Origin of the sequence: uncultured Marinobacter sp. (assembly GCF_947259545.1) — a bacterium.
Classification (GTDB): Bacteria; Pseudomonadota; Gammaproteobacteria; order Pseudomonadales; family Oleiphilaceae; genus Marinobacter.
The window spans coordinates 114721-172391 of sequence record NZ_CAMYMK010000003.1 but is presented as its reverse complement, the minus strand read 5'-3'; the positions used below and the strand labels follow the sequence as shown (position 1 = coordinate 172391).

Here is a 57671-nt window from a genome sequence, read left to right as displayed (position 1 = left end):
TCACCGAAAGGTCAAGGAGACCGTTAAACCACATATTCAATCCTCAATCAAAATCGTGGTTCGACCGGTATGAAAACCAGCGAACCGTATTGGGCACTTTAGCGTACAGTTGTAAGCCCCAACAACTGCATTTGGACGAAAATTTGTTACTGATTACACTTATCCCGTTTCAAACCGTTCAAGCATCCCCCTGCTACCGGAGAGCTCCGCTTGCCAGAATTACCGGAAGTCGAAACCACACGCCGTGGCATTGCGCCCCACTGCGAAGGACACACCATTCAACGGGTAACCATTCGTAATCGGAGCCTGCGCTGGCCGATTCCGCGGGAACTGGACGAGCATTTGACCGGCGCCACCATCCGCAGCGTGGAACGGCGCGCCAAATATCTGTTATTAAAGGTCGATCAGGGCAGCGCCATTGTACACCTGGGCATGTCCGGCAGTCTGCGGGTAATTACCGACAACGCGCCATTACTGCCCCACGACCATGTCGAGCTGGAACTGGACAGCGGCATCCGCCTGCGATTCAACGATCCCCGGCGATTCGGCTGCTGGCTGTGGTCGGACACGCCCGAAGCGCACCCGTTGCTGGCCAGTCTTGGCCCCGAACCTCTGGCCCCGGAATTTACCGGAGCGCTGCTGTTCCGCCTGTCCCGGGGCAAACAGACACCGGTGAAATCCTTCATTATGGACAACCGCGTGGTGGTGGGCGTGGGCAACATCTACGCCAATGAAGCCCTGTTCAAGGCCGGCATCCACCCCAAACGCAAGGCCGGCCGCATCAGCCTGGATCGCTACAACCGCCTGGTGGACGCCATCCGCGAAACCCTCAGCGCGGCCATCCTTATGGGCGGCACCACCCTGCGCGACTTTGTTAACAGTGAAGGCAAGCCCGGCTACTTCGCGCAATCATTGCTGGTTTATGGCCGCGCAGCGCTACCCTGCGAGGAATGCGGCACGCCATTGAAGGAAATCCGCATGAACCAGCGCTCCACGGTGTACTGTGGCCGCTGCCAGCGATGAGGCGCGCGCAAAGAACGAAATCGTTTGAAAATACGCCAATATGATCCATAGTTACAGACAGGATCTCAGGAGACACAAGAAATGACCGGCACATTTTCCCGCATCGCAATGACAACCCTGGCAGCCTGCCTGCTGGCCTTCTCCTCTCTTGGCCACGCCCGGGCGGTTGATGAGCAGCCCACCGCGCTCGCCATGACCGGTGACGCGATCTTCGTTCGCCCGGCCCTGCTGGCCACCACCATTATTGGCAGCGCCGTTTACCTGGTGTCCCTGCCATTCTCCGCACTGGGCGGTAACGCCGGCGAAGCGGGCGAAGTCCTGGTGGTTGGTCCCGCCAAGGCCACGTTTGTGCGCTGCCTCGGCTGCACCCGCTCAGGCCGCAAGCCCGAAACGGTTCCGCAGGAAACCAACTGATCCGTATTATCCTGGCTTGCCAAAACCCGGCGGATTCGGCAGCCTGAAGTGACACTTACTTCAGGCTGCTTTCGTTTATGGTGAACTGGTCTTCCCTCAACACAGTGTTTCTGGATATGGACGGAACACTGCTGGACCTGCATTTCGACAACCACTTCTGGCTCGAGCACCTGCCGGCTCGCTACGCAGAGCATTACGACCTCAGCCCGGAAGAAGCCCGCGAAACCGTGGTTCCGATGATCATGGCCGAGCGCGGCTCACTGCAGTGGTATTGCACCGATTACTGGAGCGACCGCCTGAAGCTCGACATTACCGGCCTCAAGGCCGAGGTGGGCGATCGCATTGGCTATCGCCCCTTCGTGACCGACTTTCTCGACGCCATTCGTCAGGCCGGGCTGCGCTCGGTGATCGTCACCAATTGCCACCCCGATCCGCTGGCGCTGAAACTGCGCCACACCCAACTGGAGCAACGGGTGGATGGCATCATCTCCAGCCACGAGCTGGGCAAACCCAAGGAAGACCCCGAATTCTGGCGAGACCTCGCCCTACGGGAGCCCTACCAGCCCGAGAGCACCCTGATGGTGGACGACAGCTTCCCGGTACTGGAAAGTGCCCGTGCCGCCGGCATCGGCCAGTGCCTGGCGATCTTGGCCCCCGACAGCCGCCAGCAGGCCCGGGAAAAGCACCCGGAAATACCCTCTATTCACCACTTCAGTGAAGTGCTGCCAGCACTGCGTGAACGACAGCCCCTGCCATCGGGCGAATGAGCCGGTTATAATATGACCATACGCTCATCAGGTGAGGAGACATGACGGCGAAAAACACCAACGATCACCGTGTCCGGCTCGACAAGTGGTTATGGGCCGCACGCTTCTACAAAACCCGCTCGCTGGCCAAGGAAGCAATCGAGGGTGGCAAGGTCCACTACAACAGCCAGCGCTGCAAACCCGGAAAACTCGTGGAAACCGGCGCCAAGCTGACCGTGAGGCTGGGCTGGCAGGAACGCATCGTCATCATCGATGACATCAGCGACCGCCGCCGGGGTGCCCCCGAAGCCCAGAAGCTGTACCACGAAACCGATGACAGCGTGAAACGTCGTGAGGAAATGGCCTGGCAACGCAAGACCATGCAGGCAGCCCAACTTCCGCCGGCGCGGCGACCCTCCAAGAAAGATCGCCGTGATATCCAGCGTTTCCGGGAACAGAACGGCATCTGAACCGCCGTTCCGGCCAGGAACACCACAACCCTGTTATCCACTGCCCGCTTATTACATTATTTATTTCAGGAGACATCACCATGGCATCCCGGGACCAGTTCCAGCGATTTATTTTCGAGCACAGCCAGGTTCGTGGTGCCTGGGTGCAACTCGGTGAGAGTTACCGGGAAATCGTCAGCCAGGCCCCCTACCCCGATACCGTGCGCCAGCTGCTGGGAGAATCCCTGGTAGCCAGCGTACTGATGAGCAGCACCCTGAAATTCGAGGGCACCCTATCGCTCCAGGCTCAGGGCGAAGGCCCGCTGCGCACCCTGATGGCCGAGTGCAGCCACGACCGCAAGATCCGCGGCCTGGCGCGCTTCGACGAACACGCGGTGATGGAAGACGACTTCCACAACCTGCTGGGCCAGGGGCGCATGGCCATTACCATCACTCCGGACCAGGGCCAGCGTTACCAGGGCGTGGTGCCCCGGGAAGCAGACACCCTGGCGGGCTGCCTGGAAGAGTATTTCCAGCGCTCGGAACAGCTGGCCACCAGCCTGTTGATCTTTGCCGACGAGCAGCGCTGCGCCGGCCTGCTGCTGCAGCGCCTGCCGGGCGCCAGCGATCATGATGAAGATCTGTGGGACCGCATCAATCACCTGGCCCGCACCGTGGAAGCGGAAGAGCTGCTGGAGCTGGACAGCGAAACCCTGCTGCACCGCCTGTTCCACGAAGAGACCGTGCGCGTGTTCGATGCCGAACCGGTCACCTTTCACTGCAGCTGTTCACGGGAGCGCACCCTCGGCGCCCTGGAAGGCATTGGCCAGGAAGAGTGCTACAGCATCCTCGAAGAACAGGGCAGCATCGAAATGGATTGCCAGTTCTGTCATGCTCACTATCGATTCGATAGAAATGACATTGATCATCTTTTCACCGGCCATACGTTACACTGAGGCTTTGATGAATTAGCCCCAATGCCAGTATTGGCGCGGCTTTCGGGGCAGTCGTTTTTTACCGGCGTCTCTGGCATAATAGCGCGCCTGAATTGACCCGATTGCTCAGATTTCCGCCAATTTTCACCGTGCGGTCTGGGCAATCATGAAGACACCCCGAGGGCGAGGTCGAAGTGAGTAACACTTATAATGATCTGAGTTCAGCACGACTGGTCGAGCTGGCACTGGAAAGACGTGAAGGCCAACTGGCATCCAACGGTTCACTGGTCGTCCGCACTGGCGAACGCACAGGCCGTTCCCCGATGGACCGCTTTATTGTCGAGGAGCCCAGCACGGCTGACGATATCCACTGGGGTCCGATCAACCGTCCATTCGACGCTGACAAGTTCGATGCCCTCTGGGATCGTGTTGAAGCCTACATCGCGGAAAAAGAGCGTTTTGTCTCCAACGTACACGTGGGCTCTGACCCGGAACACTACCTGCCGGTCAAGATGACCACCGAAACCGCCTGGCAGAACCTGTTCGGCCGCAACCTGTTCATCCGCCCGGACAGCTACAACCAGGCCGACAAGCAGGAGTGGCAGATCCTCAATGCTGCCAACTTCCAGTGCGTGCCCGAGCGTGACGGCACCAACAGTGATGGCTGCGTGATCATCAACTTCGCCAAGCGCAAGGTGCTGCTGGCCGGCATGCACTACGCCGGTGAGATGAAAAAGGCGATGTTCTCGGTCCAGAACTTCCTGCTGCCCGAGAAAGACGTATTGCCGATGCACTGCTCCGCCAACGTTGGCGAAGACGGTGAGACCTGCCTGTTCTTCGGCCTGTCCGGCACCGGCAAGACCACCCTGTCCGCCGATCCCGAGCGTTTCCTGATCGGTGACGACGAGCACGGCTGGGGTCCCGGCACTGTCTTCAACATCGAAGGTGGCTGCTACGCCAAATGCATCGACCTGAGCCAGAAGAACGAGCCGATTATCTGGGACGCCATCCGCTTCGGCGCCATCGTCGAGAACGTGATGATCGACCCGGAAACCCGCGAGCCGGACTACACCGACGTCTCCCTCACCGAAAACTCACGCTGCGCCTACCCGCTGGAGCACGTTGAGAAGCGCGTGATCGAGAACCGCGCCGGCGAGCCGTCGCACATTGTATTCCTGACCTGCGACATGACCGGCGTACTGCCGCCCGTGTCCATCCTCAGCAAGGAAGCCGCGGCCTACCACTTCCTGAGTGGCTACACCGCGCTGGTGGGCTCCACTGAAATGGGCTCCTCCTCCAAGCTGAAGTCCACCTTCTCCACCTGCTTCGGCGCACCGTTCTTCCCGCGCCCGGCCGGCGTTTACGCCGAACTGCTGATGAAGCGCATGGACGAATTCGGCAGCAAGGTCTTCCTGGTCAACACCGGCTGGACCGGTGGCTCCTACGGTGTCGGCGAGCGCTTCAGCATCCCGACCACCCGCAGCATCATCAGCGCCATCCAGAACGGCGACCTGGACGACGCTGAGACCGAGCACCTGCCCACCCTGAACCTGAGCGTTCCGGTCAGCGTGCCCGGCGTAGACAGCAACCTGCTGAACCCGCGCAACACCTGGGCCAGCACCGAAGACTACGACGCCAAGGCCGCCGAACTGATCGGCCAGTTCGTCGAGAACTTCAAGAAGTTCGACGTCTCTGACGCCATCGTGGAGGCCGGGCCAAAAGCATAAGGCCAGCCTTGACGAAAAAAGCGCCCTGCTCTTTGAGCACGGCGCTTTTTTTGTGGCTTGCGTCTTGTCAGGCAACCCCTGCAACGGGAATCTCTATTCCTTCGTGGCGCCTGCCTGCGTCAATTCTGGAACTGTGGTCGATGCTTTCATAGGCGCCCGGCAAAAGTCGACGCGCGAGTCGGTTCACCCGACTTTCCAACCAATTGGGCAGATCCATCCCCAGGGGATTACTTTCTGCAATCTGCGGGTCAGACATCACTCGTGTGCCCATGATGTAATCGAACCAGGGGCGGGTAACACACCAGTTGGCATCCTGGTTTGCATTCATGTGGTGATCGAAATGCCAGGGGATTCTGGACTTAGCGTACTCGGGGTCCAAATGGCACTTCTTGTGCACGCTCCAATAGTTCCACGCACCGTACCAGATACCGAGGGTAAAGAAGGGAGCCACCGGCGCCACAACCGCTGCTGCACCAGCAACGCCGATCAGTCCCACCTTCTCATTGAACATTTCCTGATCATTCCACAGGGAGTTTTTATAACCATCATCGACGAAGTCATTCAGACGCGCACGCTTGTGGTGGCGAATATGAGTGAAAAAGGGGCTATTCCTATGCCTGGAAGGGTACTCGTGCAACCAGGTCTTATGGGCATACCATTCAAAAGCGTTAAACGCGAAGACACCTATCGGAAAACCAATCATGCTGCTCGCTCCATCAAGAATCAGACTTGATTTTAAGCCGCCAGCACACAATCCCTTTGACCGCAACGTCAGCGAGAGCGCTGCCTCTTTAATCAACCGCTGCGGTTAGCCTGCTTTCGAGTCCGATAATCGGTAGGCGTTTCTCCGGTCCAGCGTTTGAAAGCGCGGGCAAAGGCAGAAGGTTCCGAAAACCCCGTCAGGTAGACAATCTGGTCGATGCTGTGGGAAGTCCGGGACAACAGTCGCCTGGCCAGGCGCTCCCGATAACTGGCAACCACTCGGTTGAAGTTGGTTCCCTGGGCCGCAAGATCTGCCCGCAAGGTTCTCGGGTTTCGCTGTAAACGGGCAGCCATGTTCGTCAGGGAAACGTCTCCCGCCTCCACCATGCCGGCCAACTCATGCTCGATAATATTAATGATGGAGGCCCGCCCAAGGTCGGCAAGTCGCTGGGCCGCGTGTGCCTCTATCACCGCAAAGAGTTGAGCATCTGCCGACAGCGACGGGCGCTCGAGCAACTTTGCATCAAAGTGAATGGCGCCTTCGGCAGCATTCAGTTGAACGGGAGCTCCGTATACTTGCTCGTACAGGTTGGGGGATGCACCCTCGCCATGCTCGAAGGTAATGACCAACGGGCGAAAGTCTCCGTCAGTCACGCGTTTCAGACAGCTGAGTATGGGGCACACGAAACTTTCAAGATAATGCCTGACTGGATGAACCAGCCCGGAAAGCACCGCAACCTTGCCATCCACCCGCAGCTGCAGATCCATGGCATTGGTGTATAAGGTTCCATAATGTAGAGCCGCCCTCAGACCTTCACCGAAGGTTTTGCTGCTGAGCATCAGATACTCAAGCAGACCGCCCCGGAACTCCTCAAGGTGACCACCCACGCGCAACCCGATATCAACATCGCCAGTCACCTCTTCCGCAGCGCGCCAAAACCTTGCCTGCGTCGAGTTATCACGACGAACCTCCGGATCTGGCGCTTCGTCAGGCAAGTTGACGCTGGCAAAGATCACCCCACGATCAACACCCATCCGACCCAGTGCATGGTAGGTCATATTAAGGAATATACCGGCATCAGAGGTCGCTTCATCCATCTTTATAACCGCACCTTTTCTGGTCAACCCTCAGCCTTCGGCCTGCGATCGATGAACTCCAGGTAGCCCTGGCCCGATACCGGCTCGCCTTTGACGCGGCCATCGAACCCATACCAGCTGGTGTACCCGGCCCCCAGGCCATATTCATATTTACCTTTCACGGTGCAATCCAACGACAGCAATTCGTTACCCGAATCATCCTCGGCATACCAGCGGAAGCGCCGCGGCAGATCCATGGTGAAGCCATCCGGCGTTATCGAAGGCTCCGGCTGGAACTCGGTCACGCTGAAGTCGACGTTGCGGGTATAGACTTCTCCCAGATCGTTCAGGCTCCGGATATAGACGGATTTCTGCAGGGGAAAGTCGCCCGGCAGAAGCACCGCCACCAGCAGGATTTGTGTCGACTCGTCCAGATTGATGATCTGATAGGTGAAGTAGTTGAGCGGAATCTTGTGAGCCACGGGGAAAGAGCGCCCGGGCACGCTATAGGCGCCAACGCCGGCGGCGTACTCGAAGGTACACAGCCCGCTGACCTCCGTTTTTTCACCGTCGTGATCGATGGTACCAGTGTAACGGCTGAGCAGGCTCCAATGACTGTACAGGCCGGGAATATGGGCGAAGTGAGAAACACAACCCGTGGCTTCGAGTGTGAGCTGGATAGTGGTACCCGGCAGCGTACGGGTGACGGTCCAGTGCGGGTAGCAGCCCTCGATCACCAGGTCATGACCGAAGCGAAGACGGGTGCCGTCGGCTGAGAACTCGCACTCCTGCTCAATGCTATAACTGCGGAACTGGCCGGCCGGCAATGACGCCATGGTCGATAGCAGATAGGCGGTGTCCCGGGGGGTGGTTCTCACCGCGAAATCGTTATCAAACACCGTGGCGCCCGGAGTGCCTACAATCGACAGCACATTGAAGGTGTGATGAGGCGCCGGCAAATCCGGAACCATGACCCCGTAATGCACCCAGCTACGTTTGCGCCCTTCAGGGGGCGCAAGGCTTGTAGCCGGATCGAAAGGTTCGCCATTCAACCGGTATGAATGGTTTAAAAGACTGGGAGAGCGCTCCAGCAGGCGCTTGACGATGCTCATGGTATTGGGGCTCAGATGTGGTGATGGTCACGATGCGGAGATGATTTTCCGGTAAGATTCTATTCCTCACATTACAGCGGCATTGAAATCAGTGAAAGCGGCGCCATGCTGCAATTCGGGCCGAAGCTGTAAGCTCACCGTTACCGGAAAGGCGGACGCGTGAGACGCGCCGCTTCGTTTTCGCGTTAATTGCCAAGGAAAGGTATGGCTATCAGCTTCAAGGTAAATCACCCCATTACCACTAACCAGTTCATCGGTTTGTTGGAGAGTTCTACCCTCGGGGAGCGTCGGCCAATTCACGACCGAGATTGTATGGAGGGCATGGTTTCCAACTCCAACCTCATCGTAAGCGCTTGGGATGGGGCTATGCTGGTAGGCATTGCCCGCAGCGTCACGGACTTTCACTATGCGTGTTATCTATCCGATCTGGCCGTTCATAAGGCTTACCAAAAGTCAGGCATTGGTAAACGCTTGCAGTCTCTCACTCAGCAACAGCTCGGATCCCGATGCAAGCTAATACTCATCGCGGCACCAGCGGCCGATTCGTACTATGGTCCAATAGGGTACACGCACAATGACCGGTGCTGGATTCTGGAACCGGGGGTGCCCATTGGCGATTAACAATATGCAGCAGCGGCCGCCGCTGTGCTCCGCGTAAGGCTTTGCTCATGTTCAGACTGTTGCTCGCATTCATTATTAGCGCCACCGCAGCGTTAGCTGCCGTGGTCGTAATGGGCATGCTGACGGCGTTATGAGTCAGAAAGGTGTCGAACATGAGTGAATTACCCGAAGGCTTCGGGCCTATTTCGCGAACCAGCTTCACGTTGGCTCAAAGCGTATTGCCAGAGCCAGCGCTGTCTTCTGCGTCCTAGCCTCATAACTAATCATATAAGTACGTTCCGGCAGGTATCCGATGATGGGCTCATTGTCTCCGCCGGTACCAGCGGGCGGTGGCCACGATGACCGCCTCCATGGAGGGGCGTTCCAGTCCCTGCTCCCGCAGGAAGGCATCGGTGATGGCGGTGTCGAAGCGAGTGGGCTGAATAAAGTTCAGCGCCTCCGGCCAGGTATTCATCAGACGCGGCAGACCGGGCAGTCGCAACAGGGCCGCCAGTAAAGGGATTGGCACATGGCGTTGCGGCGCCCGCCGGCCCAGCAGGTCGGCGGCAATAGCGAGCAAGCCCTTCAAGCTGGGCGTGGCCGGGTCCAGAGCCAGCAACCGCTCCGGCACACGGTCACTGGTGGCGGCAACAGCCATCAACGAGGCCAGATGATCCACCGCAACCAATGGCAGCCAATGCTCGGGGCTGCCGGGAATCATCGCCATGCGTCCCCGGGCCAGGTTATCGAGCAGGGCAAACAGTGGCTGACTGGTATCGAGACTGCCAGTATCACTGTGGCCCGCGACAGTAGCGGGCTGCACTTCCACCAGATCCAGATCGCCTGAACTTGCCAGCGCACGCACCCGGATCGCTGCTTCCAGTTTGCTGGCTTCATAACCACCGACCAGACGATATACCCGCCGCCAGTCCACCCGTTCCGGATCATCGTTGTTAATACCCAGTCGCTGCAGGTGATCATAGTTTTCCAACATGAACCCGCTGACAAACACCAGACGGCTTTGGTGACGCCGGGCCAGCTCGGCCACCGCCAGACTACCGGCCACGTTGGTGCGGTGAGCGGTGGCGGGATCCAACTGCCACGCAAACCGGGCCCCTAGATGAATGATGGCTTCCGGCGCTTCCAGATCCTCCGGCAGGCCCAATCCGGGCAGGTCCAGGTCTCCTTTTACTGCATGCAGGCGGTCACCCTGACCGCCAAGATCACTCACCTGTTGTCGCAGAGTCGGGAGTTGGGTCTCCGGTTGACGCAATACCGCATACAGGTCGTGGCTTCGGGTTAACTGGGCGCATACATGACGGCCGATAAAGCCGGTAGCGCCGGTGATAAGTATGGTCATGACAGGTCTCCTTTGTGGGGTCTGCCAACACCTTAAAGGTTAGAGTACACTCAAAGGTCAACACCCGGTTGAGAGGCCATCATGCAGATTGCGGAACTCGAGCAGCGCACCGGCGTAAACCGCCACACCCTGCGATATTACGAAAAGGCCGGCCTGCTGCAGGAAGTAGTACGGCGCGGCAACAATTACCGGGACTACCCGCAAAAAGCGGTGGAACGAGTCACCATGGTGCGCCAGCTTAAGGCACTCGGGTTTTCCCTGCGGGAGATTCGGGACATACTGAATGCCCTGCGCAGCGACAGCATTGACTGTGAACGGGGCGCCGCGCTGATGGCGGAAAAGAAGGCGCAGGTAGAGGCCAGGATTCGGGAGCTGAAACAGGTCAGCACCCTGCTTGGGCGGGAACAGCAACGGCTCGAAGAAAGTGCGGCGGCCCTGCGAGAAAGCGGGCGCCTGATCTGACCCGATACCGGCTCGCCTTTGACGGTGCAATCCAACGAGAGCAACTCGTTACCTGCATCATCCTCGGCATACCGGCAGAAGCACCGCCACCTGCAGGATTTGTGTCGACTCGTACAGGTTAGTGCCTGGAAGCTTCGAAGAATGAAGAGCTACATTGAACTTTCAAAAGTCGCTAATTCAATAGCTTATGAAGACGCTTCTTCGGTAAAAAGATCAAATCGAGCAGTAGACGAAATGTACTCGATTGTTCGCAATGCAGATAGCGAATCGCTCAAGCAGCTGTTTCCACTCCTCGAAGATCCATTATCTAAGCGTTGGTTAGCACATCAACTTGTAGAGCTGCATAATCTGCCGCTCGAAATTGAAAACCAGTGTTTTTATATTGTCGAGCAGCTCGCTGCTGGCGACTCAGCAGAAGCCTTTGGAGAAAGTCTTTGGCTTAAAGAATGGAGCAATAAACTTGGTCGAACATAACAAGTCGCTCAAGTACGTTCTGCACTTCCCCCACCGGACGCCCCTGTCGGGGCGCTGATCTTGCACCTCTTTAGTGGACGGTCATTTACCGAACACTAGAGGGGGCCCATCATGGGGCAGACCCACAAGAGAAACTACGACCGTTACACCCTGGCGCGCTCGCGGCCTACCCCGGCAGCCCAGTGCTCGGGAGGTCAAGGCCGGGATTGGCGTTGCGCTATCGGGCCTGTTGGCCAGCACGATCTGGCTGCTTTCGCTATCCGCCGCAGCCGCGCTGGCATGGGACTTTTGGGGACTGGCCGGTGGTGCCTACACCGGCATTGCGTGGCTGGTCGTCCCTCACGCCACTGTGCTGACGTGGCTCTTGTATCGACATGTCCGGATGGATACCGCGCCCGGCCGCATTGATCGGTTGATGGTTGCTTCGCTTGGCTACGTGGTGTGGTTTGGGCTGGTTCCATTACTAAGGCTGGCGCAACTATAAGCATCCGCAGGCTGAAGATGGCCAAGCACAGCTAGTCTAATTCATGGTGTGACTTCAGGTTGTGCGAATCGAAAGCAGCGTGGAAAATCCTGCCCGACGCAGTAACTCAGTACTATGAGGAAGGACCTGCGAATACATAGCAATCGCAGGCCTGGTAAGGATCTCTAGAGAAAACCTGTAATAGCGAAGTTCTAGCCAAAACCAAGAAAGGAAAGAACCACGACAATGATAACGACTGCACCGATGATATAGACGATATTGTTCATTAGTAGATACTCCTTTTCATCAACCCGACATCGCGCTTGTCCCCTTCCGTGTGGCGCGCGATTATAACTTCACGCGGAGGCTACTCCTTTGTTTCATCTCAGTTCACAATAGATTATCGGCTTCTTATGGTCTGTTCGCTGGCGAACTGAGTTGCGAAAGAAAGCATCGATAGCCCCCTAATCATCCTCTGCCTGTTCATGGGCGGTTGTCATAGATCTCTACATTCTCGCCGCGTTGGCCTGTGGTTGGATGTATCAAGACGGCAAAAGCCGTGGGAAAGGGTTGGGCTATCTCATCCCGTTCTTCGTTCTGACAGCGGTATTTGTATCGGCAGGTCCGCTGCTATATTTGATGCTGCGTGGTCGGCAAGAGTCCGAAGCCAAAGCCAGCAAAATATAGCCAACCGCATCAGTACGCGGCCGAAAGTCACCAACGCGCTCTGCGCTACGTTGAGACAATGCAGTGACAACTATGGATTTCAATTGGGGGCTCCTAGGGCCAGGACGGATCGCCGAGAAATTTGCTCAGGCGATGCAAGCTGAGGGCGTTGGCACGCTCAAGGCCGTTGCCAGCCGTAACGCTGATCGCGGTCGCGCGTTTGCCGATGCTCATCAGATCGACACCGCCTACGACGATTATGAAAAGCTGTACCGGGATGACGGCCTGGATGCCATCTACATTGCCACCCCGCATAATTTTCATCTCGAACAGGCGCTCGCAGCGATAGCCTGCGGCAAGCACCTTCTGGTTGAAAAGCCTCTGACCATCACCGCTGTCGATTCCGAGCGCCTGTTCGCGGCCGCCCGGGCCAAAGGAGTCTTTGTGATGGAGGCAATGTGGTCACTATTTCTGCCCGCTTATCAACAGGCCAACGCCTGGTTGGCCGGGGGGAAAATAGGCGAGGTCAGCGGTGTGCGATCCTCCTTCGGTTTTGTTGTGCCACGCAAACCTGACGACCGCCTGCTGAACCCCGCTCTGGCCGGCGGCGTTTTGCTGGATATGGGGATCTATACCGTCGCCACATCGCAGTGGTTCATGGGGGCGGATCCCGAAACGATCGTTTCACAGGTCCGCGTGGGGCCAACCGGGGTCGATGAAACCTGCGCTATCCAGCTGCATTATCCCAATGGCAAAGTCAGCCAGTTGCTTTGCAGCTTTGAGAACAAATACGACAACGAATTAACCGTTTTTGGCAGCAAAGGACGTATCGTTATTCCCAGCAACTTCTGGCAGTCGGAAAAGATCAGCCTGGTGGAAAATGACGATAGCGTGCACACGGTTGATTGTCCGTTCGAGGTCAACGGCTTTGAGTATCAGATCAGGCACGTGGTCAGATGCATCGCAGAGGGAAAGCCTGAAAGCGACCTTATGACCCACGAACGAACCCTGGCCAGCCAGCGCATTATGGATGTGGTCCACCGTGAGGCCGGCCTGCTCACGGGGAGATAGCCGAGTTTTGGCATGAGGCGATCCATGCCTGGGGATGCTGAAGAATTACCTTCCCGACTCGCGGGACTGACCGCGAATGTTGCAGCCCCAAGCCAAGGGATTGGCCTGGGTTCACTGCTACCCTGCCCGGCCAGACCGTCCGTTTCCGACGAACACAGACTGCATCAGACAGAACCATGACTCCAGAAGAACCACGAAGCTCGTTTGTCACCTCCATTATTGAAGAACAGGCGCCCCAGGAAGTCCTGCAACTCGGCCTGGGTGATTTTGACCTGACGCTGTCAGTCTGCCGTGTGCTTAACACGCTGGACAATTCTGCGCTGACACTGCTTACCCCCAACCTTCTTCAGCATTCCGAGTTTCTGAAAGAGATCCGGAAACGGAACGTGGAAACGGTGATGGATCTGGTGGAACTTAACCGAACGCCCGCCGATGAAGTACTTCCGGATTTCTATTTCCAGAACCGGGCCATCAACCTGGCCATCATTAATGAAGTGGGCCCATTCGATCAGGCTCTGGTAGCCATTTACTACGTCGACAAGATGCTCGTCTCCCGGGGCACCCTCATCCTCAACAATGCCGACACACCGGTGATGAGAAAGCTGTGCCGTTACCTGGTGACTGAGCGTGAATACACCCTTCAGCGAACCCTCGGCGGTGTAAAGAACGGGTCGGTCCTCACCCGATTGCTTCGCCGCCAATTCAATAAGGCTCCCAGGGTTGTGAAGAACACCGTCAATACGCTCATCAACCCCGACCTGCTCATGCTTGATGACGATCCGGAGCTTCAGGGCTCGGTGGTCGTCCTGACAAGACGCGCGGAGGAAGGCGAGATCGATATGGATTTCGATACCCTGCTGGAATCCATAATGAGCGAGTAAACCGGGCTTCCCTGGAGCGACAAGAAGACCTCCGCGACCGGATGGCGGCGTGCCGGGCAATGGGCTAGGCTGTTGTTCTATCGTTTTTCGGCATGGCGCTGACTAACACCGGGAGCAATCATGAAACCACGGATCAGTATGATCACCTTGGGTGTGAGTGATCTCCAACGTTCGATCAGGTTCTACGAGCAGGGGTTGGGCCTTCCCAGAATGGATTCCCCACCAGAGGTGGCATTTTTTACCCTGAACGGCACTTGGCTCGGCTTGTATGGGCGTGATGCTTTGGCGGAAGATGCTTTGGTGCTTGGGCGTTCAGAAGGGTTTGCTGGGTTCAGTCTGGCCCACAATGTGAGCTCGGAGTATGAGGTGGATGAGGTCATGGCCGAGGCGGTCGCAGCCGGCGCCGTTGTCACCAAGCCTGCCCAAAGAACGGATTGGGGTGGCTACGCGGGCTATTTTTCCGATCCTGACGGTTATCTCTGGGAAATCGCACATAACCCGTTGTTCTGGGTCGGGCCGGCAGATGAATAGTGGTTCAATAAACCCGGTCTTTCTCTACGTCCTCGTTAGCCAACAACAATAGAAGGGGAAGCTTTTGGATCTGGATGAAGTCGTTCGACAAGCCGGTGATGAGCGATCTGCGATCGCTCTGAAGGGGCTGCTTCGGAGGTTTTTAGACCCAGCCTTCGGAGCCCTGCCAAAGTCAGAAATTGAATTGCTCGTATTGAACGCTCTGGAAGAAATAGGGGCTATCTCATCTGAGCCCGGGGTATATGAGCTCGTATCAACGCTTCGTGTTACAAGAACTAAAGCCCGTAAATTAATCTATGAGAGAGAGCTGAGAAGGCTTTCAGTGTCGGAATTAGATTCACGAGTAAAGAATCTTCTCAAGCGCCCGATCATTCAGAAGTCTGGCGACCAATTCGTTTTAGAAATTGAAAACCCGCTGATATCTGACCACTTACGATCGAAAGTCCAGTTACTCGGCCACGTTTCAGACGGCTCTTTCTCACCCAGTATCGTCAAACTGCCTCTGGACGCAGTCGTTGCACTGATTGAACTATACATCCCTGAGCATGAACGCCAGCCGGTTAAGGAAGCGCTCGTTGCGGCTGGTGCTCCAGACCAGTCCTTTAAAGGTGTGCTGAAAGCCGTCCTCAAAAAGGTTGCTGGTAAAGTCGCATCAGACACCGGAGAGGCATTGTTGGAAAGCGCCTCTGGGTATATGTCGCCTATCGTTGATGGAGCAGTTGACGGGCTCACAGAAAAGATTTCAGAAGTTTTCCCCGCAGAAGGTGGGAATGGTGATTAACAAACTCAGGTACAGGGAAGGTTTTAAATGAGACTTAATAAGTCACTCTCGATTACTTTGTTTATTTTATTATCTGGGTGTTCGTTCTTTACGACCAGTGGTCGACAGGTATATGTGGAGAATCGTTGTGAGCACGATACCGCTGCTAGCACCAGAGGCCTGAACCACTGCCAGGATGCTGCCAGCATTAATGCCTATCACCAGGATTACGAAACCTATCAAAGGGAATACGAGGAGCTGTCGAATTCGCCCTCTCCCAATCGACTATGAAGTGCACCTCAAACACAAGGAGCTCCCATCATGTCGGCTAACAAGATTGCACTTCCACCTATCGGTACCCTCGAGGACTGGCAAAAGGCCCACCAGGCACTCCTCGTCAAGGAAAAGGAACTGACGCGCGCCCAGGATGCGCTGGCCGCCGAGCGCCGCAGACTGCCGATGGTCCCTGTCGAAGAGCACTTCAACTTTACCGGGCCGGAGGGCGAGGTTTCGCTGGTTGACCTGTTTCAGGGACGTCGGCAACTCATCGTTTACTGTGCCATGCTGGAGCCCGGTGCAGCGCCCTGCCAGGGTTGTTCAATGGTCATGGACAACATTGGTCACAATATCGTCCACGTCAACGCCCGGGACACCACCTTCGTGTTCACGTCACCGGCACCGCAAGGCGAGATCATCGCCCTGCAGAAGCGGATGGGCTGGGACACGCCATGGTACACGGATCACGACCGCCGCTTCGCCGACGCCTTCGATGCCGGAAAAGGGTTTGCGGTGAACGTGTTCATTCGTGATGATGACAACCGCGTGTACCGCACTTACTTCACCACGGATCGCGGGGCCGAGCTATTCGACACCAATTTCCGGTTGCTGGACCTGACACCCTATGGCCGTCAGGAAACCTGGGAGGACTCACCCCAGGGGTGGCCACAGAGTCCGCCGTTCGAGTGGTGGCGTATGCACGACGAATACGACACATAACCAAGGAATTCCGATTTGCCCGAGCTAAAGACTGCCGGCCTGTTTTTCATCACGGCCATTGCGGAAATTGTTGGCTGTTACCTGCCCTACCTCTGGCTGCGCGAAGGCAAAACCATCTGGCTCCTGGTGCCGGGGGCTTTGAGCCTGGCGGCCTTTGCCTGGTTACTGTCATTGCACCCGACCGCGGCTGGCCGGGTGTATGCAGCGTACGGTGGCGTCTATATTTTTACCGCTATTCTGTGGTTATGGGCGGTGGACGGCATTCGGCCAACGGTCTGGGATTTCGTGGGCTCATCGGTGGCGATTCTGGGCATGGCGATCATTATGTTTGCGCCGCGCAACGTCTGAGCAGTGAGGGCAGGTTTGCTCGACGATCCATTAACGGCACCGCTGGCCCCTTTTGCGAAAACGGTGTGGCGGTGGCAGGATAGGCGCTTTCTGATGTCGTGCTAGAGGGCGCCATGAACCCGACCATTGAACTTCTCAAGTCACACCGTTCGATCCGCAAATTCCAGGATCGAAAGATTCCCCGCGAGCTGTTCGAGGAGCTGATTCGTGCCGGCCAGAGTGCTGCCACATCCAGCCACGTGCAGGCCTATTCCATCATCCACGTGGTCAACCCGGAGAATCGTGAGACCCTGGCGGAGTTGAGTGGTGGCCAGCGCTATGTGGCGGAGTGCTCCGATTTCCTGGTGTTCTGCGCAGACATGAAGCGGGCCACGGATGCCGCCGAACGTGCCGGTGCCGAGGTGGTTCGTGGTATGACCGAGCAACTGCTGGTCGCCAGTATCGATACCGCACTGGTTGCCCAGAACATCGCGACAGCAGCGGAATCCGAGGGGCTGGGCCTGTGTTACATCGGTGGCATCCGCAACAACCCGGCCGAGGTGAGCGAATTGCTGCACCTGCCGGAGCATGTCTACCCGGTGTTCGGGATGTGCCTGGGCTATCCGGACCAGGATCCGGAGGTCAAGCCACGCCTGCCACTGGCGTCGGTCCTCAAGGAGGACTATTACCAGGACGAGCGCGACCCGGAGCTGGTGGCGGAATTCGACAACACCATGCGCACCTATTACCACGTCCGCACCGGGGGCAACAAGGACACCAACTGGTCGGAACAGCTCAAACCGCTGTTCACGTCCAAGCTACGCCCCCACATGCGGGACTTCCTGCGTGGCAAGGGTTTTAAAATGAAATAAGGCGCAATCACCAATGAGTGAAAACCCCGAGGCGGCGAAGTAAGCCGCCCGTTGCAGGCGGAACCCTACAGTGAGGAAGGGGCCAGTCATTTTACTTAGCCAGGCCCCGGACTCACGCGTAGAATATCAGCGGCACAAAGGCCACCAGCACCAGGGATATTCCCATGGCAATCAATGGCATGATGATGCGTTCGTGTCGTTGATAGAAGGTGCCACCTTCCTGTTGCGCGGCCAGCACTTCTGCTTCACCGACGACCTGCCGTGTCAATAGGTGGTTCAATGCGACGGGCGGACTCAGGTAGCCTAGTTCGAACGCCACCAGAGTCACCATCCAGAAGTGAATGGGGTGTATCCCGCTGCTGTAGGCGATGGTGGACACGGTGGCGGTGACCAGAATAACGGCACCAAACGCATCCATGATCATACCCAGGACCACCAGGATGACGACCATCAATAGCATCGCGGACCAGGCGCTGTCGAAGGCCTGGGGGAAAGCTTCCATGATCTGGGAACGTTCGATAACGCCACCGATGCTGACCGACAGGCCCAGCAATAACAATAGCGCGCCTATCTCGGAGGTAGTGTCGTTGGTGGCCGAGCGAAGGCTGCTCTCCATGCCTTGGTGGGGTTGCTCCTCACTGGCGCGACCGGCCGTCTTCTTCAGGGTCACATGCTCAAACAGCAGTATCGCCAGCATGATCACCGGCAGCAGTCGCGGCGCCGAGAATTCATCCATGCGCACGTCCAAGGCAAAGCGGTAAAGCAGTACCACGCCGGCAATCACCAGGGCGTAGGGAATCAACGGACGCAGGGCTTTCATCATAGCCGGGAAGGCTTCTGCGGAAGGCGCCAGGTTAAACTTGCTCTGGCGGTTGACCGTCAGCGCCACGGACATGAACATCAGGGCCGTCAGTACAAACACCCAGATACCCCAGCCAAACAGCTCGTCAGTGGTCACTTCCCGGTTGAGATAGGCAATCACCACCACCAGCAGGCAGGGGCGCAGCACCACCCCCAATGAACCGGACATGGCGGTGGCGGCCAGGGCGAGATGCCGGCGGGCACCGGCAGCACGCAGTTCACCATAGATCACCGCACCGGCGGCGATGACGAAAATGCCGGAAGCACCGGTATAGGCAGTAGGTACTGCCGCTACCAGAACGGCAACCACGGCCAGCATCTCCGGCGGCATGCGCCAGGGGCGGAATACGTCAAAGACCAGTGTCGCCAGCCGGGTCTGCTTGAGCATCATCCCCACCCAGACGTAAAGCCCGACGTTCAGGAACATATCCGCCAGCTCCATCATCTTGCCAAGATAGATGCCGATGCCGGAGGCGTGACCGATGAGGACGAAGTAGGTACCGGAGATCAGACACATCACCGTATACAGCGGCACCGCAAGGAACGCCTTGTTGAAGCTGCCACCGTCACGCAGATCATCCGGCACGCGGAACAATCGGTACAGGCTGGCGAGGGTGAGGCAGGCAAAGCCGATGATCCACAGATTATGAAGGAGCAGTGCCTCCGCAGACATGGCGGTTTCATCGCCCATGCTCGATTGCCGGAAAATCAGACTCGAGCCCAGCAGCATCGCATTGGCAACACTCTGGAGGGCATGAGATACGGTGTAATCGAGCCGGGTTTCCATCGCCCGCATGGCGATATGGTGGCGACTGAGGGTCGCGGTCACCGCACACAGCATAACCAGTATCACCAGGATATAACGCTGGGATTCCAACCCGAACGCAATCAGATCGGCGACGAACAACTCGACGGCCCGATAGGCTTTGACCCCGGGGGTCAGTTTGTCCTTCAGGCTCTCATAACTGGCGAAACTGGCCTTGCAATCCGCCACTGACCGCTCGATGGCGAGGCGGACATCCGCCGGGTCCTTCTCCTGCGCCCCCAACAATGCAGCCATGGGGTTGTCAGAGTCACCCGCCTCGGAGAGCTCCTGCTGGATCGCAGCCTCGATGTCCCGGTTGGGATTGCAGGTCGGCTGGACCGAATCGGTGCGGAGCTTGTAATAGCTCCCCCACATCTGCTCCCCTGCCTGCAGCATCTGGTTATGGATATCACTGCTGGTGGAAAACAGCACCACCGCCAGCAACAGCAAACAAGCGGGCAAAGAGGAAAACCACTCCAGCCGGGTACGACGGAATCCAACCTGGGACATAACAGCGCGACCTGAAGACATGGGCGTTACAACAGATCGTCCAGATCCATGGTTTCAACATCTTCCTGCTCGTCATCCCAGAAAGTACCCAACTGCCCCAGCGGTGTTCGATGGCCGTTGTTCTCTACCCACATGCGATCAGAAATGGCGACGATCAACTGCGTCGACATGGCATCGACAAAGGCCCAATCCTCGTTCGAGGGCGTTTCCTCAATGGACTCGGCATGACGACGGATCACGTCGCGCAGACGCTCATTGTCGCCCTTGTTCATGGCAGCAATCGCGTGGAAGACATGGCTGAGGCGAACACCCGCCTGTTCACCCTGCCGGTCGGACATTTCCAGCCGCTCGAAGGCATTTTCGCCTTCGGGCATGGCGCCGGGGATCATCGCCCAGATGGTGGCTCGCAACGCCATCGGCGCCCCCCACCACTTCTCGTTGTCCAGGCAGCTGGTTGCCCTGCCAACCATAGAGCCCACATTCTTGGGCACACCAATCGCGGAGGTGGACTGAATCTCGGCGTTCAGCGCCTGAAGCCCCGACAACAGGCCCGCCATGTAGATGAATTCGTCCAGGTCGTCATCGAAGTCCGGGCATTCACCATTACCGGGCTCGCCGTAGAAGGCATTGTGATGCTGCCAGCTGCGGAAATAGCGCTTGGCAGCCAGAGCATGGGCACGCTTCTGGCGAATCATCGCGTCCTCAGCGGCATCACCATCCATGTTTCCCAGAGCGGCCAGTCCGGTCAGTTCGTGTTCACGAGCCTGCTCATCGGCACAGCCCGCGGCTGACAGGTACAGCATCACGGCAATCTGGTCCGGCTCATTGGTTACCCGACCAAACGACATCAACAACGGCGCCGTGGCCTCGCTCATGGCGCAACCCATAGCCAGATCATCAGTGGCCAGCAGGTAGGGCACGGTGTGGTTGCGGGAGAACCCCTGAAGGACATCGCCGGTGGTCTTGTAAACCATGTGATTCACCACGCCACACCCGCTCAATGCAACACTGGCAACCACGGCTGCAGTCACACCTCGCAGTTTTGCCATTCCGGGCAACCACTGTCCCGCAGCTTTCTGGAAACGTTTCATAACTTCTACACCTTCTTTTATTGTTTTCAGAGCCAACCGGGCCGTCTGGACCACCGCCTGCGAATCGTTACAGTTTGTAACCGGGCTCGCATTATGGCGGACAACCCTTTGTTTTTATGAGAACCGCACCGCAAATAAAAGCGGTAAAACACCACCGTTTGCCATCAAGGGTTTGCACATTGCCGCCGAACCCACTATAGATTTGTGCAACCTGCGGCTGGCTTGCCGCCGGTGTGACACCAAAAACGACAATAAGGAGTACCCGATGCGCAAACCCGAACTGGCAGCCGCCATTGCCGACCAAACCGGCCTGACCCGCGAAAAAGCCAGCGAAGTCATTACCGCTTTCACCGACCAGGTTTCAGCCGCAGCCTCCAGAGGCGAGGACACCACACTGATCGGATTCGGCACATTCAATATCCGCACTCGCGAAGCCCGCAATGGGCGCAACCCCCAGACCGGTGCCACTATCAAGATCCCTGCCAGCAAGACCGTCGGGTTCAAAGCCGGCAAGGCTCTGAAAGAGGGAGTCAGCTAAGCTGAACGGGCCCGCTATGCGGGCCCCCTCTTACTACACCTTCAGGAAGCACACTCCGACCGGGAACCGTCCACTCGACAACGAATCGCTTTCATCAGTTTGATTGCGCGTTCGTCGTAGACACCGTCCTCAAGCAGGGACAAACGCACCTTCCTCAGCATCTTGTCGTATTCCGCCACATCTTCCTGCGGGGGATACATCCACACATCGTCCGGAATGTCGGCTTCAGCCTGGTTAATGATTTTGTAGGCTTCGTCAATGCGCGAGATGGCCTGGTCGCGCACCATCTGGCCGGCGTCATCCGGGAAACGGTCGCGGTGGATGATGACCTGGAAGTTCATGTACGCCAGGGCGTACTTGAATACGCCGCCATCAGGCTGCACGCCCTTGTACAGCTCCAGCGGGGAGTAGGCCACCGCCGGTGCATAGGCCAGATCGACACTGCCATTATTGAATTTTCCGGCAAAGTTGGCGGAGTTGGAGCCCACGACCGAAGCCCCCACATGACGCACCATGCGCACCGAAGCGGTATCGAAATCCAGTGTAGCGATACGCTTGCCCTGGAGCTCCTGCACCGAATCGATGGAACGGTCGCGGGTGTGCAGGTACACAGCGCCACCCGGGAATACGCCGGCCACTTCGTAGGGGCCATCAATCAGGAACGGCCGGGCCTTGGGTTGGCTCAGGGTGTTGTACAGCAGGCGCATTTCCTCTTCGCCCGGAACGGCCCCCATGGCCTCGAGTGAGCCGGTGAACTTGTTGAACTGACGGGCTCGGGTACCGGTCAGCAGTACGGCGTCGCACTGCCCGGCCTTGAAGTCCTCGGCCGCCACTTTCTCGTCGGTGTAGGCACGCAGGTCAAGCTTGATACCTTTCTTCAAAGCCACCGGCTGGAAGGTTTTGGTAATGGCGAACAGCGGGCCATTGGCACCCACCGGATCAAAGACACAAAAACTTCGTTCGAGGATGGATTCTTCGGCCTGGCTGACAGGCGCGAGCAACAGACTGGCACACAGGGCAGCGACTGCGGCCACCCGTTGCCGGAGGTTAGGTGATTTCACGGGATAACTCCTGAATTATTATTGTCAGACGTTTCAGGCACATCCATTTGTACCCGCACATCGTGAGATCCTGACCTGAGATTAGGTCGGGGGGCACAAGAATACGTTGGCACTGGAGCCTGACTTCAAGGGCTTTTCAGCAAAAAGATGGAAATCTGTGATGGGCTCGACAGAGGTATGGCAACCTCTGCCGCATTTTCCCCAGGGTGCGAGCGGGATCAGAACGATCCCGCGCCCCAGGCCACACGCCCCTCACAGAGAGTCAGTTTGACGACGCCAGGGATGGCATCATCAAGCATCGGCGCATTATGCCCGGCTGACACCAGGGTGCCCTCGCCCGGGGTCCAGGTCGCGTCCGGATCGAATATACACAGGTCGGCACTCGCATCCACTTCCAGGCTGGCATTCCGACCCAGGATGGAAGCCGGACCTGCAGTCAGTGACCGCAACAGGGCGGGCAGCGTCAATTCACCCCGGCCCACCAGCATCAGTCCCATAGACAAGGTGCTTTCAATGGTGGACAGACCGGGCTCGGTAGCGCCCAGTGGCGCCTGCTTGGCTGCCGTATCATGGGGTTGGTGCTGACTGACGATGGCATCGATGACACCGTCTCGGACACCGGCCACCAGGGCCTGGCGGTCAGCTTCGGCGCGCAGTGGTGGGCGCACGTGGAAGCGGCTGTCAAAACCGGCCAGGGCGTCTTCGGTATACAGCAGTTGGTGCATGGCCACATCGGAGGTCACACTGATGCCACGACGACGGGCGTCCGCCACCATTTCCACACTGCGGGCCGACGACAGCTGACTGAGATGCAGGCGGACACCGGTTTCCTCCGCCAGCAACAGCATCTCCATGACCGAGGCGGTTTCCGCCACTTCCGGAATACCCAGCAGACCCAGCCGCGAGGCCACCAGGCCGTCGTGGGCATAACCATCGGCCGCCAGGGCCTGGTTTTCGGGGCTGAACATCACCGTTAGCCCGAAGGTTTTGGCGTAGGCCATGCACCGGCGCAGGATTCGCGCATTACGCACGCCACGGCCGCCATTACCCAACGCCACACAACCCGCGGAGGACAGGCCCGCCATATCGCTGAGCAGATCACCTTCCAGGCCGCGGGTCACCGCGCCTACCGGCAACACCCGGACCGGTGAGCGAGCCTCCGCCACGTCCCGGATCAGATGGGTGACGGCGCCGGAGTCGTTGACTGGCGAGGTCTCCGGTGAGGCACAAACCGTGGTGAAGCCACCCCGGGCCGCCGCCCGGGTTTCCGAGGCTATGTTGCCTTTCTGTCCGGTGCCCGGCTCCCGCAGGTTGCAGCACAGATCCACCAGACCCGGTGCGACAATACCACCAGCGGCGTCAAACACCTCATCGCTGTGGGCGGCGTCGGCGGCTTCCCCGATAGCGCTGATCCGACCATCAACGATGTGAACGGAGGCCTTGGTCAGATCGTCACTGCCGGGCAGGAACAGCCGGCCATTGATGATTTTCAGGGATGCACCGGGAGTGTTGCTTGTCTCTGTCACGCCTGTTCCCTCCCGGTCTGTTTCTGATTGCGTTCCGACACCTGCCCACCCATGGCCATGGACATAACCGCCATGCGAATGGCGATGCCGTTGGTGACCTGATTCAGGATCACCGACTGAGGGCCATCGGCCACGGCGGATTCAATTTCCACCCCGCGGTTGATCGGCCCCGGGTGCATCACGATGCATTCGGGATGGGCCAGCGCCAGCTTGTCCCGGCTGAGGCCGTAGAGGCGATAGAATTCCCGCTCGCTGGGCAATAGGGCCCCTTCCATCCGCTCTTTCTGGAGCCGCAGCATGATCACCACGTCCAGATCCTTCATGCCTTTTTGCATGTCGTATTCCACGGAACAGCCCAGACTTTCCACGTCTCTCGGCAACAACGTGCCCGGAGCGATCACCCGTACTTCCGCCGCACCGAGCTCATTCAGTGCGCGGATCTGGGAACGTGCCACACGGGAATGCAGCACATCGCCGACAATGGCCACTTTCAGGCCTTCGAATCCGCCCTTGTGCTGGCGAATGGTCAGCATATCCAGCATTGCCTGGGTGGGGTGGGCGTGGCGACCGTCACCGGCGTTGATAATGGCGACGCCCGGGGTCACGCTCTCGGCAATGAAATGCGGCGCCCCGCTCTGGGAATGCCGAACCACAAACATGTCACTGGCCATGGCTTCCAGGTTGAGCAGGGTGTCGGACAGGGACTCCCCTTTGGAGGTCGCGGAAGTACTGATGTCCAGGTTCAGCACGTCGGCGGACAGCCGCTTGGCGGCCAGCTCAAAGGTGCTGCGGGTGCGGGTGCTGGATTCGAAAAACAGGTTCACCACCGTGCGCCCCCGAAGCAGGGGCACCTTCTTGATGGTGCGCTCACCCACTTCGATAAAGGAATCTGCGGTATCGAGAATGTCGGTCAACAGGGCGCGGTCGAGCCCGTCAAGGGTCAGGAAGTGCCGCAACTGGCCGTCCGCCGTCAGTTGCAGGGATCGTTTGGAAGCTTGGTCTACAGTCATGTGTCGCCTGTTCACAAGAGAGTTTCGCGGTGGTTACTGTCCGGTTTCCTGCAATTCGATGTGCAGCGGGTCGGGGCCGCGGAGTTTCACCCGCTGATGACTCTCCAGCGCCAGCACCTTGCCGGTCACATCCGGCTGGATGGGCAGTTCCCGGGCACCCAGATCAATCAGTGTGGCAAGAATGATACTGGCTGGACGGCCATAATCGAAGATTTCATTCATCGCGGCGCGAATGGTGCGACCGCTCATGATGACGTCGTCGATCAGGATGATGTCGCGATCCTCGGTGCTGAACGGCAGGCTGGACGGTTTGACCTTCGGGTTGAGGCCAATGCGGCTGAAGTCATCCCGGTAAAAGGAGATGTCCAGTTCGCCGTAGGGCTCTTCCAGCCCCAGGCGCTTCCTCATAACATCGGCGAGCCAGACGCCGCCAGTGCGAATGCCGATAAGCGCCGGGGACGTCACGCCCCGGTCCGCCATGATGTTGCGCAATCCAGCTTCCAGCTCGTCCAGTAACCGGTTCATATCAAGCAATGCGGTCATTATTTCCTCACTTAACGCCACCGGCGATATCCGGCGGGATTTACTGCTGGCGAAACCAGGTTTCCAGGATCAGCACGGCGGCGCGGTCATCCACCCCGTGGCGACCAAAATCGCGGCTACCACCACCGGCCATCACCTCGCCCTTGGCTTCAAAGCTGGTCAGTCGCTCGTCGACCATTTCCACCGGCACATGGAAGCGGCCGTGCAGGCGTTTGCCGAACTTGCGGGCGCGGGCACACATGTCGTTTTCGCTGTCGTCCATGTTCAGGGGCAGGCCGACCACCACCAGATCCGGCTTCCATTCGTCCAGCAGCTGGCCGATGGCATCCCAGTCCGGAATCCCGTCCCGGGCCGGCAACAGTGTCAGGGGCTGGCCAGTGCCCAGCAGCTGCTGGCCGGTCGCGACACCAATGCGGCGGGTACCAAAGTCAAACGCCATGACCCGGCGGCTGCTCCCTTCAGGCATGGCCGATGGACTCGCTCAGTTGGTTCAGGTCAATTCCGATCAGCTTCAGCACGGCTTCGTAGCGTTTGTCCCAGGGGGTGCGGAACAGGATATCGGTGTTGGCCGGACAGGTCAGCCAGGAGTTACTGCCGAGCTCGCTGTCCAGCTGCCCCTCACCCCAGCCGGCATACCCCAGAGCCACCAGAAACTCTTCCGGCCCCTCTTCACAACCGATGCCTTCCAGGATATCCCGTGACGTGGTGAGCATCACATCATCCGTCACCTGGGCCGTGTTGTGCCAGGTGGTGCCGGGTGAATGCAGGACAAAGCCGCGCTCGGGCTGCACCGGGCCGCCACTGAAAACCGGCAGATCCAGTTCACCGCCCTCCATATCGAGCTGCTCCAGGATTTCCCCCAGGTGAATGTCCAGGGGGTGATTGATCATCAACCCCAGAGCACCTTCATCGGAATGCTCGCACAGATAGATAACCGCCCCGTGAAAACGCGGATCATCAAGGTAGGGAGAGGCCACCAGGAAGTGGTGCCGCAAACTGTTGGGAGAATGTTTTGATGCCGTCATCCCGATGTCAGCCCCCGCCGCTGGAAAGACCAGGTTCGAATGATTTCAAGCTCGTCGACTTCCTCTTTCATGCTGTCCGGGAACGGCGCGAATGGTGCGGCCATGCGCACGATACGAATGGCGGCATCATCCAGCACGGTGCTGCCGGAAGATTGCAGAATGGCGACTTCCTTGATTGTGCCATCCTTTTTCAGAGAAACCAGCATCCTCAGTGTGCCATAGATACCGGCTCGCCGCGCCTCTGTTGGATAGTTGATATTGCCGACCCGCGTCACCTTGGAGATCCAGTTCTGAACGTACCAGGCATTGCTTGAGCGCAGGGTGGACGCCGCCGTTACCCTCATGATGCGAGGCTTTTTGGCGTAGGCCTGGCGCTGGGCGTCAAACCGGGCCTCAAGGCTGGCGATTTCCAGGCTACGCTCCATCAGACTCTTTTTCTTACGCTCCGGCAGCGGCTCTTCCGTCGGTTCCACCGCCTCTTCCGGTTCCTGGACCTGGCGACTGGCCGCCGCCTTGGTCTTGACCGCTTCACGATCCTGCTGCTTCATCGGCTCAATCCGGGACGGCGGTTCCGGCTGCACCTCGGCAATCTCCGGCTGGCTGACGTCCGTCGGCTGCGGTGAGGTCAGCTCACGTACCTCTTCCTCGGAACCGCTGCCCTGCTGACTGGTCTGGGCCAGAAAGTCGGCCTCGTCCGGATCGGTTTCATCGTCAAACTGCGACAGGGTGATTTCCATGGTTTGCGCGGAAGAGCGCGGGGGCTCCGGCGCAAAGGTAATCCCCAGCACAATCACCGCATGCACGGCCAGCGCCATGAACAGGGTAAAGGAAAACCGGTCGAAATCACTTACCTGCGCTGCCATTGCTACTTCAACCGCTTCTCGATGGCATCCATCAGTTGCCCGGAAATATCGATACCAAACGCCGTATCCAGTTCACGAATGCAGGTGGGGCTGGTGACGTTGATTTCGGTGAGGTAATCACCAATCACATCCAGCCCGACGAAGATCAGCCCCTTCTCCTTGATCACCGGCGCCACCCGGGCACAGATTTCACGGTCCCGGTCTGTCAGTTCACGACCTTCGCCGCGACCACCGGCCGCAAGGTTGCCCCGGTTTTCACCGTGGGACGGGATCCGCGCCAGCGCGTAGGGTATCGGCTCGCCGTCTATCAGCAGGATGCGCTTGTCGCCGTCGCTGATTTCGGGAATGAATTTCTGGGCCATGGCCTGGTGCGTGCCATAGTGGGTGAGGGTTTCGATAATCACCCCCAGATTGGCGTCGTTTTCCTTGACGCGGAAGATGGAGTGGCCGCCCATGCCGTCCACCGGCTTCATGATAATGTCGCCATGTTCAGCGTAGAACTCACGGAAGCGGGTGGCTGATCGGGTCACAATCAACGGTGGCGTCAGGTCATGGAACTGCGTCGCGAACAGCTTCTCGTTACAGTCACGGAGAGTGGCCGCCGGATTCACCACCAGCGCGCCCTGCTGTTCCGCCGCATCGAGAATGTAGGTGGCCATCAGGAATTCCCGGTCCACCGGCGGGTCCTGGCGCATCAGGATGACATCCAGATCACCCAGCGCACGATCCTGGGAAGCGCCGAAGGCATACCAGTTCTCCGGGTCCATGTGCACCGTCAGGTCGCGGGTGTGAGCTCTTGCCTGTCCACCCTTCAGGTACATGTCCGGAAGCTCCATGTACTCAATCTGCCAACCGCGTTTCTGGGCCGCCAGCAACATGGCCAGTGAGCTGTCTTTCTTGAAGTGGATCTTCTCGATGGGGTCCATCACGATCCCGAGTCGGACTGTCATAATGTGTCTTGAGCTCCAGGGTTAAAAACACGAACCGGTCAGCAGAGCGAAGGATAGATTAAGTGCTATGCTGTGAACACTGATGGTATTGTACCCGAGCTTGTAATGCATCCGCAGAAATCCGGGGTGTATAACGTGACATTGCGGGCAGAAGTACATTTAGTCACAAAGTTGTGCTTTTTATCCGGCCATCGATCCTCTATAAATAAGCGGGATTTATAGAAGAACCTTTAGGTTTGTGTTAAAACCCCCGTTTAAAATAATGACAGTCGCTGAGCGCAAGGCAGTTGGACAATGGATGACAACTTCGAGAATCTGAAGATTATGGTGATCGACGACAGCAAAACCATTCGTCGCACCGCAGAAACCCTTCTGAAAAAAGTTGGTTGTGAGGTCATCACCGCAACTGACGGCTTTGATGCTCTGGCGAAAATCGCCGATTCCCAGCCGGACATCATTTTTGTCGATATCATGATGCCGCGCCTGGACGGATATCAGACCTGCGCACTGATCAAGAACAATTCCTCTTTCAAGAAGACGCCGGTCATCATGCTCTCCAGTAAGGACGGCCTGTTTGACAAGGCCAAGGGCCGTATCGTCGGTTCTGATCAGTATCTGACCAAACCGTTCAGCAAGGACGAGCTACTCAACACCATCCGCCAATACGTACCCCAGGCGGAACAGTAAATCTGCCGAAGTATCGAACTATTGAGGAAAACATGGCCCGCATTCTGATTGTTGATGACTCCCCCACCGAGGTGAAGAAAATCTCAAGCATTCTGGAAAAGCACCAGCACGAAGTACTGACTGCTGATAACGGTGCTGATGGCGTGGCAAAGGCCCGCGCTGAGACTCCGGATCTGGTTCTGATGGATGTGGTCATGCCGGGCCTGAATGGCTTTCAGGCTACCCGGCAGCTGACCCGCGCACCGGAAACCGCTTCCATCCCCGTGGTGATCGTGACCACCAAGGACCAGGAAACCGACCGTGTCTGGGGCACCCGTCAGGGCGCCAAGGGCTACCTGGTCAAACCTGTCAACGAAGATGACCTGATCAAAACAATCAACAGTCTGATTGCCTGATCCCCAACCGTGGAGTACGCATGTCCGCCCAGGCCGCCCCTTTTGCCGTTCTGACGGATATCGCCCAGCGCAGCCGGTCCATGGCGGCCGGCCTGCCGGAGCAGCAGGAAGCCGTTGAGCTCTGGAATGGCATCGGCTTTGTTCTGGCGGGCGAACGCTATGTGGCGCCCATGGGTGAGGTCACAGAAATCCTCCATGTTCCCCGGTTTACACATATACCGGGGGTCAAGCCGTTCATGATGGGCGCGGCCAATGTTCGCGGCCGCCTCCTTCCCCTTGTCGATCTCGCCGGTTTCTTTGATGTATCCCGCTCATCCCGCAGTCTGCGTGAGCGCCGGGTTCTGGTGGTGGAACAGGGCGACGTGTTCAGCGGCCTCGTGGTCGACAGTGTGTCCGGTATGCAGTATTTCGCGCAGGACAACTTCGTGGCTTCGCCCGGAGATGTGCCGCCGAGCGTTCGGCCGTTTGTGAACGGTGGTTACGAACGAAATGAAGAGGTCTGGAAAGTGTTCTCCGCCGCCGACCTGGTGGAAGACGAGCGGTTTCTGGACGTTGCGCAGTGGTAAGGATGATGACAATGGCAGGAGCATCATCCCTGCTACCCAAGCACGCAGAAGCAAACTTGCCAATATAATGAAAAGGCCGGGAGCCAGAAGATGAAAAACAGAGCCGGAAGATTCAGTATGGGACAGGGAGGCAACAAACTCGTTGCCGGCCTGATTGCCGCACTGATTGCACTCACCGTCCTGCTTGTTGTGGTCCTGTTCATAATCAACAAGGACAGCCAGAACGACCAGGAATACATCGCCCACGCCTCTGAGCTGCGGGTACTGTCACAGGAGATTGCGAAGAACGCGACGGAAGCCGCCGGCGGCACCGCCGAAGCCTTCGACCAGCTGCGCCGGTCCCGCGACGAGTTCCAGCAGCTGTGGTCCTATATGGTTGACGGTAACCCCGAAACCGGCCTGCCGCCCAGTGAGATTGCCCGGCAAAGCAGTGTTCAGGCCAAGTGGGACGCGGTCCGTGAAAACGCCGACAGCATCCTCTCCACCCGCGACGCGGTGCTTGGTCTCCACGAAGTGGCCCGGACGCTGAACGAAACCATCCCGCAGCTGCAGGTGGAGTACGATGACATCGTACAGATCCTGCTGGATAACAACGCACCGGCGGAACAGGTGGCCCTGGCGCAGCGTCAGTCCCTGTTGGCGGAGCGTATTGTGCGCTCGGTTAACAACGTACTGTCCGGTGACGAAGACGCGGTTATCGCCGCTGACCGCTTCGGTCGCGACGCCAGCCTCTTCGGCCGGGTTCTTGAAGGCCAGATGAACGGCAACCCGGCCATGGGCATCTCCCGGGTGGATGACGAAGACGCCATCTACGGCCTCGAGGCCGTCGGCGAACTGTTCGAATTCGTTTCCCAGAACGTAGATGCGATCCTTGAAGCCTCTCCCGACCTCTTCAAGGTACGTACTGCGGCCTCCGACATCTTCCAGAACTCCCAGATCCTGCTGGACGATATTTCCGTCCTGGCGGACCAGTTTACCGGGCAGGCCGGCTCCCGCCTGATCAGCCCGACTCTGGCCTTTATCATCCTTGCCGGCATGGTCGGTATTGTTGTCCTGATCGGTGTCGCGCTCTACCGCGAAGCCCAGGAACGTCTTGCCACCACCCAGGAGCAGAACGAGCAGAACCAGAATGCGATCCTGCGACTGCTGGACGAACTCGCCGATCTGGCGGACGGTGACCTGACCACCGAGGCCACAGTCACCGAGGACTTCACCGGTGCCATCGCGGACTCCATCAACTACGCGATCGACCAGATGCGCGGACTGGTACAGGCCATTCGTGGTACAGCCGTCCGGGTTGCTTCGGCATCCCAGGAAACCCAGGCCACGGCCATGCACCTGGCGGATGCTTCCGAGCACCAGGCCCAGGAAATTGCCGGCGCCTCCGCCGCGGTGAACGAGATGGCGGTGTCCATCGACCAGGTATCCTCGAACGCTGCCGAATCCTCCGCGGTTGCGGAGCGGTCAGTAGCGATCGCGAAGAAAGGCGCGGAAGTGGTACAGAACACCATCCGCGGCATGGATAACATTCGTGAGCAGATCCAGGAGACCTCCAAGCGGATCAAGCGTCTGGGTGAATCTTCCCAGGAAATCGGTGACATCGTATCGCTGATCAACGACATCGCCGACCAGACCAACATCCTGTCCCTGAACGCGGCAATCCAGGCCTCCATGGCCGGTGACGCGGGCCGGGGCTTCGCGGTGGTTGCGGACGAGGTTCAGCGCCTGGCGGAACGTTCCTCCGCGGCGACCAAGCAGATCGAAGCTCTGGTTAAAACGATCCAGTCGGATACCAACGAAGCGGTTATCTCCATGGAACACACCACCGCTGAGGTGGTCCGTGGTGCCCGTCTGGCCCAGGACGCGGGTATCGCGCTCGAGGAAATCGAGAACGTATCCATGAGTCTGGCGGAACTGATCCAGAACATTTCCAACGCCGCCCGTCAGCAGTCGTCGTCTGCGGCGCACATTTCCAACACCATGAATGTTATCCAGGAAATCACGTCCCAGACCTCCTCGGGTACCAATGCGACCGCGAAGTCCATCGGTAACCTGGCAGAAATGGCGTCCGAGCTGCGGTCCTCCGTTGCCGGCTTCACCCTGCCGGAGGAAGAAGGAGCGGAACAGCAGGAAGAGGAAGACAGTGACGTCCCGGTGGTGAGTTGATCGACGTTCCGAGGCGATTGACGGTTTATGGCTGAAACACGCGACGACCGCTCACCTGCCGAGGGCATCTGGTCTCTGCGCCGACTTCCGGAAATGGATGAGGCGCAGTTTACCCAGTGGCAAACCTTGCTGGAGCAGCGAACCGGCATCACCCTGTCCTCTGGCCGCCAGTCCTTTCTCGAGACCAATCTCGGGATTCGGATGCGTGAAATCGGCTGTGACAGTTATCAGGCCTACTACGAGCGGATCGTCTCCGGGCCCGACGCCATTGTGGAATGGGCAACCCTGGTTGACCGCCTGACCGTTCAGGAGACCCGGTTCTTCCGGGATCCCGATGCCTTCCGGTTCGTCTCGGACTTTGTCCTGACCCGGCCACGGGAGCAACTGAAACGGCGACCTCTGGAAGCCTGGAGTGTCGGGTGCTCCAGCGGAGAAGAGCCCTACACACTGGCGATGATTCTGAACGAATGCATGACCCAGCTGGCGTTGCCACCGCTGTTCGGGGTAACCGGATCAGACATCAGCAAGCCAGCGATCGAAAGAGCCCGCAAGGGCGTGTTCAATACCCGCAAGCTGGCGGGTGTGAACGACGATCTCAAGGCCAGATACTTTCGGCCAGCGGAACGAAATGCCGTGGAAATGTCGGAAAATATCAGGGAACGGGTGTGTTTCACCCAATTGAACGTGCTGGACCTGAACGAAGCTCCGATGCACGGGATGAACATTATCTTCTGCCAGAATCTGCTGATTTATTTCCGGCGCTGGCGTCGGCGGGAAATCGTAAAGCGGCTTGCAGAAAGGCTGGCGCCCGGGGGGTTGCTGGTCCTGGGCCAGGGAGAGCTGACCGACTGGCAGCCACCTGGCTTACAGAGGGTACCCTCGGAACATGTGCTGGCGTGGATCAAGCGCCAGACTGACGAAGAATAACCGGAGTGGTTATGGGCAATCACCATGACAGCATCGCCCTGGACTGGGTTCGGGACGAAATACAGGACACGCTGACCCAGGGTCAGCAGGCACTGGAAGCGTATGTCGAGAACCGCGACGATACCGCACGTCTGCGCTTTTGCCTGAACTACCTCCATCAGGTGCACGGCACCTTGCAGATGGTGGAGTTGTATGGCGCAGCCCTGCTCACCGAGGAGATGGAAAAGCTGACCCAGGCGGTGCTGAATGACACCGTCGGCAATGTGGACGACGCCGTTGAAGTCCTGATGCAGGCTATCCTGCAACTGCCCCAGTACCTGGAACACCTTGCCACCAGCAAGGATGATTTCCCCATGGTACTGCTGCCACTGCTGAATGACCTGCGAGCTGCCCGTGGCGAATCGCTGCTGTCCGACACGTCCCTGTTCAAGCCCGACCTGAGCCCGTCACAGCAGCGGGCCGCCAGCAATGCCTCCCAGCGGCTGCAGGACCCCAAGGTACTCGGTCACATCCGCAAACTGCGGCAGATGTACCAGTTCGCCCTCGCCGGCGTGGTACGTGAAGCGGATCTGGACTCCCACTTTGACTACATGCAGAAGGTGCTCCAGCGGCTGATCCGTCTGTGTCAGAAAACCCCCAGAGGCGAACTCTGGAAAGCCGCTTCGGCCTTTCTGGAAACCCTGCAACACCACGTTAACCCGATCAACACTGCGGTCAAGTCCCTGCTGCGGGAGCTGGATACCGAAATCCGCCGTCTGGGCGACGAACATGTGGATATCCTTCAGCAGCCGATCCCTGAAGCACTGCTGAAAAACCTGCTGTACTACGTGGCACGCGCCCGGGATCTGGACACCCCACAGGTGTCGGAGCTCCGCAAGAGCTACCACCTGGAGCAGGCCCTGCCGTCGGAAGACGACGTCGATGCCGCCAGAACGCGGGTGTCTGGTCCTGGCCGTGAGGCTATTCATTCCGTAGTCAGTGCCCTCAACGAGGAGCTGGCCAAACTCAAGGACCAGCTCGACCTGTTCGTTCGCTCCGAACTGCGCCAGAACGATGAACTGGAAGATCTGTTGCCGGGGCTGAAACAGGTAGCCAATACCCTGGCGGTCCTTGGCCTCGGCATTCCCCGCAAGGTGGTAACCGAGCAGATCGAACTGGTGGAACGTCTGTCCCGTCAGGGCGATGCTGTCGACGATGGCACTCTGATGGACATCGCCGGAGCCTTGCTCTACATCGAAGCCAGCCTGGCCGGTCTGGACAGTGATCGCTACCAGGAAACGCCGGCAACCGACGAGGCTGAACAGGGCGTAAACCTCGGCAACCGCGAGCTCAATGAAGCCAGTGGCGCACTGCTACGTGAATCCAGAAACACTCTGGAACAAGTGAAGACCGCGATCGTCAATTTCATCGCCTCACAGTGGGATACCCGGGAAATCGAGCATGTGCCCGGCCTGCTGCACAGCATTCGTGGCGGCCTCAGCCTGATCCCCCTGGATCGCGTGGCCGACATGCTGGGCTCCGCGGAACGCTACATCACCGATGTCCTGCTGGGTGGCAAGCAGGTACCCGACTGGAAGCAGCTCGATACCCTGGCGGATGCAGTGACCAGCGTTGAGTATTATCTGGAACGCTTGGCGGAAGGTATCGGCGAAAACGAGAGCATTCTGCACGTTGCCGAGGAAAGCCTGGCCTCCCTGGGCTTCCCCGTGGGTTCCGAGCCAACCTGGCAGCAACCCGGGGAACAGGACACTCCAGTGGTCGACGACAAAGCACCGACCGTTGACGAACAACCGCCAATGGCGGAGGACGCCAAAGGCTCTGATGAAGATCTGCTGGACGATGAGATCCTCGGAATCTTCGTGGAAGAGGCCGAAGAGGTTCTGCAGACCATCCACGACTTCTACCCGCGTCTGCGCCAGAACCACGATGATCGCGAAGCCCTGAGCGAAGTCCGCCGAGCCTTCCACACCCTCAAGGGCAGTGGCCGACTGGTGGGCGCCACCAGTATCGGTGAGTTGGCCTGGTCCGTGGAAAACCTGCTGAACCGGGTGATCGATCAGACCATCAAACCCAACGATGACCTGTTCTCCCTGATCGACGACGTGAATGCCCGCATTCCGTCCCTTATCCGCGAATTCCGGGAAGGCCAGTCAGACGGCGATGTAGTTGAGCTGATCGCACGGGCGGAGGCCATGTCCACCACCCGCAAGACGGATGATGATTCCCCGGCAACAACCGAGGAAGAAGTGCCTGAGACAGAATTGGCCCCGGAACAACCGGAGTCCATCTCAGAGGACCGTGAGGTCGCCGGCACCGCTGACGAAGACGACCTGATTGATGACGAGATCCTTGAGATTTTCATCGAGGAAGCCGGTGAAGTCCTCGATACGATCCGTGAGTACCTGCCCATGTTGTTGCGACAGCATGATGACCGCACGGCGCTGTCGGAAGTCAGACGGGCATTCCATACCCTCAAAGGCAGCGGGCGCATGGTGGGCGCGCTGGTCGTAGGCGAACTGGCCTGGTCCGTGGAGAACATGCTGAATCGCGTTATCGATGGCAGCATCTTCATGAATGACGACATCGCCACCTTGCTGGAGGATGTCACCGCTGCCCTTCCCCCACTGGTAGAGGACTTCGAGAAGCAGCGGCCAGCCAGCCAGGATCCTGCACCACTGGAGGCCCGCGCCAATTCCCTGGCCAATGGCGAAATCCCGGACGCAGACACCATGCCGGCGTTCGACGCCCAGGCCGCGGACACTACCGATACATTCGCCATCGAGGAAGAACACAATGACACCGGTGTGGATCCGGTGTTGCTGGATATATTTGAAAGCGAAGCGGAAACCCACCTGCAAACCCTGAGGGAATTCCTGGGGACCGCAGGTGACAAGGCATCCGTCGCCTACACCGATGACCTTTCCCGCGCGCTGCACACCCTGAAGGGCAGTGCACACACTGCGGGCATCGCGCCGATAGCGGCTGTGATTACGCCCCTGGAGCGTTTCGTCAAGGAATCACGAGCCCAGAACAAGCGCGCAAATCAGGAAGTCATCACGCTGATCGCGGATGCCTGTGAATTTTTGACCCAGGGTCTACGCCAACTCCGACAGGATCCACAGGCGCCCCTTGAAGGGACCGACACGTACCTGGAGCGGCTCGAAACCATAACGGCCGCCACCCTGCGCAGCCATGCCAGCGTCGATGACGAAGCCCCGAGGCAACAACCCGCACCGCAACTGGTCCAACTGTTCCTTAACGAGGGGCTCGACATCCTGCTGGACGCCGACCGTATCCTCGACGGATGGGCAGCGGATCCGCAGCAGACAACGGCGGTCGAAAAACTCCGCACCGAACTTCATCAACTGGCCAATGGCGCTCAGGGAGCAGGCCTGACCGATGTGGCAGGGTTATCGGACGCCCTCGGCCAGACCTATGAGCGTGCCGGATCGCCAGGTTTTACACCGGATGAAGGCTTCTTCACCACGGTGCGTGCTGCCCACGAGCAGTTGATCAACATGATGGACCAGGTGGCCGCAGGGTTGGCCACAGAATCCGGTGACGAACTGATTGCCGAGCTGGATGCGCTGACCATCGACCTCGTCGAACCTGAAGAGTCGGAGCCGGACGCATTCGAACAGGAATTCACCGGGGACCTGGAAGAAATCGACCTCAGTTTCGACATGGAGGAAGAGACACCTCCCGCCGAGGACAGCGAGCAGCAGCCTCCGTTGGCGGAAACCGATGAGGATATGGATCAGGAACTCGCGGAGATCTTCCTGGAAGAAGCCCGCGACCTGATCAACAGTTCGGCCGACACCCTGCACAACTGGAGTGACAACACCGACAACCTTGAGTTGCTGAGACTGCTTCAGCGAGACCTGCATACCCTTAAGGGGGGTGCACGGCTGGCAGATATTCCCGCGGTGGGTGATCTGTCCCATGAACTGGAAACCCTGTTCGAGGGCCTGACCGAACAACGACTGTCGATCACCGACGAACTCTCAGATCTGTTGTTCCGCAGCCATGACCGCCTCGCCGGTATGGTGGATGCACTGGAACAGCAGGAATCGCCGCGCCCGGCACCGGATCTGATCAGTGAAATCCGCGCCTATATGGATACCACCGGGGGATCGCGACCGGTGACGGATGTCACCACACAGGAAGCGGAAGAAGCGCCAGAGCCGGAAAGCCCGGACGAGCCCGGCGAGCTGGAAGCCACCGACTTGTCGCACCTTGATCCCGAGTTGGTGGGCATCTTTCTGGAGGAAGCCTACGACCTGATCAACTCCACCGGTAGCGCCCTGCATACCTGGAGCGAGGATCCATCGAACCGCGATGTCGCGGCCGAGCTGCAACGGGACGTGCACACCCTCAAAGGTGGTGCCCGCATGGCCGGCGCCGACGCTATCGGTGACCTGACCCACGTACTCGAAGACCTATTCGAGAAAGTTGCGGAAGGCCAGCTGGCGGCCAGCGGTGACATGACGGACCTGCTGTTCGCCTGTCATGACCGGCTGGCACAGATGGTCGAGCAGGTGGCCACACAGAAACCCTGCCCCCCGGCCTATGAGCTTATCGCCGAGGTGAAGGCTATCCTCTCGGGCGAAACCGCCTCTCCACGACAGGATGTGAGCGAGGCAATCCCGGAAGCCAGCGACGACGAATTGATCGGCATATTCCTTGATGAAGGTCTGGAGATCCAGGCAGCCATCAGCGAGTGCCTGGCGCAGTGGCGGGATGAGCCGGAGGAATTTACCGGCGTTACCCAGCTCCAGCAGGAACTCCATACGCTCAAAGGCGGTGCCCGCCTGTCCGACGTCGACCCCATCGCCGATCTGGCGGACGCATGGTCCGACGCTCTGGACCCGCTGATCAGCGGGGGCAGTAGTCAGGCTGCAATGTTGGCACTGAGCGACCGGGCCCTGGACAATCTCAAGCAGATGCTGGCCAGTCTTGAAGACGGCGAAAAACCGGAGGCAAACCAGACTCTGGTGCAGGCACTGCTCGATGCGCACAAGGCCGCGGCAGCGGACGTGTCCGGGGAGAGCACATCCGAACCCACCGCCGAATCGGACGTCGATCCCGAAGTACTGGAGATCTTCCTGGAGGAAGCCGGCGAAATCCTCGACCAGTTGGAGCATCTGCTGGAGGATTGGCGCAAGGAACCGACCAGTCACCATTTCAACCAGGAAGCCCAACGCGCGCTGCATACCCTCAAGGGCGGCGCTCGCCTGTCTCAGCTCAGAGAGCTGGGTGACCGGGCCCACGCCTTTGAAACCCGACTGATCGACCTGGGTGGCAACGCCCCGGACGACCAGACCTGGCAAGCCATCACTGATGATAACGACGCCATCGTGGCGTTGGTCAACCGGATCCGCGAAGGCGCCTGGCAGGATGACGCCGCTCCAGCGCCAGCCTCCGAACCGGCCCCCGAAAAGCCGGAGGCGCAAGAGCAGCCCGCCGCTGAAGCGGCACCGGCACCCGAGAAACCCTCTCAGCCAGCGCCTGCGCCGACGCCGAAAAAGTCGTCGGCCAAGCCCCGCAAGAAAGCGGCGGATGCCCAGCGGGCAGCCCAGGAAACCATTCGGGTATCGGCTCCATTGCTGGACGAACTGGTCAACCTCGCGGGTGAAACCAGTATTACCCGTGGCCGGCTGGAACAGCAGAGCAGCGATTTCAGCTACACCCTGGACGAGATGGCGGCCACCATCGAACGTCTGCGTGAACAGCTGCGGCGGATGGATATCGAGACCGAAACCCAGATTCTTTTCCGCGCCGAAAAGGAACACGGACCGGACTACGGCGACGATTTCGATCCCCTGGAAATGGACCGCTATTCCTCGATCCAGCAGCTGTCACGGGCCTTGACCGAGTCCTCATCGGACCTTGCGGATCTCCGTGAGACCCTGTCCGACCGGGTGCGGGATACCGAGACCCTGCTGGTACAGCAGTCCCGCATCAACACGGAACTGCAAGAAGGTCTGATGAAGACCCGCATGATTCCGTTTGCCTCCATGGTGCCGAGACTGCGTCGTATCGTCCGCCAGATCAGCGGCGAGCTGGGCAAGAAAGTCGAGTTTGACGTCCGTAACCCGGAAGGGGAAATGGACCGCAACATCCTTGAGCGCATGGTGGCCCCACTCGAGCATATGCTCCGTAATGCCCTGGACCACGGCATCGAAACGCCGGCTGACCGCCTGAAGTCCGGCAAGCCGGAAACCGGTGAAGTGACCCTGTCACTGACCCGAGAAGGCGGCGACGTGGTGCTGCGGATGATTGATGACGGCGCCGGTATTCCGTCCAGCGTGATCCGGGACAAGGCCATTCGTCAGGGCATGCTGTCCCCGGACGAGGACCTGAGCGAGCGGGAAGTCCTGCAATTCATCCTGCAGCCGGGCTTTTCCACGGCACAGCAGGTCACGCAGATCTCCGGCCGCGGTGTTGGCATGGACGTGGTTGCCAGCGAGATCAAACAGCTGGGCGGCAGCCTCGACATTGACTCCACCGTAGGCCGTGGCACCACCTTCACCGTACGTCTGCCCTTTACCGTTTCGGTGAACCGGGCACTGATGGTGTCCACCGGCGAGGATTTCTACGCCATCCCGCTGAACACCATCGAAGGTATCGTGCGGGTCAGCACCTATGAGCTTGAGGAATACTACAAACCGGACGCGCCGCTGTATGAATACGCCGGCCAGCAATACCGGCTGCAGTACCTCGGCAACCTGCTGAACAGTGATCACCATCCGAAACTCCAGGGACAGGCGCTGCCACTGCCGGTCATTCTGGTTCGTGGTACCGAGCAGCCAATGGCCCTGCAGGTGGACAACCTGATGGGTAGCCGTGAAATCGTGGTGAAATCCCTGGGGCCACAGTTCAACTCGGTGCGGGGTGTTTCCGGTGCCACCATTCTGGGTGACGGTAACGTGGTGGTGATTCTCGATCTGCCGGCAATGATCCGTTCCGACATCCTGTCCGAACGCCAACGCCTGGCCAGCCTGGAAAAAGCCCGCGAATCCGCGCGCTACGAGCAGCATGAGACCCTGGTCATGGTGGTGGATGATTCTGTAACCGTGCGCAAGGTGACCTCCCGCCTGCTCGAGCGCAACGGCATGGAGGTGATTACCGCCAAGGATGGTCTCGATGCCGTGGCACAGCTGCAGGATCATAAGCCGGACATCATCCTTCTGGATATCGAAATGCCGCGCATGGACGGTTTCGAAGTCGCCAGCTTTGTGCGCCATGACGATAACCTGCAGGATACCCCGATCTGCATGATCACTTCCCGGACCGGCGAAAAGCACCGGGAGCGGGCGCTGGCGATTGGTGTCAACGAATACCTCGGCAAGCCTTTCCAGGAAACCGAGCTGCTTGAGACCATTACCCGGTTGACCAGGAAGCAGTGATGGCCGGCCTTCCGTCAGGCCGGCCCAGGGTCGGGATCGTGTCGGACATCGTCCTGCAGAGGCATCGTCTGCAGGCGGCCGCCGAAAAGGTCGGCCTCAACGTGTGTTTTATCGGCGATCCGGACCGTCTGCAGGATTACCCGGAATTTCCGGAGGCGGACCTCTGGCTGGTTACCCTGGAAGACGAAGCGGACCACCCGGTGTTGTTCGACCACCTGCTTGGCAATACCGACGCGCCGGTGCTGTTCGGACTCGACCCGGCGCCCAAACCCGGCACCACCGACTATTTCCGTTGGGAACAGCGTCTGATCAGCAAACTGGAACAGCAGCTGGGCCACCTGGAAGAGCTGGATTCGGAAGCCAGCCTGCAGGAACTGGCGGCACAGTCACCGATGGACGCACCGCCGTTACCCCACTGGATTCCACCGGCGGCGGCAGGCTCCATCGCCAGGGAGATCTGGATTCTCGGTGCTTCCCTGGGAGGCCCCGCAGCGGTGAAAACCTTTCTGGATCACCTGCCCCCCGGATTACCCGTTGGTTTTATCTACGCCCAGCATATCGATGGTAACTTCACCGATGTGCTGACCCGGGTCCTGGGGCGCCACGCTCATTACCAGCTCAAAGGCGCGGAAACCGGTTACCAGGTACGTAATGGGGATGTCGTGCTGTTGCCAGTGGAGCGGGAGTGGGCACTGGATGCAGACGGCGCACTGATGGAAAAGGATACCCCCTGGCCCGGGCCTTACGGCCCCTCCATTGACCAGGTCCTGCTGAACATTGCCGACCATTATGGCAACCGTTGCCATGCTATCCTGTTTTCCGGCATGGGTAACGACGGGGCGATTGCAGCACCACTGCTGAAAGCCTACGGTAGCCGCATCTGGGTCCAGGAAAGCAACAGCTGTGGTAACAGCTCGATGCCCGAATCGGTCGCTGCGACCGGGTGCACCTCCTTCTGCGGCACACCGGAACAGCTGGCCCGGGAACTAGTCAAAACGATTGAAGAATCCTGCCTGCTCAAGGGCCGGCAAAAAAGGGATTCCGCCTGAGGAAATGAGTGATGAGTGATAACAGTCAAACCCTCTCCTGCGTCATGATCCCGATGAACGGCAGACAACTCCTGTTGCCGAACGTGTCCATTGCCGAAGTGGTGGATTACGCCAGCTCTGACGCCGGCGCCAATACGCCGGAGTGGCTGGTGGGGCACCTGAACTGGCGGGGGCTGAACCTGCCGGTCATCTCCTACGACGCGGCTAATGGGGCCACCCTGACGATCCCCGGCGACAACCGCGGTCGTATCGTAGTGCTCAATACCATCGGCAACGAGCACCAGCAGGTCCCGTTCATGGCACTGGTGACCCAGGGTATTCCCAGCCAGGCGCGCCTGAGCGAAGAGCAGATCCGCAAACTGGACGGTGAAGCCGGCCCCGCTGATCTGATGCAGGTTGAGGTGGAAGGCGATACCGCCTGGATTCCCAACCTTGAATACCTGGAATCACTGGCCGCCGAAGTCGCTCACTGATCACGCTGGAAGCTCCGGTGGCATGATTTGTCGGATGACGCCCTGCCAATCCGACCTATGGGGGATTCCATAGACATAGGGGCATGGCGTGGACGTTTGCAAATGTTATAATGTTGCAAATTCTCCAGGACAGTGGCCATGTCGACCAGCGCTCTTCCCTATCGCCCGCACAATCACGACGCCTGTGTTGCCCAGGCGCTGGCCGATGCCCGAGCGATCTGCCAGCAACGGAATGCACGGCTGACCCCGACCCGTGAGCGGGTACTGGAACTGATCTGGCAGTCCCACAAGCCGCTGGGTGCCTATGACGTTCTGGCGGTGCTGACCGAAGACGGCCATAACGCCGCTCCGCCAACAGTGTACCGGGCGCTGGATTTCCTGCAGCAACATGGATTGGTTCACCGTATTGCCTCATTGAACGCCTTCGTTGGCTGTACCCACGCCGGCAAGCACCACAACGGGATGTTCCTGATCTGCCGTAGCTGCAGTAATGTGCTGGAACTGACCGCTCCGAAGGTGGCCCAAGCGGTGTCAGACGCCGCCTCCGCCGAAGCCTTCCAACCGGAAGACGTGATGATCGAGGTCGCCGGTCTCTGTCCGGCCTGCCGCATGGATGCCCCTCATGACTGAGCCCCTGGTAACCCTCAAGCAGGTGACCATTGCCTTTGACGACCGTCCGGTGGTGGACCGGGTGGACCTGCAAGTCCATCGCGGGGACATCATCACCATTATCGGCCCCAACGGCGCCGGAAAGACCACCCTGATCAAAGCCGTGCTCGGTATCCAGCGAGTGACGCAGGGATCGGTGAAGCTTACCCGTAACCTCACCGTCGGTTACGTGCCACAACACCTGGCTCTGGAATCCACCCTGCCATTGACGGTCAGACGCTTCATGGCCCTGAGCGGACGCTCCGACCCGGAGTGTCGGGCCGCACTGGAGAAGACCGGCGTGGAGCACCTGATCGACGCCTCGATCCATCACCTGTCGGGAGGCGAAAAGCAGCGCCTGTTACTGGCCCGCGCCCTGGCGAGGAAACCGGACCTGCTGGTACTCGACGAACCGGCGCAAGGTGTCGACATCAACGGTCAGGCGGCGCTCTATGATCTCATTCGGCAGCTACGGGACCAGCTGCACTGCGGCGTGATCATGATCTCCCACGACCTTCACCTGGTGATGGCCGCCACGGACAAGGTGATCTGCCTCAATCAGCACATCTGCTGCAGCGGTTATCCGGCGGATATTTCCCACGACCCCGCGTTTATCGAAACCTTTGGTCAACCCGTGGCGGAAAGTCTGGCGGTGTATCACCATCACCATAATCACCGCCACGACCTGCACGGCGACGTGGTATCCGGGGTGGTCACCGACGACAGCCACAAGGAGTGCGACCATGCCCATCATTGACGCGGTACTGGACGACTTTTTCTGGCGAGCGCTGCTGGGCGGACTCGGTGTTGCCCTGGTGGCCGGGCCCCTCGGTTGTTTCGTGGTCTGGCGGAGAATGGCGTATTTTGGCGATACCCTGGCTCACTCCGCGCTGCTGGGCATAGCCCTGAGCTTCCTGATCAGCGTTCCTCTCAACGTCGGTGTCATTATCACTTGTGTGGTGCTTGCAATCGCCCTGGTGCTGCTGTCCCGCAGCCACACGCTGGCGACCGACACCCTGCTGGGCATTCTCGCCCACAGCGCGCTGGCTATTGGTCTGGTCACCCTCAGCTTCATGCCCGATGTCCGCGTCGACCTCACCGGCCTGTTGTTCGGCGACCTGCTGGCCATGAGCCGTGATGACCTGCTATGGATCTACGGCGGCGCCCTGCTGATCCTGTTGCTGCTGATGAAGCTCTGGCGCAGCCTGCTGATGAGCACTATCCACGAAGAGCTGGCACGGGTGGAAGGCATTCCCGTTGAACGTCTGCGGCTGGTATTGATGTTGATGTTCTCACTGGTGATTGCCGTGGCCATGAAAATCGTCGGTGTACTGCTGATCACCGCACTATTGATCATTCCGGCTGCCACCGCACGCCGTCTGGCGCGAAGTCCCGAGCACATGACCCTGCTGGCGGTTATTTTTGGGTTCGTCGCGGTCGGAGGCGGGCTGACTCTGTCCTGGAACCTGGATACCCCGGCCGGACCTTCGGTGGTAGTAACAGCATTCAGTGTGTTCCTGCTGATTTATGGCGGAGCCCGACAGACCCAGACCTGACAGTCCTGCTTTTCCTGCAGTGCTCCGTTGGTCTAAAGTGTAGGTCAGCGGGAGCACAACCCGCCCCCTGATCGTTATCGATCGCCAAGACGGACGGAGCCATGGAAAGCACCAGTCTCAACAGGAGCCCGGGGCAGTATATTCGTTCACTATGGCGCCCGTTCCTCTGGGTGCCACTGGTGGTGTTGATTGCTGGCCTGACCGTCACCGCTTTCACTGCCGAACAGCTGGCTAACCATACTCGCATCCTCGCGGAGCATGCCTATCGTGCCCAGCACGACGCCCTCGTCAACCGCCTGCACGCCGAGGCTGTAGCCCAGTCCCCCCAGCGGCAGGTGGAAGAATGGCTGGCGTCGGTGTTTTCCATGCCTTACCCCAGCCTTGCAGCGATACGGGTGGACACTCTGGAACGACACACCAAAATGCCTCTGTTCCAGTCCGGGTCCCCGGTCCCACTGGATGAATCGGGCTCCCTGCGCTCGGAGATCAACCTCGACAAGCATCACTGGCTCATCACCACCATGCCGGACAACACCGTCTTCCAGCAACGAGCCAACACCGCACGATATGCCACCTGGACGGCGGGCACCATGATTACAGCCATCGGCGTGGCACTGACACTTCTGCTGTGCGCCCGGATTTACACGCTCCGTAACCAGCTGAATGACCGGCAACTTGCCAACGAAAAGCTGGACCAGCAGCTGGGCAATATGCAGGTGGAAAAATCCATCCTGCGCCAGGCGCTGAATGACAGCGAACACCGTAGCCGGGATCTGGTAGCACTCTCCGGGGCCATGATCGGGGAACTGGATGAGCAGGGTTGCGTTGGTTTCATGTCGGCCAATGCCGCAGACTGGCTGGAGCGCGCACCTGCTGACTTGTCGGGAACACCCTTTGAGGACCTGGTTGCTCCCGAACACCGCGCCAACTTCCGCAAAGCCCTGGCAGCGGCACGCAGCGAAAAACAGATGCATCGGATCGACCTGGCATTGCTGACCGCCGACCAGGACGCAAACGTTGTACCCGCGACGCTCCGTATCCTGGCTTTGCAGGATCCCCTCCATGGCTTTACCGGTTATCGGATCAGCGCGCGGCCGGGCACAGCTGCGCCGTCATAGCATCGCTACAGGGCTTTGTGGGAACCATCGCAGAGAGGCGCGCTACCGGTCTGTTTGCAACCGCAGAACCAGACCCATTCCTTTTTCTCCGCCACGTACTTGATCGGGGTAAAACCGGTCCCCTTGTGTGAGCCATCGCAAAAAGGCTGGGACTGACTGCGACCACAGGCACACCAGAAATAACTCTTGCCTGCCTCTACCAGAACCGAACAGGGCGTTGTCCTGGGGATTTCGGGCTTTGCAGCGGCCATGGAAGACTCCTCATCATTGATGTCATGTCCTTTGGGCAGTATAGCCGTGATGCGCAACCCCGTTGCCAACACCCAAACATTCCAATATCATTATATTCACTTTTTGTTATATATGGTGATAAGCATGTCATCCCGCCGTAAAGTCCTGTTTGTCTGCACCGCCAACAGCGCCCGTTCCCTGATGGCCGAAGCCCTGCTCAGGGACATGGCGGGGGATCATTTCGACGTCGCCAGTGCGGGGACCCAACCGACGCAACCTCACCCGCTGGCGCGGCAGTGCATTCGCGAAGCTGGAATCAATCCCGACACAGTGCACAGCAAGCCGTTGAGCAGTTTGAGTGACGAGAAATGGGACTATGTCATCACCCTGTGTGACAAGGCCTCGCAGGAATGCCACGCCATCGGTGAGACCGCCCAGCGCATCGCCTGGGATTTTCCGGACCCCGTACCCACTAATCGGCATGCGGTATTCTCGCTGCTGATGAAAGAACTCCGGGAACGGCTGAGCCTGTTCGTCATGGTGCACCAGAAAGCCACCAGCCAGGCCGTCAGTTACGATCCTGCAGCGGTGTTCAAGGCATTGGGCGACGAGAACCGACTTGCCATCATGCTAATGATCCGACAACAGACCGAACTGTGCGTCTGCGAACTCACCACCGCACTGGAGGCATCCCAGCCCAAGATCAGTCGCCACCTCGCTCAGCTCCGTGAACTGGCCCTGCTGGATGATGAGCGCCGTGGCCAGTGGGTCTACTACCGCCTGCACCCGGCTATACCGGACTGGGTTCTTGGGGTGCTAAGGGAAACGGCCGATGCCAACAGCGCTATCCTGCAACCGTTCCTGACGCGACTGGCCACCATGCCCGACCGCCCCGTAAAAATGGACTGTGTCTGATGGGAAATTTTGAACGCTACCTCAGCCTGTGGGTTGCCCTCGCAATTATTCTGGGCATCACGTCCGGCACCCTGCTGCCCGGACTGTTCGAGTTCGTCGCCAGCCTGACTTATGCCCACGTCAACCTGGTGGTGGCGGTATTCATCTGGGCGATGATCTACCCGATGATGGTGCAAGTGGACTTCACCGCCATCAAAAATGTTGGCCGTAAGCCCCAGGGGCTGGCGTTAACACTGGTGGTCAACTGGCTGATCAAGCCCTTTACCATGGCCGCGCTGGGCTGGCTGTTCTTCAAGGTCCTGTTCGCCGACCTGGTGGACCCGACCACCGCCACCGAGTACATCGCCGGCATGATCCTGCTGGGGGTCGCCCCCTGTACCGCCATGGTGTTCGTCTGGAGCCAACTGACCCGGGGCGATTCCGGCTACACCCTGGTGCAGGTATCGGTAAACGACATCATCATGATCTTCGCCTTCGCCCCTATCGCGGCATTCCTGCTGGGCCTGTCATCCATCACCGTGCCCTGGGAAACCCTGGTGCTTTCGGTGTTGCTGTACGTCGTCGCCCCGTTGATTGCCGGCATCCTGACCCGAAAGTGGCTGCTGCGTGACGGTCAGGAGAGACTGAATCACTGGCTACAGCGCAGCAAACCCACCACGATCATGGGGCTTCTGGCGACAGTAGTGCTGCTGTTCGGCCTGCAGGCGGACCGGATTCTCGACAACCCCTACGCCATCGGCCTGATTGCCATTCCGTTGCTGATCCAGAGCTACGGCATTTTCTTTATCGCCTACTTTGCAGCGCGCAAAATGAAGTTGCCCCATAACGTTGCCGCACCGGCCGGACTGATCGGCACCTCCAATTTCTTCGAACTGGCGGTGGCCGTGGCCATCAGCCTGTTCGGACTGACTTCCGGAGCGGCACTGGCCACCGTTGTCGGCGTGTTGGTGGAAGTTCCGGTGATGCTGTCATTGGTCGCATTCGCGAACAGAACCAGACACTGGTTCCCGCAACCTGCAGTCTGAAAAGCGGGCCAGTACGGAGTCCGCGGCAGTTGTGGTGGTAATGGGTCAAAAACAGGAACCGTGGCTTCCTTGAACGTTTTTGACCCATTACCACCACAACCGCCACACCAGAGTTAAGTCACGAATTGCCCCGGAGGGAACAGTGATGAACAGAATCAAAGTGGGTATCAACGGTTTCGGTCGAATCGGCCGGCTGGCACTTCGGGCTGCCTGGGGGTGGCCGGAGCTGGAGTTTATTGCCGTCAACGATCCTGGCGCCGATGCAGGAACGCTGGCACACCTACTGAACTTTGACAGTGTGCATGGGCGCTGGGACCACGAAGCCACTACGGATGGCACCAACATTGTCATTGGCGATCAAAGAATCCGCGTTACTCATAACCAGACTATCGGGGAAACCGACTGGTCTGGCTGTGATCTGGTGATTGAAGCCAGTGGCGTCAACAAGAAAGTCAGCGCCTTACAGGAGTATCTGGATCAGGGCGTGAAACGCGTTGTGGTGACCGCACCGGTCAAAGAGGCGGGAGCCAAAAACATCGTGGTCGGTGTAAACGACAATATCTTTGATCCCGCCAACGACCGAATCGTGACTGCCGCCTCGTGCACCACCAACTGCTTGGCACCGGTGGTGAAGGTGATTCACGAGAACCTGGGCATCAAGCATGGTTCCATCACCACCATTCACAGCCTGACCAATACCCAGACCATTATCGATGCGCCCCATAAGGACCTGCGTCGTGCCCGGGCCTGCGGCAGTTCACTGATCCCCACCACCACCGGTTCAGCTACCGCCATCATCGAGATCTTCCCGGAACTGAAGGGTCGGCTGGATGGTCACGCAGTGCGGGTTCCACTAACCAACGCATCGCTGACCGACTGCGTGTTCGAGGTGAACCAGCCTACGGACCGGGAAACGGTAAATCAGTTGCTGAAGGAAGCCGCCGAAGGCGACCTGAAGGGCATCCTGGGTTACGAGGAACGCCCGCTGGTGTCTATCGACTACAAGACCGATCCGCGCTCATCCATTATCGACGCCCTGTCCACCATGGTGGTTAACGGCACCCAGGTGAAACTCTACGCCTGGTACGACAACGAGTGGGGTTACGCCAACCGCACCGCCGAACTGGCACGCCGGGTAGGTTCCGCCTGATATGACGCCAGCCATCCGACAGTATCTGGTGATCACCGGCAACTACTGGGCCTTCACCCTGACGGATGGGGCCCTGCGGATGCTGGTGGTGCTGCATTTCCACCAGTTGGGCTACTCACCGCTGGAAATCGCCCTGCTGTTCATTTTCTACGAGTTTTTCGGCGTAGTGACCAACCTGGTGGGCGGCTACCTCGGTGCCCGCATCGGCCTGAACCGCACCATGAACCTGGGGCTGTTCCTGCAAGTGCTTGCACTGGGCATGCTCGCGGTACCCGCGGCCATGCTGACCGTGCCCTGGGTCATGGCCGCCCAGGCGCTGTCCGGCATCGCCAAAGACCTGAACAAGATGTCCGCCAAAAGCGGTATCAAACTTCTGGTTCCCGATGAGCAACAGGGCAAGCTGTACAAGTGGGTGGCCATCCTCACTGGCTCCAAGAACACCCTGAAAGGCGTCGGCTTCTTCCTGGGCGGGGTACTGCTGATGGCCGCCGGTTTCAAAGGTGCGGTCATCATCATGGGCGCCGGCCTGCTGCTGGTATGGCTGGCCAGCCTGTTCCTGCTCAAACAGGAACTGGGCAAGAGCAAAGCCAAACCCAAGTTCACCGACATCCTGTCTAAGAGCCGCGCCATCAACGTCCTCTCCGCCGCCCGCCTGTTCCTGTTCGGCGCCCGCGACGTCTGGTTCGTCGTGGCCCTGCCAGTCTACCTGCACACCGTGTTCGGCTGGGATTTCTGGAAAGTCGGCGGCTTCATGGCCACCTGGATCATCGGCTACGGCTTCATCCAAACCATCGCGCCACGCATAACCGGCAGCATGGAAGGCAAACAACCGGCAGTGCTCTGGGCAGCCGCCCTGGCATTGATCCCTGCGGCGATCGCCATAGGCCTGATGGCGGGCTGGTCGCCACAGGTGGTGGTGATCGGAGGTTTGCTGTTATTCGGCGTACTGTTTGCCATCAACTCCTCCCTCCACAGCTACTTGATCGTCAGCTACGCAAGAGGCGACGGCGTGTCACTGGATGTGGGCTTTTACTACATGTCCAACGCCGCAGGGCGGCTTCTCGGCACAATCCTGTCCGGCTGGATTTACCAGACCTATGGCCTGGAAGCCTGCCTCTGGATATCCGCCAGCCTGGTAGCAATGGCCGCCACTCTGGCCTCCGGATTACCTGAAAAGCGGGCAGAGCAAACCGGACAGATATAACCCCCAAGGCGTTTCAGCACACGGCCCAATGAGGGCGGGTGGGGTCACAGAGTCAAAAAATTCAAAGAAACCACGTTTCTCCTTTTTGACTCTGTGACCCCACCCGCCCGAAACTCCAACCAGAAGCTACCCGCCAATCCGCCGGTAAAAACGGGCAATCTATAGCGGCCGAACCACCTCAGCCAACCGCCCGGAAGAAACCAGCTCCATAAACTCATCCCCCAACCGGTCACTCTCGGCAATCGCCTTACGCCAGGACCGCTCACGCCCGGCATCATCGCCAGCGTACTTCTCGAAATCCTTCCGGTCCGGCAACTTGCGATCCGGCAAAGCCTCCAGATACTCCCGTGAAGGCGCCACCAGCAACACATCCTGAAGACGGGTCGCATCACCACGACGCCAGGGCAGCGTCTTATCGAACCAGCCCGGCACCACCTTATCGGTGAAATGCGGGTACAGAATGATCCCCGGCTGCTCATAGGGCAGATCCAGGTGATAATCCAACAGACCGCCATCACGGTAGACACCCTCAGGCGCACCGGGAATATTGCGCACCCCGGACATCACCATCGGGATCGACGCTGACGCCAGCAGCGCCGGCAGCAAATTATCGCGGGTCAGCGCCACCTCATGGCTGGGAAAATCCACCAGCTTGGACACCGGTGCTTTCAGACGGGCATCGTGAATAATGCCCCGCTCCATAAAGCGCCCCAGATGACGGCGGCTGACCATATTCGCGCTGATGGCATTCATCAGCCCCAGACTGAGCCGCCCCCGGGTGTCATGCTCCAACAGACCGCGGCTTCGAACCACCACCACATTCAGGCGATAAAGCGGGTGATTCAGCAAATAATCCTCGTGACCGCCCAGCAGCTCTTCCAGAAACAGGATACTCTTACGACTCACCTCCGCCGAACTCACACCCTTGGCAAACCGCTGCGACGTGTAAAGGTCAGCCAGACGCGCCAACTGGGCCTTCGGATCATCCGTCGAGGCAACAGCCGCAAAGCGCCAGCTGCCAATCGAGGAACCGATCAACGATCGCTCCTGTGGAACGGAGGGCAACCAGTCACCGAATATGGCCTTGTCCAGCCCCGAAATACCAAGAGCCTTGGGCCCGCCGGCGGCACCGGGAATTACATGGACATCATCCGCTGACAGCGGTTTGGCTTGCAGCCGCTGGAGGGCACGGCGACCCGCCCGGATAGTCAGTGAGGGCGATCGGGTATGTATGGCTGTCATGATAATCCCCTTATGAAAACCCCCGGAGTTTAACGAACTGGCGTGTTCCCAACCAGAGAGCACCCAAAACCTACATTGAACTAAAACTGGATCACCTGACGACACACCGTGCTAGACTTCCTGAAGTCCCGTCATGGAAGCGGGTTCAAAAGTACAGGAACAGCAGGAGTGCGCTGTGAGTCCATCGCTCTCAACAGATAAGGTTGCCACCAATCCTACACTTGCGGTTCTGGGCTTCAAACGCCAGATTGTCTACCACCTTTACTTCTGGTCGTTTATTGCCGTCGCCCCATTGATCCTGGTGCAGTGGAGTCACGGTAATTATCTGCTATCGACGTTGCTGATCTTTTTCCGCACTAATGCCCTGCTGGTGATCGCGTTTCTCAGGTTCCGTGGCACCTATTTCCTCAAAGGGCGATTGTTTCCGTTGCTGGCGGTGATCTGTGCCGCCTACTCCACGAGCATTAACGGTTATGCCGGCCTGTACTGGGCGTACCCCGCCGCCACCGCTGTGTTTTTCCTGCTTCCGCTACGGGAAGCCACCATCAGCAACATCCTTTTTGTCACCGTGATGGCAATGGTGTCGTTTCTCCAGTTCCCGGAAGCGGACTTCTGGCGCATCACCTTTTCCCTCGGCCTGACCTGCGTCTTTGCGATGGTTTTTGCCTGGCTCGTCGGTCGGCTTCAAGACGAACTAACACGTCTGGCGACCACGGACCCCTTGACCGGCTGTCTCAACCGATCGCAACTGGCCGATATCCTCAACAGTCAGATCCAGATGCGTGAACGCTATGAGCGGGTATCCAGCCTGATCCTGCTGGATCTCGATTACTTCAAGACCATCAACGACCAGTGGGGGCACCTTGCTGGCGACAAGGTATTAACGGAGCTCACAATGAGAATTCGCCGACGGCTGCGAGAAAGCGACCAGCTTTTTCGTATAGGCGGAGAGGAATTTATGCTGGTGCTGCCGGAAACCCGTCAACGGGATGCCGAAACTCTTGCACAGGAACTGCTGATCTGCATCAGTGCCCGCCCTTTTCTGGATGATATCCGGGTCACAGCCAGTGCCAGTGCGGCGGAAGTTGTCCAGGGCGAAACCTGGTCGGTGTGGCTGAATCGCGCTGACCAATCACTGTATCAGGCCAAATCCCGGGGCCGGAACCAGGTGGTCAGCGCACCGAGAACTGCAGACACGTCAAGCCCAATGGATGATGGCGGCACAGATTTGATTGCCGACACCTGAGCCGCGGCCCGGGATTACAACTGTTTGCGGAATTCCCGATAAGCAGAAAAAACGTCCCACGGACTTTCAAAATGCGGGTAGTGACCCACATTCCGCAAACTGACGACATCGGCGTTGGGAACCAGTTCCCGGTAGCGCCTGGCCATGGAGGCTCCGGACACCGGGTCGGCCACACCGGACACCAGTCGCATGGGTTGCGTGGCATTCTGCAAGGCACCCACCCATCGATTACGGTGACAGCGCCGCTCTTCCATGAAATGAATCAGGCGATGAAGGATACCGCGGCCATTGTTGTAAGTGAGTAATTGCCAGAAATTGTCCAAATCCTCGCGATCCGGGGGATTGGCAGGCCCCAACAATCGGCGGAAATTCCGCTCAAAGGTCCGGCGATTCAGACCACGACTGATCAGCCCTCCCAGGGGACTGCACAGCAGCTTCTGGATCAGCAGCGGGTTGTGCACCTCTGGAAACAGGGCTCCGTTCAGGAAACAGACACTGGCGATACGAAACGGCAAGGTGCCTTCCTGGTCCCTGGCCAGCAACTCCTGGGTCACACTGCAGCCGTAGTCATGGGCAAACAGATGGACGGTCTTCAGGCCCAGGCCGGCAATCCAGCCTTCGAACAGGTCAGCCTGGTCTTCAATGCTGTAGTCGTATACCACCGGCTTGTCGGAAAAACCGAAGCCCAGCATATCCAGTACCAGCACGTTGTATTGCTGGGTCAGCATGGGCCACAGGCGGTTCCAGTCCCAGCTGGCGGTTGGAAATCCGTGCAGCAGAACCAGTGGCTCTCCCTGCCCTGCCATCCGGCTGAAAATGGCATGACCTTCATAACTGAACCATTTGCCGCCTTGTTGCCACCAATCCAGCGTTCCAACCTGTTGAGTACTCCGGGAAGCCATTGTGTGTCCGGCGATGACCTGTTCCATGCCCTGTTCCTGGAAAGAGTTTGCAGACTGGAACTGTAGAACAAACCAGTGGGTGCCGCCATAGCTGTGCACCGGATTTGCCGGAGTCATTCCGGCCACGTGTGGTCTTTTGTGGACCTGTCCACGTAAACCATGGAGATAACCGGCGATTTCCCTTAAGCTTCGCCCTGAATCAGACACTGAATACCGGAACCGATTATGAGCAACTCCCTGGAAGATTTGGCCGGCCATTACCGCGACATCATTAATGGTCTGGGGGAAGACACCTCCCGCGAGGGCCTGATGGACACGCCAATGCGTGCGGCCAAGGCCATGCAGTTCCTGACAAACGGCTATCAGCAGGACCTGGGTGAACTGGTCAATAACGCTGTCTTTGAGTCCTCCATGGACGAGATGGTGATGATTCAGGACATCGAGCTATACAGCATGTGCGAACACCATATGCTGCCGTTTATCGGCAAGTGCCATATTGCCTACATGCCGCAGGGCAAGGTTCTCGGGCTGTCCAAGTTTGCCCGTATTGTCGACATGTACGCGCGAAGGCTGCAGATCCAGGAAAACCTGACCCGGGAAATCGCCGAAGCCATTGAATCAGTCACCGGCGCCAAGGGTGTGGCCGTGGTGATCGAAGCCCAGCACATGTGCATGATGATGCGGGGTGTGGAGAAACAGAACTCCCGCATGAAAACCTCGGTGATGCTGGGCCAGTTCCGCAAATCCCAGGCGACCCGAACCGAATTCCTGCAGCTGCTCAGCCACCGGGACTGATTCCATGTCGACTGCTCCAGTGGCCGTGATCACCGGTGCCGGTCGGCGGCTCGGTTATGAATCGAGTCTGGCTCTGATTGAGCGGGGCTACCGTTTGTTCGCCCTGTACCGGACTCACACCGATGAGGTCGATCACCTCATCGGTCGGGGTGCGACGGCACTGCAGGTCGATCTGGCCGATCCGGACGCGGTGCAGGCCCGGATCGACGACATTATTCGCGACACCAGCAGCGTCAGCCTGTTGGTCAACAACGCCTCCACATTCGAAACCGACGCCCAGGATCCACGGCAACGCCCGGACCAGGCTGCCCGCCTGTTTCAGATCAACAGCACCGCTCCCATGCAGCTGATGCACGGCCTCGGCCCTGCCCTGGAGGCAGCGGCGCGGGTGTACGGGCGTCCGTCACTGATCGTCAACATTACCGACATCTTCACGGAACGCCCCAACCCGCTTTACGGAGCCTATTGTGCGTCCAAGGCAGCCCTGGCCAACCTGACCCTGAGCTATGCCGCGCTGCTGGCGCCCGATGTGCGGGTCAATGCCATTATGCCCGGCCCCATCGGATTCCTGCCGCGCCATACCGACAGCCAAAGACAGCAGGTATTGTCAGAGACCCTGCTGGCCCGCGAGGGAGGCTTTCACAGCGTGGTCATGCAGTTGCTGGCCCTGGTGGACAACGATTTCATCACCGGTGCGCAGATCCCGGTGGATGGTGGCCGACGCCTGGCCCAGGGTATGGCCCGCCACGGTCAGGGAAGCCCGGACTGAGTTTTCAGTCTGCCCATGAAAAAGCCGTTGATAGTAGGGTTCATCTATCCCTTCGCCCAGGAAACGACCGTTCTCACTGTACTCCAGGATGTCCACATCAATCGGTCGATCCTTAAGACTGCAGAGGGGATCCGAGCGGTCCCGTCCGAGAGATTCCTCCAACTGATTGAAATGGGCCTTGAGTCGCTCCGGAGACAGTGAACTGAACACCACCACCAGCGCATTGAGAAACGGACGGTCAGTCTCGATACCCTGGGGACGAGTGTGAATGATCGGCGACAGCCACAGGGACCCGTGCTTTTCCAGTAGTCGAGTGACAACCTTCACCAGGTTCTGTTCCGGTTCGATATTACTTCCCAGTCCACACAGGTACCACATGACAGTGTTATCTCAGTAGCTTGCGAATGTATGCACCCACTAATACGGTCACAAACAGCACACCGATCATGGATTCCAGTGTGACCAGCACCGACAGGAGTCCGGTGGCGGAGGGTTCGGGCTCACTCCACTGACCGTAGAAACTGCTGATAAAACTCTGCAGGCTGAGCATCACCGCTTCTCCGGTGCGGATTCCGACCGCCATGAACGCCGCCGCAAACAGGATTGAGATCATCAGCGCCGCCGCCAGAATATTCCGAAACCGGATGCCCCATCCAAACACTCCCCCAAGCAGGAAACGGCGCACCCTGCTGGTTTCCTTGTGATGCCGCATGTGGAAAAAGGCGTGGTCCTCCTCCCGCAGATGCCCGGTGGTGGACATCCAGTTCTTGAACCGGGTGTAGGCTTCCGCCAGATGACGACGGTCATCGCCGCTGGGGCGGGGCATCATGGCCCGCGCCAACAGACCGAAAGGCGGCGGCGTTGTCGAGCGTCGGGCCGGTTTGGCACCGTAGACCAGGGACACCGGATCAAACCACGCCTGCTCAGCGTGGAAGCGCATCATCTCCACCTTCGGTGTGCCTTCCTCAGGCGCTTCCAGCTCCAGCATCCACGCCTGACCCACGGATGAACCGTTCAGACACAAGCGGCCACGGAAGTGATGTCCGGTCATCCTCAGGTGACGCCCCACCAGGGTATCCTGGATGCTGATGCCCACTTCTTCGTCCGTCACGGTAACCCGATCCAGCCAGAGGTCAGCGGCCAGTTCACAGTTATCCACCAGGATGGATTCCGCTGTCAGCTCTCCCAACCGCAACTGGTTCAGATGACTGCGGCGAATCTCCAGACGGCCAGACACCGTATACCCGTCAACAAACAAACCGCCTTCAAAACCGTTTCTGCTCAGCTGTTCGGCGTGATAACTCTGGCGGCCAATATAGACCTGGCCCAGAGACGGCGAATCGTTCACCGGTGCCTCGTCCTGGACCGCCATCAGTTGCACAGGCGCCTGGAAACTGCCGTTCAGCGCCAGGCATCCGCTCAGGGTCATTTCGTTGAGCCAGAGCATGTCCTCGCTGCCACGGGTACCGAATTCCATCAGCACGGAGCAGGCCTGAATGCCACGGAACGAAATGCCACCGGCGCCGCTGAAGTCACAGCCAAACATCACAACGCTGCCATCCAGATGCGCGGATTTCAGGCTGAAATGATTGTTGAAGCGGCAGTTGAGGCACCAGAAACTGCCCCGGAATCGGGCCCCGAGCCAGCGGAAATCGCCCAATACCTCGCAATTGATCAGCACCACGGATCCGGCAAAAGCCAGGTCAGACCGTTCCGAGCCGTCAATCACCGCATTGGCGATCACCACCACACCATCTGCGGGATCAATGGCCGCCAGGAACTCCGCCTCGGCCATATGACGTGGCTCATCCGGCGACAGCGTCAACCCGTGGCTGATCACCGCTACCTCTCGAGCCTCGTCATTATCCAGCACCTCGCGCACCACCAGGGTCTTACTGTCCCGGCGATCACGGCCAAGCCGAACCCGGACCTCCTGACCCGCGGTCACCGCCGGATAGCCCGCCTGCTGGAAAGGCCGCCAGTGGCTGTAGGCCAGTCTCTGATCCTCGGTCACCAGCACCAGAAAACGACCGGCTTCGAGATCGGAATGGATCACCCGGGCAAACACGGTTTCCTCGGTCAAAGGGCAAACTCCTGTCCCTGACGGGCAAACCCGGCAAACTCCTGCTCCACTTCCGCCCGATGTTGCTCGAACGTGTCTTCATAGCTCATCAGGTACATTCGCTCACGCTGGGTGTCCGGATAGTTTTCACGAAGCTCGCGAACCGAAGCATGGACCGGGTTCCAGTCCGACAGGGTGGCGTCATGCAGAATCGTCTGCGGATTGAATTGCGCCACCAGTTCAGGGATCGGGCGGGTATCACCACTGAACAGCAGGTGATCGTTGAGCATCAGGCCGTAGGACGGTTTTTCCGGCGTATGCCGGTTCTGGAACGGCTGCAAGCGGACGCCTTCAAACTCGAAGGGCCGGTCGTCCAGCAGCACCACATCAAAGAAGTCCGTCAGCTCCGCCGGCCCTTCGCCCACTTGCCCCATCACTCCCTTGAGGGTGTGTTCCCACAATTCTTCGTAAACTCCGGGGGGTAAATACAGCACAGGCTTGAAGCCATAACGGAATCGGCACTCGTACCCCAGCCGCTCCAGACCAAAACAGTGATCCGCATGGGCGTGGGTGATAAAAATGGCGTCCACATCGGCCAGAGTCAGGCCGCGGTCCCGTAATGCAAATTTGATGGTGTAGCCGGCGTCAATCAGCAACCGCCTGTCACCGGCCTCTACCATGGCGTTGTTATTCCAGTGGTCAATC

At 58.8% G+C, this 57671-nt stretch carries 56 protein-coding genes and 1 pseudogene (2 of these 57 only partly in view); 36 read left to right on the top strand and 21 right to left on the bottom strand.

The window, feature by feature from the left end; translation table 11 throughout:
• Positions 1–34 carry the 5' end (the start) of a fatty acid desaturase gene (locus Q0Y21_RS06605; protein ID WP_297792855.1) on the bottom strand. The gene continues 1148 nt to the left of window position 1, outside the view, so the window shows 34 of its 1182 coding nt (coding positions 1–34); the start codon lies at positions 32–34; its stop codon lies off the left edge, out of view.
• A gap of 176 nt (positions 35–210) precedes the next feature.
• Between Q0Y21_RS06605 and mutM the strand changes: the two genes are divergently transcribed.
• The 6 genes from mutM to Q0Y21_RS06575 all read left to right on the top strand — a co-directional run bounded on the left by mutM (position 211) and on the right by Q0Y21_RS06575 (position 5294).
• Positions 211–1023 carry a bifunctional DNA-formamidopyrimidine glycosylase/DNA-(apurinic or apyrimidinic site) lyase gene (mutM, locus tag Q0Y21_RS06600; RefSeq protein ID WP_297792853.1) on the top strand — a complete coding sequence of 271 codons (813 nt, stop codon included), beginning with the start codon at positions 211–213 and terminating at the stop codon, positions 1021–1023.
• Between the two features lie 81 nt (positions 1024–1104).
• Positions 1105–1437 (top strand): hypothetical protein, encoded by a 333-nt coding sequence (locus Q0Y21_RS06595; protein WP_297792851.1) that lies wholly within the window; start codon positions 1105–1107, stop codon positions 1435–1437.
• A 77-nt stretch (positions 1438–1514) separates the two neighbouring features.
• Positions 1515–2204: a GMP/IMP nucleotidase gene (gene yrfG / locus Q0Y21_RS06590; RefSeq protein ID WP_297792849.1), complete on the top strand. Its 690-nt coding sequence runs from the start codon at positions 1515–1517 to the stop codon at positions 2202–2204.
• A gap of 41 nt (positions 2205–2245) precedes the next feature.
• On the top strand, positions 2246–2653 hold the full coding sequence (hslR, locus tag Q0Y21_RS06585) for a ribosome-associated heat shock protein Hsp15 (RefSeq protein WP_297792845.1): 408 nt from the start codon (positions 2246–2248) through the stop codon (positions 2651–2653).
• An 80-nt stretch (positions 2654–2733) separates the two neighbouring features.
• Positions 2734–3588 carry an Hsp33 family molecular chaperone HslO gene (gene hslO / locus Q0Y21_RS06580; protein ID WP_297792842.1) on the top strand — a complete coding sequence of 285 codons (855 nt, stop codon included), beginning with the start codon at positions 2734–2736 and terminating at the stop codon, positions 3586–3588.
• Positions 3589–3761: 173 nt separating this feature from the next.
• Positions 3762–5294, top strand: coding sequence for a phosphoenolpyruvate carboxykinase (locus Q0Y21_RS06575; protein ID WP_297792839.1), 1533 nt, complete (start codon positions 3762–3764; stop codon positions 5292–5294).
• A 67-nt stretch (positions 5295–5361) separates the two neighbouring features.
• Here Q0Y21_RS06575 and Q0Y21_RS06570 read toward each other — a convergent pair whose 3' ends face one another.
• From Q0Y21_RS06570 to Q0Y21_RS06560, 3 genes are all read right to left on the bottom strand, one after another.
• Positions 5362–5997 carry a hypothetical protein gene (locus Q0Y21_RS06570; protein ID WP_297792836.1) on the bottom strand — a complete coding sequence of 212 codons (636 nt, stop codon included), beginning with the start codon at positions 5995–5997 and terminating at the stop codon, positions 5362–5364.
• Positions 5998–6089: 92 nt separating this feature from the next.
• Complete coding sequence (locus tag Q0Y21_RS06565) at positions 6090–7094, bottom strand: AraC family transcriptional regulator (RefSeq protein WP_297792834.1); 1005 nt, start codon at positions 7092–7094, stop codon at positions 6090–6092.
• A 23-nt stretch (positions 7095–7117) separates the two neighbouring features.
• On the bottom strand, positions 7118–8185 hold the full coding sequence (locus Q0Y21_RS06560; protein WP_297792832.1) for a DUF6670 family protein: 1068 nt from the start codon (positions 8183–8185) through the stop codon (positions 7118–7120).
• Positions 8186–8389: 204 nt separating this feature from the next.
• Between Q0Y21_RS06560 and Q0Y21_RS18460 the strand changes: the two genes are divergently transcribed.
• Positions 8390–8806 carry a GNAT family N-acetyltransferase gene (locus Q0Y21_RS18460; protein WP_366517656.1) on the top strand — a complete coding sequence of 139 codons (417 nt, stop codon included), beginning with the start codon at positions 8390–8392 and terminating at the stop codon, positions 8804–8806.
• Positions 8807–9107: 301 nt separating this feature from the next.
• Here the strand turns inward: Q0Y21_RS18460 and Q0Y21_RS06555 are convergent, their stop codons facing one another.
• On the bottom strand, positions 9108–10145 hold the full coding sequence (locus Q0Y21_RS06555) for an SDR family oxidoreductase (RefSeq protein WP_297792829.1): 1038 nt from the start codon (positions 10143–10145) through the stop codon (positions 9108–9110).
• An 81-nt stretch (positions 10146–10226) separates the two neighbouring features.
• On the opposite strand from Q0Y21_RS06555, the gene Q0Y21_RS06550 reads away from it, so the two are divergent.
• The 9 genes from Q0Y21_RS06550 (at position 10227) to nfsA (ending at position 17648) form a co-directional block, all read left to right on the top strand.
• A complete protein-coding gene (locus Q0Y21_RS06550) occupies positions 10227–10607 on the top strand; it encodes a MerR family transcriptional regulator (RefSeq protein WP_297792826.1) in 381 nt (126 codons plus the stop codon).
• Between the two features lie 141 nt (positions 10608–10748).
• A complete protein-coding gene (locus tag Q0Y21_RS06545; RefSeq protein WP_297792824.1) occupies positions 10749–11081 on the top strand; it encodes a hypothetical protein in 333 nt (110 codons plus the stop codon).
• A 1222-nt stretch (positions 11082–12303) separates the two neighbouring features.
• Positions 12304–13281, top strand: coding sequence for a Gfo/Idh/MocA family oxidoreductase (locus Q0Y21_RS06540; protein ID WP_297792822.1), 978 nt, complete (start codon positions 12304–12306; stop codon positions 13279–13281).
• A gap of 176 nt (positions 13282–13457) precedes the next feature.
• The gene (locus Q0Y21_RS06535; RefSeq protein WP_297792818.1) at positions 13458–14162 is read left to right on the top strand and encodes a hypothetical protein; all 705 of its coding nucleotides are present in this window, start codon (positions 13458–13460) and stop codon (positions 14160–14162) included.
• Between the two features lie 120 nt (positions 14163–14282).
• Positions 14283–14693 carry a VOC family protein gene (locus Q0Y21_RS06530; RefSeq protein ID WP_297792815.1) on the top strand — a complete coding sequence of 137 codons (411 nt, stop codon included), beginning with the start codon at positions 14283–14285 and terminating at the stop codon, positions 14691–14693.
• Between the two features lie 64 nt (positions 14694–14757).
• Complete coding sequence (locus Q0Y21_RS06525) at positions 14758–15474, top strand: hypothetical protein (RefSeq protein ID WP_297792813.1); 717 nt, start codon at positions 14758–14760, stop codon at positions 15472–15474.
• A 300-nt stretch (positions 15475–15774) separates the two neighbouring features.
• Positions 15775–16449, top strand: a complete 675-nt coding sequence (locus Q0Y21_RS06520; protein ID WP_297792810.1) for a DUF899 domain-containing protein — start codon at positions 15775–15777, stop codon at positions 16447–16449.
• A 15-nt stretch (positions 16450–16464) separates the two neighbouring features.
• Positions 16465–16797 carry a YnfA family protein gene (locus tag Q0Y21_RS06515; RefSeq protein WP_127334097.1) on the top strand — a complete coding sequence of 111 codons (333 nt, stop codon included), beginning with the start codon at positions 16465–16467 and terminating at the stop codon, positions 16795–16797.
• A 113-nt stretch (positions 16798–16910) separates the two neighbouring features.
• Positions 16911–17648, top strand: coding sequence for an oxygen-insensitive NADPH nitroreductase (nfsA, locus tag Q0Y21_RS06510; protein ID WP_297792804.1), 738 nt, complete (start codon positions 16911–16913; stop codon positions 17646–17648).
• A gap of 112 nt (positions 17649–17760) precedes the next feature.
• Here nfsA and Q0Y21_RS06505 read toward each other — a convergent pair whose 3' ends face one another.
• Entirely contained in the window at positions 17761–19824 is a 2064-nt protein-coding gene (locus tag Q0Y21_RS06505; RefSeq protein ID WP_297792801.1) for a TRAP transporter large permease subunit, read from the bottom strand.
• A gap of 26 nt (positions 19825–19850) precedes the next feature.
• Positions 19851–20915, bottom strand: coding sequence for a hypothetical protein (locus tag Q0Y21_RS06500; protein WP_297792798.1), 1065 nt, complete (start codon positions 20913–20915; stop codon positions 19851–19853).
• Between the two features lie 265 nt (positions 20916–21180).
• Here Q0Y21_RS06500 and Q0Y21_RS06495 point away from each other — a divergent pair, with 265 nt between their 5' ends.
• Positions 21181–21453 carry an HU family DNA-binding protein gene (locus tag Q0Y21_RS06495; protein WP_297792795.1) on the top strand — a complete coding sequence of 91 codons (273 nt, stop codon included), beginning with the start codon at positions 21181–21183 and terminating at the stop codon, positions 21451–21453.
• Between the two features lie 41 nt (positions 21454–21494).
• Here the strand turns inward: Q0Y21_RS06495 and Q0Y21_RS06490 are convergent, their stop codons facing one another.
• From Q0Y21_RS06490 to gshB, 8 genes are all read right to left on the bottom strand, one after another.
• Complete coding sequence (locus Q0Y21_RS06490; protein ID WP_297792792.1) at positions 21495–22514, bottom strand: putative solute-binding protein; 1020 nt, start codon at positions 22512–22514, stop codon at positions 21495–21497.
• 218 nt (positions 22515–22732) lie between these two features.
• Positions 22733–24007, bottom strand: coding sequence for a dihydroorotase (locus Q0Y21_RS06485; RefSeq protein WP_297792938.1), 1275 nt, complete (start codon positions 24005–24007; stop codon positions 22733–22735).
• 29 nt (positions 24008–24036) lie between these two features.
• Positions 24037–25050, bottom strand: coding sequence for an aspartate carbamoyltransferase catalytic subunit (locus tag Q0Y21_RS06480; RefSeq protein ID WP_297792789.1), 1014 nt, complete (start codon positions 25048–25050; stop codon positions 24037–24039).
• Positions 25051–25083: 33 nt separating this feature from the next.
• Positions 25084–25575, bottom strand: coding sequence for a bifunctional pyr operon transcriptional regulator/uracil phosphoribosyltransferase PyrR (pyrR, locus tag Q0Y21_RS06475; RefSeq protein WP_297792935.1), 492 nt, complete (start codon positions 25573–25575; stop codon positions 25084–25086).
• Between the two features lie 58 nt (positions 25576–25633).
• Complete coding sequence (gene ruvX / locus Q0Y21_RS06470; protein WP_297792787.1) at positions 25634–26059, bottom strand: Holliday junction resolvase RuvX; 426 nt, start codon at positions 26057–26059, stop codon at positions 25634–25636.
• Positions 26052–26618, bottom strand: a complete 567-nt coding sequence (locus Q0Y21_RS06465; RefSeq protein WP_297792784.1) for a YqgE/AlgH family protein — start codon at positions 26616–26618, stop codon at positions 26052–26054. Before Q0Y21_RS06465 ends, ruvX begins: the two co-directional genes overlap by 8 nt.
• Positions 26615–27481: an energy transducer TonB gene (locus Q0Y21_RS06460; RefSeq protein ID WP_297792781.1), complete on the bottom strand. Its 867-nt coding sequence runs from the start codon at positions 27479–27481 to the stop codon at positions 26615–26617. The genes Q0Y21_RS06465 and Q0Y21_RS06460 overlap by 4 nt, the downstream gene beginning before the upstream one ends.
• A gap of 2 nt (positions 27482–27483) precedes the next feature.
• Complete coding sequence (gene gshB / locus Q0Y21_RS06455; RefSeq protein ID WP_297792778.1) at positions 27484–28431, bottom strand: glutathione synthase; 948 nt, start codon at positions 28429–28431, stop codon at positions 27484–27486.
• Between the two features lie 294 nt (positions 28432–28725).
• On the opposite strand from gshB, the gene pilG reads away from it, so the two are divergent.
• The 12 genes from pilG to Q0Y21_RS06395 all read left to right on the top strand — a co-directional run bounded on the left by pilG (position 28726) and on the right by Q0Y21_RS06395 (position 45425).
• Positions 28726–29118 carry a twitching motility response regulator PilG gene (gene pilG, locus Q0Y21_RS06450; RefSeq protein WP_008175635.1) on the top strand — a complete coding sequence of 131 codons (393 nt, stop codon included), beginning with the start codon at positions 28726–28728 and terminating at the stop codon, positions 29116–29118.
• Between the two features lie 32 nt (positions 29119–29150).
• Positions 29151–29513 (top strand): twitching motility response regulator PilH, encoded by a 363-nt coding sequence (pilH, locus tag Q0Y21_RS06445; RefSeq protein WP_127334111.1) that lies wholly within the window; start codon positions 29151–29153, stop codon positions 29511–29513.
• 20 nt (positions 29514–29533) lie between these two features.
• Positions 29534–30079, top strand: a complete 546-nt coding sequence (locus Q0Y21_RS06440; RefSeq protein ID WP_297792771.1) for a chemotaxis protein CheW — start codon at positions 29534–29536, stop codon at positions 30077–30079.
• A 90-nt stretch (positions 30080–30169) separates the two neighbouring features.
• Positions 30170–32245, top strand: a complete 2076-nt coding sequence (locus Q0Y21_RS06435; protein WP_297792768.1) for a methyl-accepting chemotaxis protein — start codon at positions 30170–30172, stop codon at positions 32243–32245.
• Positions 32246–32272: 27 nt separating this feature from the next.
• Positions 32273–33172, top strand: a complete 900-nt coding sequence (locus tag Q0Y21_RS06430; protein ID WP_297792765.1) for a protein-glutamate O-methyltransferase CheR — start codon at positions 32273–32275, stop codon at positions 33170–33172.
• Positions 33173–33183: 11 nt separating this feature from the next.
• Complete coding sequence (locus Q0Y21_RS06425; RefSeq protein WP_297792763.1) at positions 33184–40581, top strand: Hpt domain-containing protein; 7398 nt, start codon at positions 33184–33186, stop codon at positions 40579–40581.
• Positions 40581–41630, top strand: coding sequence for a chemotaxis protein CheB (locus Q0Y21_RS06420; RefSeq protein WP_297792760.1), 1050 nt, complete (start codon positions 40581–40583; stop codon positions 41628–41630). The genes Q0Y21_RS06425 and Q0Y21_RS06420 overlap by 1 nt, the downstream gene beginning before the upstream one ends.
• A gap of 11 nt (positions 41631–41641) precedes the next feature.
• The gene (locus Q0Y21_RS06415) at positions 41642–42103 is read left to right on the top strand and encodes a chemotaxis protein CheW (protein WP_297792757.1); all 462 of its coding nucleotides are present in this window, start codon (positions 41642–41644) and stop codon (positions 42101–42103) included.
• A gap of 138 nt (positions 42104–42241) precedes the next feature.
• On the top strand, positions 42242–42733 hold the full coding sequence (locus Q0Y21_RS06410; RefSeq protein WP_297792754.1) for a Fur family transcriptional regulator: 492 nt from the start codon (positions 42242–42244) through the stop codon (positions 42731–42733).
• Positions 42726–43508 (top strand): zinc ABC transporter ATP-binding protein ZnuC, encoded by a 783-nt coding sequence (gene znuC, locus Q0Y21_RS06405; RefSeq protein ID WP_297792752.1) that lies wholly within the window; start codon positions 42726–42728, stop codon positions 43506–43508. Before Q0Y21_RS06410 ends, znuC begins: the two co-directional genes overlap by 8 nt.
• Complete coding sequence (znuB, locus tag Q0Y21_RS06400; RefSeq protein WP_297792750.1) at positions 43495–44307, top strand: zinc ABC transporter permease subunit ZnuB; 813 nt, start codon at positions 43495–43497, stop codon at positions 44305–44307. The genes znuC and znuB overlap by 14 nt, the downstream gene beginning before the upstream one ends.
• A gap of 101 nt (positions 44308–44408) precedes the next feature.
• Entirely contained in the window at positions 44409–45425 is a 1017-nt protein-coding gene (locus Q0Y21_RS06395) for a PAS domain-containing protein (RefSeq protein ID WP_297792747.1), read from the top strand.
• A gap of 5 nt (positions 45426–45430) precedes the next feature.
• On the opposite strand, the gene Q0Y21_RS06390 is transcribed toward Q0Y21_RS06395, so the two are convergent.
• On the bottom strand, positions 45431–45676 hold the full coding sequence (locus Q0Y21_RS06390) for a CDGSH iron-sulfur domain-containing protein (protein WP_297792744.1): 246 nt from the start codon (positions 45674–45676) through the stop codon (positions 45431–45433).
• A gap of 124 nt (positions 45677–45800) precedes the next feature.
• Here Q0Y21_RS06390 and Q0Y21_RS06385 point away from each other — a divergent pair, with 124 nt between their 5' ends.
• The 4 genes from Q0Y21_RS06385 (at position 45801) to arsJ (ending at position 49950) form a co-directional block, all read left to right on the top strand.
• A complete protein-coding gene (locus Q0Y21_RS06385) occupies positions 45801–46571 on the top strand; it encodes a metalloregulator ArsR/SmtB family transcription factor (protein ID WP_297792742.1) in 771 nt (256 codons plus the stop codon).
• The gene (gene arsB / locus Q0Y21_RS06380; RefSeq protein ID WP_297792739.1) at positions 46571–47596 is read left to right on the top strand and encodes an ACR3 family arsenite efflux transporter; all 1026 of its coding nucleotides are present in this window, start codon (positions 46571–46573) and stop codon (positions 47594–47596) included. Before Q0Y21_RS06385 ends, arsB begins: the two co-directional genes overlap by 1 nt.
• Before the next feature lie 145 nt (positions 47597–47741).
• Positions 47742–48746, top strand: a complete 1005-nt coding sequence (locus Q0Y21_RS06375) for an ArsJ-associated glyceraldehyde-3-phosphate dehydrogenase (RefSeq protein WP_297792737.1) — start codon at positions 47742–47744, stop codon at positions 48744–48746.
• A 1-nt stretch (position 48747) separates the two neighbouring features.
• Positions 48748–49950, top strand: coding sequence for an organoarsenical effux MFS transporter ArsJ (gene arsJ, locus Q0Y21_RS06370; protein ID WP_297792734.1), 1203 nt, complete (start codon positions 48748–48750; stop codon positions 49948–49950).
• A 159-nt stretch (positions 49951–50109) separates the two neighbouring features.
• Here the strand turns inward: arsJ and Q0Y21_RS06365 are convergent, their stop codons facing one another.
• Positions 50110–51192 (bottom strand): patatin-like phospholipase family protein, encoded by a 1083-nt coding sequence (locus Q0Y21_RS06365; RefSeq protein WP_297792731.1) that lies wholly within the window; start codon positions 51190–51192, stop codon positions 50110–50112.
• A 175-nt stretch (positions 51193–51367) separates the two neighbouring features.
• Here Q0Y21_RS06365 and Q0Y21_RS06360 point away from each other — a divergent pair, with 175 nt between their 5' ends.
• The gene (locus Q0Y21_RS06360) at positions 51368–52438 is read left to right on the top strand and encodes a GGDEF domain-containing protein (protein ID WP_297792728.1); all 1071 of its coding nucleotides are present in this window, start codon (positions 51368–51370) and stop codon (positions 52436–52438) included.
• 14 nt (positions 52439–52452) lie between these two features.
• Here the strand turns inward: Q0Y21_RS06360 and Q0Y21_RS06355 are convergent, their stop codons facing one another.
• Positions 52453–53340: an alpha/beta hydrolase gene (locus Q0Y21_RS06355; protein WP_297792933.1), complete on the bottom strand. Its 888-nt coding sequence runs from the start codon at positions 53338–53340 to the stop codon at positions 52453–52455.
• Between the two features lie 225 nt (positions 53341–53565).
• On the opposite strand from Q0Y21_RS06355, the gene folE reads away from it, so the two are divergent.
• Entirely contained in the window at positions 53566–54135 is a 570-nt protein-coding gene (gene folE / locus Q0Y21_RS06350; RefSeq protein ID WP_297792726.1) for a GTP cyclohydrolase I FolE, read from the top strand.
• A gap of 4 nt (positions 54136–54139) precedes the next feature.
• On the top strand, positions 54140–54904 hold the full coding sequence (locus Q0Y21_RS06345) for an SDR family NAD(P)-dependent oxidoreductase (protein ID WP_297792724.1): 765 nt from the start codon (positions 54140–54142) through the stop codon (positions 54902–54904).
• An 84-nt stretch (positions 54905–54988) separates the two neighbouring features.
• Here the strand turns inward: Q0Y21_RS06345 and folK are convergent.
• From folK to Q0Y21_RS06335, 3 genes and pseudogenes are all read right to left on the bottom strand, one after another.
• A pseudogene (gene folK / locus Q0Y21_RS18455) lies at positions 54989–55282 on the bottom strand (2-amino-4-hydroxy-6-hydroxymethyldihydropteridine diphosphokinase); the annotation flags it as partial.
• Between the two features lie 7 nt (positions 55283–55289).
• The gene (locus Q0Y21_RS06340; protein WP_297792721.1) at positions 55290–56987 is read right to left on the bottom strand and encodes a hypothetical protein; all 1698 of its coding nucleotides are present in this window, start codon (positions 56985–56987) and stop codon (positions 55290–55292) included.
• A protein-coding gene (locus Q0Y21_RS06335; RefSeq protein WP_297792718.1) for an MBL fold metallo-hydrolase crosses the window boundary here: on the bottom strand, positions 56984–57671 show its 3' portion. 41 nt of this gene lie beyond the right edge of the window; 688 of the gene's 729 nt are visible here — the last part of the coding sequence; its start codon lies beyond the right edge, outside the window; it ends in the stop codon at positions 56984–56986. Before Q0Y21_RS06335 ends, Q0Y21_RS06340 begins: the two co-directional genes overlap by 4 nt.

Coding starts and splice junctions, on each gene's coding strand:
- Q0Y21_RS06595 (WP_297792851.1), top strand. CDS start 1,105: ATGACCGGCACATTTTCCCGCATCGCAATGACAACCCTGGCAGCCTGC.
- yrfG (WP_297792849.1), top strand. CDS start 1,515: ATGGTGAACTGGTCTTCCCTCAACACAGTGTTTCTGGATATGGACGGA.
- hslR (WP_297792845.1), top strand. CDS start 2,246: ATGACGGCGAAAAACACCAACGATCACCGTGTCCGGCTCGACAAGTGG.
- hslO (WP_297792842.1), top strand. CDS start 2,734: ATGGCATCCCGGGACCAGTTCCAGCGATTTATTTTCGAGCACAGCCAG.
- Q0Y21_RS06570 (WP_297792836.1), bottom strand. CDS start 5,997: ATGATTGGTTTTCCGATAGGTGTCTTCGCGTTTAACGCTTTTGAATGG.
- Q0Y21_RS06565 (WP_297792834.1), bottom strand. CDS start 7,094: ATGGATGAAGCGACCTCTGATGCCGGTATATTCCTTAATATGACCTAC.
- Q0Y21_RS06560 (WP_297792832.1), bottom strand. CDS start 8,185: ATGAGCATCGTCAAGCGCCTGCTGGAGCGCTCTCCCAGTCTTTTAAAC.
- Q0Y21_RS18460 (WP_366517656.1), top strand. CDS start 8,390: ATGGCTATCAGCTTCAAGGTAAATCACCCCATTACCACTAACCAGTTC.
- Q0Y21_RS06555 (WP_297792829.1), bottom strand. CDS start 10,145: ATGACCATACTTATCACCGGCGCTACCGGCTTTATCGGCCGTCATGTA.
- Q0Y21_RS06550 (WP_297792826.1), top strand. CDS start 10,227: ATGCAGATTGCGGAACTCGAGCAGCGCACCGGCGTAAACCGCCACACC.
- Q0Y21_RS06545 (WP_297792824.1), top strand. CDS start 10,749: ATGAAGAGCTACATTGAACTTTCAAAAGTCGCTAATTCAATAGCTTAT.
- Q0Y21_RS06540 (WP_297792822.1), top strand. CDS start 12,304: ATGGATTTCAATTGGGGGCTCCTAGGGCCAGGACGGATCGCCGAGAAA.
- Q0Y21_RS06535 (WP_297792818.1), top strand. CDS start 13,458: ATGACTCCAGAAGAACCACGAAGCTCGTTTGTCACCTCCATTATTGAA.
- Q0Y21_RS06530 (WP_297792815.1), top strand. CDS start 14,283: ATGAAACCACGGATCAGTATGATCACCTTGGGTGTGAGTGATCTCCAA.
- Q0Y21_RS06520 (WP_297792810.1), top strand. CDS start 15,775: ATGTCGGCTAACAAGATTGCACTTCCACCTATCGGTACCCTCGAGGAC.
- nfsA (WP_297792804.1), top strand. CDS start 16,911: ATGAACCCGACCATTGAACTTCTCAAGTCACACCGTTCGATCCGCAAA.
- Q0Y21_RS06505 (WP_297792801.1), bottom strand. CDS start 19,824: ATGTCCCAGGTTGGATTCCGTCGTACCCGGCTGGAGTGGTTTTCCTCT.
- Q0Y21_RS06500 (WP_297792798.1), bottom strand. CDS start 20,915: ATGAAACGTTTCCAGAAAGCTGCGGGACAGTGGTTGCCCGGAATGGCA.
- Q0Y21_RS06495 (WP_297792795.1), top strand. CDS start 21,181: ATGCGCAAACCCGAACTGGCAGCCGCCATTGCCGACCAAACCGGCCTG.
- Q0Y21_RS06480 (WP_297792789.1), bottom strand. CDS start 25,050: ATGACTGTAGACCAAGCTTCCAAACGATCCCTGCAACTGACGGCGGAC.
- pyrR (WP_297792935.1), bottom strand. CDS start 25,575: ATGAACCGGTTACTGGACGAGCTGGAAGCTGGATTGCGCAACATCATG.
- ruvX (WP_297792787.1), bottom strand. CDS start 26,059: ATGCCTGAAGGGAGCAGCCGCCGGGTCATGGCGTTTGACTTTGGTACC.
- Q0Y21_RS06465 (WP_297792784.1), bottom strand. CDS start 26,618: ATGACGGCATCAAAACATTCTCCCAACAGTTTGCGGCACCACTTCCTG.
- Q0Y21_RS06460 (WP_297792781.1), bottom strand. CDS start 27,481: ATGGCAGCGCAGGTAAGTGATTTCGACCGGTTTTCCTTTACCCTGTTC.
- gshB (WP_297792778.1), bottom strand. CDS start 28,431: ATGACAGTCCGACTCGGGATCGTGATGGACCCCATCGAGAAGATCCAC.
- pilG (WP_008175635.1), top strand. CDS start 28,726: ATGGATGACAACTTCGAGAATCTGAAGATTATGGTGATCGACGACAGC.
- pilH (WP_127334111.1), top strand. CDS start 29,151: ATGGCCCGCATTCTGATTGTTGATGACTCCCCCACCGAGGTGAAGAAA.
- Q0Y21_RS06440 (WP_297792771.1), top strand. CDS start 29,534: ATGTCCGCCCAGGCCGCCCCTTTTGCCGTTCTGACGGATATCGCCCAG.
- Q0Y21_RS06435 (WP_297792768.1), top strand. CDS start 30,170: ATGAAAAACAGAGCCGGAAGATTCAGTATGGGACAGGGAGGCAACAAA.
- Q0Y21_RS06430 (WP_297792765.1), top strand. CDS start 32,273: ATGGCTGAAACACGCGACGACCGCTCACCTGCCGAGGGCATCTGGTCT.
- Q0Y21_RS06425 (WP_297792763.1), top strand. CDS start 33,184: ATGGGCAATCACCATGACAGCATCGCCCTGGACTGGGTTCGGGACGAA.
- Q0Y21_RS06420 (WP_297792760.1), top strand. CDS start 40,581: ATGGCCGGCCTTCCGTCAGGCCGGCCCAGGGTCGGGATCGTGTCGGAC.
- Q0Y21_RS06415 (WP_297792757.1), top strand. CDS start 41,642: ATGAGTGATAACAGTCAAACCCTCTCCTGCGTCATGATCCCGATGAAC.
- Q0Y21_RS06410 (WP_297792754.1), top strand. CDS start 42,242: ATGTCGACCAGCGCTCTTCCCTATCGCCCGCACAATCACGACGCCTGT.
- znuC (WP_297792752.1), top strand. CDS start 42,726: ATGACTGAGCCCCTGGTAACCCTCAAGCAGGTGACCATTGCCTTTGAC.
- znuB (WP_297792750.1), top strand. CDS start 43,495: ATGCCCATCATTGACGCGGTACTGGACGACTTTTTCTGGCGAGCGCTG.
- Q0Y21_RS06395 (WP_297792747.1), top strand. CDS start 44,409: ATGGAAAGCACCAGTCTCAACAGGAGCCCGGGGCAGTATATTCGTTCA.
- Q0Y21_RS06390 (WP_297792744.1), bottom strand. CDS start 45,676: ATGGCCGCTGCAAAGCCCGAAATCCCCAGGACAACGCCCTGTTCGGTT.
- Q0Y21_RS06385 (WP_297792742.1), top strand. CDS start 45,801: ATGTCATCCCGCCGTAAAGTCCTGTTTGTCTGCACCGCCAACAGCGCC.
- arsB (WP_297792739.1), top strand. CDS start 46,571: ATGGGAAATTTTGAACGCTACCTCAGCCTGTGGGTTGCCCTCGCAATT.
- Q0Y21_RS06375 (WP_297792737.1), top strand. CDS start 47,742: ATGAACAGAATCAAAGTGGGTATCAACGGTTTCGGTCGAATCGGCCGG.
- arsJ (WP_297792734.1), top strand. CDS start 48,748: ATGACGCCAGCCATCCGACAGTATCTGGTGATCACCGGCAACTACTGG.
- Q0Y21_RS06365 (WP_297792731.1), bottom strand. CDS start 51,192: ATGACAGCCATACATACCCGATCGCCCTCACTGACTATCCGGGCGGGT.
- Q0Y21_RS06355 (WP_297792933.1), bottom strand. CDS start 53,340: ATGGCTTCCCGGAGTACTCAACAGGTTGGAACGCTGGATTGGTGGCAA.
- folE (WP_297792726.1), top strand. CDS start 53,566: ATGAGCAACTCCCTGGAAGATTTGGCCGGCCATTACCGCGACATCATT.
- Q0Y21_RS06345 (WP_297792724.1), top strand. CDS start 54,140: ATGTCGACTGCTCCAGTGGCCGTGATCACCGGTGCCGGTCGGCGGCTC.